This window comes from Bacillus sp. NTK034 (assembly GCF_017303275.1).
Taxonomy (GTDB): Bacteria; Bacillota; Bacilli; order Bacillales; family Cytobacillaceae; genus Cytobacillus.
This window is the reverse complement of record NZ_JAFKOJ010000006.1, coordinates 114,784-172,454: the sequence shown is the minus strand read 5'-3', so window position 1 is coordinate 172,454 and position 57,671 is coordinate 114,784. Positions and strand designations below refer to the sequence as shown.

At 44.2% G+C, this 57,671-nt stretch carries 53 protein-coding genes, 1 pseudogene and 1 other annotated feature (2 of these 55 only partly in view); of the genes and pseudogenes, 15 read left to right on the top strand and 39 right to left on the bottom strand.

Annotated elements, in window-relative coordinates; all coding sequences use genetic code 11:
* A protein-coding gene (locus JI665_RS17735) for a zinc-dependent alcohol dehydrogenase (RefSeq protein WP_206841812.1) crosses the window boundary here: on the bottom strand, window positions 1-779 show its 5' portion. 355 nt of this gene lie to the left of the window's left edge; the window shows 779 of its 1,134 coding nt (coding positions 1-779); it begins with the start codon at window positions 777-779; the stop codon falls past the left edge of the window.
* A 259-nt stretch (window positions 780-1,038) separates the two neighbouring features.
* Between JI665_RS17735 and JI665_RS17730 the strand changes: the two genes are divergently transcribed.
* Entirely contained in the window at window positions 1,039-2,295 is a 1,257-nt protein-coding gene (locus JI665_RS17730; RefSeq protein ID WP_206841809.1) for a S8 family peptidase, read from the top strand.
* A gap of 63 nt (window positions 2,296-2,358) precedes the next feature.
* Here JI665_RS17730 and tatC read toward each other — a convergent pair whose 3' ends face one another.
* The 4 genes from tatC to JI665_RS17710 form a co-directional block, all read right to left on the bottom strand.
* Window positions 2,359-3,084: a twin-arginine translocase subunit TatC gene (tatC, locus tag JI665_RS17725; RefSeq protein WP_197204899.1), complete on the bottom strand. Its 726-nt coding sequence runs from the start codon at window positions 3,082-3,084 to the stop codon at window positions 2,359-2,361.
* Window positions 3,085-3,139: 55 nt separating this feature from the next.
* Window positions 3,140-3,325 carry a twin-arginine translocase TatA/TatE family subunit gene (locus JI665_RS17720; RefSeq protein ID WP_009335004.1) on the bottom strand — a complete coding sequence of 62 codons (186 nt, stop codon included), beginning with the start codon at window positions 3,323-3,325 and terminating at the stop codon, window positions 3,140-3,142.
* A gap of 9 nt (window positions 3,326-3,334) precedes the next feature.
* Window positions 3,335-4,975 (bottom strand): PhoX family protein, encoded by a 1,641-nt coding sequence (locus tag JI665_RS17715; RefSeq protein WP_206841806.1) that lies wholly within the window; start codon window positions 4,973-4,975, stop codon window positions 3,335-3,337.
* A 180-nt stretch (window positions 4,976-5,155) separates the two neighbouring features.
* Complete coding sequence (locus JI665_RS17710) at window positions 5,156-6,613, bottom strand: alanine/glycine:cation symporter family protein (protein WP_206841803.1); 1,458 nt, start codon at window positions 6,611-6,613, stop codon at window positions 5,156-5,158.
* Between the two features lie 270 nt (window positions 6,614-6,883).
* On the opposite strand from JI665_RS17710, the gene JI665_RS17705 reads away from it, so the two are divergent.
* Window positions 6,884-8,092: an MFS transporter gene (locus JI665_RS17705; protein ID WP_206841801.1), complete on the top strand. Its 1,209-nt coding sequence runs from the start codon at window positions 6,884-6,886 to the stop codon at window positions 8,090-8,092.
* Window positions 8,093-8,128: 36 nt separating this feature from the next.
* On the opposite strand, the gene JI665_RS17700 is transcribed toward JI665_RS17705, so the two are convergent.
* The 9 genes from JI665_RS17700 to JI665_RS17660 form a co-directional block, all read right to left on the bottom strand.
* Window positions 8,129-8,476 carry a VOC family protein gene (locus JI665_RS17700; protein WP_244671243.1) on the bottom strand — a complete coding sequence of 116 codons (348 nt, stop codon included), beginning with the start codon at window positions 8,474-8,476 and terminating at the stop codon, window positions 8,129-8,131.
* 101 nt (window positions 8,477-8,577) lie between these two features.
* Window positions 8,578-9,912: a CoA-disulfide reductase gene (locus JI665_RS17695; protein ID WP_206841777.1), complete on the bottom strand. Its 1,335-nt coding sequence runs from the start codon at window positions 9,910-9,912 to the stop codon at window positions 8,578-8,580.
* Between the two features lie 101 nt (window positions 9,913-10,013).
* The gene (locus JI665_RS17690) at window positions 10,014-10,802 is read right to left on the bottom strand and encodes a class II aldolase/adducin family protein (RefSeq protein ID WP_206841761.1); all 789 of its coding nucleotides are present in this window, start codon (window positions 10,800-10,802) and stop codon (window positions 10,014-10,016) included.
* Between the two features lie 203 nt (window positions 10,803-11,005).
* Window positions 11,006-12,277 carry a S8 family peptidase gene (locus tag JI665_RS17685; RefSeq protein ID WP_206841758.1) on the bottom strand — a complete coding sequence of 424 codons (1,272 nt, stop codon included), beginning with the start codon at window positions 12,275-12,277 and terminating at the stop codon, window positions 11,006-11,008.
* 396 nt (window positions 12,278-12,673) lie between these two features.
* A complete protein-coding gene (mtnA, locus tag JI665_RS17680; RefSeq protein ID WP_206842642.1) occupies window positions 12,674-13,735 on the bottom strand; it encodes an S-methyl-5-thioribose-1-phosphate isomerase in 1,062 nt (353 codons plus the stop codon).
* A 13-nt stretch (window positions 13,736-13,748) separates the two neighbouring features.
* Window positions 13,749-14,972: an S-methyl-5-thioribose kinase gene (gene mtnK / locus JI665_RS17675; RefSeq protein ID WP_206841754.1), complete on the bottom strand. Its 1,224-nt coding sequence runs from the start codon at window positions 14,970-14,972 to the stop codon at window positions 13,749-13,751.
* Between the two features lie 156 nt (window positions 14,973-15,128).
* A complete protein-coding gene (locus tag JI665_RS17670) occupies window positions 15,129-15,944 on the bottom strand; it encodes an STAS domain-containing protein (protein ID WP_206841750.1) in 816 nt (271 codons plus the stop codon).
* Between the two features lie 92 nt (window positions 15,945-16,036).
* Window positions 16,037-16,360, bottom strand: coding sequence for a hypothetical protein (locus JI665_RS17665; RefSeq protein WP_206841747.1), 324 nt, complete (start codon window positions 16,358-16,360; stop codon window positions 16,037-16,039).
* A 189-nt stretch (window positions 16,361-16,549) separates the two neighbouring features.
* Entirely contained in the window at window positions 16,550-17,314 is a 765-nt protein-coding gene (locus tag JI665_RS17660) for a hypothetical protein (protein WP_206841744.1), read from the bottom strand.
* Window positions 17,315-17,439: 125 nt separating this feature from the next.
* Between JI665_RS17660 and JI665_RS17655 the strand changes: the two genes are divergently transcribed.
* Complete coding sequence (locus JI665_RS17655) at window positions 17,440-18,483, top strand: lactonase family protein (protein ID WP_206841741.1); 1,044 nt, start codon at window positions 17,440-17,442, stop codon at window positions 18,481-18,483.
* Window positions 18,484-18,524: 41 nt separating this feature from the next.
* On the opposite strand, the gene JI665_RS17650 is transcribed toward JI665_RS17655, so the two are convergent.
* From JI665_RS17650 to JI665_RS28660, 7 genes are all read right to left on the bottom strand, one after another.
* Window positions 18,525-20,315, bottom strand: a complete 1,791-nt coding sequence (locus JI665_RS17650; protein ID WP_206841736.1) for a methyl-accepting chemotaxis protein — start codon at window positions 20,313-20,315, stop codon at window positions 18,525-18,527.
* Between the two features lie 140 nt (window positions 20,316-20,455).
* On the bottom strand, window positions 20,456-21,448 hold the full coding sequence (locus JI665_RS17645) for a zinc-binding dehydrogenase (protein ID WP_206841734.1): 993 nt from the start codon (window positions 21,446-21,448) through the stop codon (window positions 20,456-20,458).
* A 78-nt stretch (window positions 21,449-21,526) separates the two neighbouring features.
* Window positions 21,527-22,774, bottom strand: coding sequence for a tyrosine--tRNA ligase (tyrS, locus tag JI665_RS17640; protein WP_206841731.1), 1,248 nt, complete (start codon window positions 22,772-22,774; stop codon window positions 21,527-21,529).
* 48 nt (window positions 22,775-22,822) lie between these two features.
* Window positions 22,823-23,029: a binding site (T-box leader), on the bottom strand.
* Window positions 23,030-23,168: 139 nt separating this feature from the next.
* Window positions 23,169-23,909 (bottom strand): type I methionyl aminopeptidase, encoded by a 741-nt coding sequence (gene map / locus JI665_RS17635; RefSeq protein ID WP_206841727.1) that lies wholly within the window; start codon window positions 23,907-23,909, stop codon window positions 23,169-23,171.
* Between the two features lie 135 nt (window positions 23,910-24,044).
* Window positions 24,045-24,692, bottom strand: a complete 648-nt coding sequence (locus tag JI665_RS17630) for an NUDIX hydrolase (RefSeq protein ID WP_206841717.1) — start codon at window positions 24,690-24,692, stop codon at window positions 24,045-24,047.
* Window positions 24,693-25,295 (bottom strand): DUF2268 domain-containing putative Zn-dependent protease, encoded by a 603-nt coding sequence (locus JI665_RS17625; protein WP_312886249.1) that lies wholly within the window; start codon window positions 25,293-25,295, stop codon window positions 24,693-24,695.
* Between the two features lie 21 nt (window positions 25,296-25,316).
* On the bottom strand, window positions 25,317-25,514 hold the full coding sequence (locus tag JI665_RS28660; RefSeq protein ID WP_244671241.1) for a hypothetical protein: 198 nt from the start codon (window positions 25,512-25,514) through the stop codon (window positions 25,317-25,319).
* A 263-nt stretch (window positions 25,515-25,777) separates the two neighbouring features.
* Between JI665_RS28660 and JI665_RS17620 the strand changes: the two genes are divergently transcribed.
* The 4 genes from JI665_RS17620 (at window position 25,778) to JI665_RS17605 (ending at window position 31,223) form a co-directional block, all read left to right on the top strand.
* Window positions 25,778-27,547 carry a sensor histidine kinase gene (locus JI665_RS17620; RefSeq protein ID WP_206841714.1) on the top strand — a complete coding sequence of 590 codons (1,770 nt, stop codon included), beginning with the start codon at window positions 25,778-25,780 and terminating at the stop codon, window positions 27,545-27,547.
* Window positions 27,516-28,247, top strand: coding sequence for a LytR/AlgR family response regulator transcription factor (locus JI665_RS17615; protein ID WP_206841712.1), 732 nt, complete (start codon window positions 27,516-27,518; stop codon window positions 28,245-28,247). Before JI665_RS17620 ends, JI665_RS17615 begins: the two co-directional genes overlap by 32 nt.
* 401 nt (window positions 28,248-28,648) lie before the next feature.
* Window positions 28,649-30,100, top strand: a complete 1,452-nt coding sequence (locus JI665_RS17610; protein ID WP_206841709.1) for a carbon starvation CstA family protein — start codon at window positions 28,649-28,651, stop codon at window positions 30,098-30,100.
* Between the two features lie 202 nt (window positions 30,101-30,302).
* Window positions 30,303-31,223, top strand: a complete 921-nt coding sequence (locus JI665_RS17605; RefSeq protein ID WP_206841705.1) for a ketopantoate reductase family protein — start codon at window positions 30,303-30,305, stop codon at window positions 31,221-31,223.
* Window positions 31,224-31,265: 42 nt separating this feature from the next.
* Here the strand turns inward: JI665_RS17605 and JI665_RS17600 are convergent, their stop codons facing one another.
* Complete coding sequence (locus tag JI665_RS17600; protein WP_312886237.1) at window positions 31,266-33,101, bottom strand: M6 family metalloprotease domain-containing protein; 1,836 nt, start codon at window positions 33,099-33,101, stop codon at window positions 31,266-31,268.
* 210 nt (window positions 33,102-33,311) lie between these two features.
* On the opposite strand from JI665_RS17600, the gene JI665_RS17595 reads away from it, so the two are divergent.
* The 3 genes from JI665_RS17595 to JI665_RS17585 are packed head-to-tail and all read left to right on the top strand — an operon-like array spanning window position 33,312 to window position 34,996.
* Entirely contained in the window at window positions 33,312-33,500 is a 189-nt protein-coding gene (locus JI665_RS17595; protein ID WP_206841697.1) for a hypothetical protein, read from the top strand.
* A complete protein-coding gene (locus JI665_RS17590; RefSeq protein WP_206841694.1) occupies window positions 33,500-33,694 on the top strand; it encodes a YwbE family protein in 195 nt (64 codons plus the stop codon). Before JI665_RS17595 ends, JI665_RS17590 begins: the two co-directional genes overlap by 1 nt.
* Window positions 33,695-33,742: 48 nt before the next feature.
* On the top strand, window positions 33,743-34,996 hold the full coding sequence (locus JI665_RS17585; RefSeq protein WP_206841691.1) for an ATP-binding protein: 1,254 nt from the start codon (window positions 33,743-33,745) through the stop codon (window positions 34,994-34,996).
* Between the two features lie 40 nt (window positions 34,997-35,036).
* Here JI665_RS17585 and JI665_RS17580 read toward each other — a convergent pair whose 3' ends face one another.
* Together JI665_RS17580 and JI665_RS17575 are read right to left on the bottom strand one after the other, a co-directional pair.
* Window positions 35,037-35,645: an exonuclease domain-containing protein gene (locus JI665_RS17580; RefSeq protein WP_206841669.1), complete on the bottom strand. Its 609-nt coding sequence runs from the start codon at window positions 35,643-35,645 to the stop codon at window positions 35,037-35,039.
* 70 nt (window positions 35,646-35,715) lie between these two features.
* On the bottom strand, window positions 35,716-35,940 hold the full coding sequence (locus tag JI665_RS17575) for a hypothetical protein (protein WP_206841659.1): 225 nt from the start codon (window positions 35,938-35,940) through the stop codon (window positions 35,716-35,718).
* A gap of 101 nt (window positions 35,941-36,041) precedes the next feature.
* On the opposite strand from JI665_RS17575, the gene JI665_RS17570 reads away from it, so the two are divergent.
* Together JI665_RS17570 and JI665_RS17565 are read left to right on the top strand one after the other, a co-directional pair.
* Window positions 36,042-36,764 carry a DUF3784 domain-containing protein gene (locus JI665_RS17570; protein WP_206841657.1) on the top strand — a complete coding sequence of 241 codons (723 nt, stop codon included), beginning with the start codon at window positions 36,042-36,044 and terminating at the stop codon, window positions 36,762-36,764.
* A gap of 104 nt (window positions 36,765-36,868) precedes the next feature.
* On the top strand, window positions 36,869-37,825 hold the full coding sequence (locus JI665_RS17565) for a calcium/sodium antiporter (protein WP_206841654.1): 957 nt from the start codon (window positions 36,869-36,871) through the stop codon (window positions 37,823-37,825).
* Window positions 37,826-37,860: 35 nt separating this feature from the next.
* Here JI665_RS17565 and JI665_RS17560 read toward each other — a convergent pair whose 3' ends face one another.
* Window positions 37,861-39,084 (bottom strand): MFS transporter, encoded by a 1,224-nt coding sequence (locus JI665_RS17560; RefSeq protein WP_206841638.1) that lies wholly within the window; start codon window positions 39,082-39,084, stop codon window positions 37,861-37,863.
* Window positions 39,085-39,180: 96 nt separating this feature from the next.
* Complete coding sequence (locus tag JI665_RS17555) at window positions 39,181-39,645, bottom strand: DinB family protein (RefSeq protein WP_206841623.1); 465 nt, start codon at window positions 39,643-39,645, stop codon at window positions 39,181-39,183.
* A gap of 141 nt (window positions 39,646-39,786) precedes the next feature.
* On the opposite strand from JI665_RS17555, the gene JI665_RS17550 reads away from it, so the two are divergent.
* Window positions 39,787-41,301: a glycine betaine uptake BCCT transporter gene (locus JI665_RS17550; RefSeq protein WP_206841620.1), complete on the top strand. Its 1,515-nt coding sequence runs from the start codon at window positions 39,787-39,789 to the stop codon at window positions 41,299-41,301.
* A gap of 42 nt (window positions 41,302-41,343) precedes the next feature.
* On the opposite strand, the gene JI665_RS17545 is transcribed toward JI665_RS17550, so the two are convergent.
* The 4 genes from JI665_RS17545 to JI665_RS17530 form a co-directional block, all read right to left on the bottom strand.
* Window positions 41,344-42,207 carry an AraC family transcriptional regulator gene (locus JI665_RS17545; protein WP_206841617.1) on the bottom strand — a complete coding sequence of 288 codons (864 nt, stop codon included), beginning with the start codon at window positions 42,205-42,207 and terminating at the stop codon, window positions 41,344-41,346.
* A gap of 407 nt (window positions 42,208-42,614) precedes the next feature.
* Window positions 42,615-44,702 (bottom strand): catalase, encoded by a 2,088-nt coding sequence (locus tag JI665_RS17540; protein ID WP_206841613.1) that lies wholly within the window; start codon window positions 44,700-44,702, stop codon window positions 42,615-42,617.
* A gap of 135 nt (window positions 44,703-44,837) precedes the next feature.
* A complete protein-coding gene (locus tag JI665_RS17535) occupies window positions 44,838-46,115 on the bottom strand; it encodes an MFS transporter (RefSeq protein WP_206841611.1) in 1,278 nt (425 codons plus the stop codon).
* Window positions 46,116-46,589, bottom strand: a complete 474-nt coding sequence (locus tag JI665_RS17530; RefSeq protein ID WP_242069088.1) for an ArsR/SmtB family transcription factor — start codon at window positions 46,587-46,589, stop codon at window positions 46,116-46,118. It abuts the gene before it with no gap.
* A 255-nt stretch (window positions 46,590-46,844) separates the two neighbouring features.
* Here JI665_RS17530 and JI665_RS17525 point away from each other — a divergent pair, with 255 nt between their 5' ends.
* Window positions 46,845-48,104 (top strand): sensor histidine kinase, encoded by a 1,260-nt coding sequence (locus tag JI665_RS17525; RefSeq protein ID WP_206841608.1) that lies wholly within the window; start codon window positions 46,845-46,847, stop codon window positions 48,102-48,104.
* 38 nt (window positions 48,105-48,142) lie between these two features.
* Here the strand turns inward: JI665_RS17525 and JI665_RS17520 are convergent, their stop codons facing one another.
* The 5 genes and pseudogenes from JI665_RS17520 to JI665_RS17500 form a co-directional block, all read right to left on the bottom strand.
* Window positions 48,143-48,739, bottom strand: coding sequence for a histidine phosphatase family protein (locus JI665_RS17520; protein ID WP_206841605.1), 597 nt, complete (start codon window positions 48,737-48,739; stop codon window positions 48,143-48,145).
* A gap of 97 nt (window positions 48,740-48,836) precedes the next feature.
* Entirely contained in the window at window positions 48,837-49,358 is a 522-nt protein-coding gene (gene lepB / locus JI665_RS17515; protein WP_206841603.1) for a signal peptidase I, read from the bottom strand.
* Complete coding sequence (locus JI665_RS17510) at window positions 49,355-49,894, bottom strand: DinB family protein (RefSeq protein ID WP_206841599.1); 540 nt, start codon at window positions 49,892-49,894, stop codon at window positions 49,355-49,357. The genes lepB and JI665_RS17510 overlap by 4 nt, the downstream gene beginning before the upstream one ends.
* Window positions 49,895-49,952: 58 nt before the next feature.
* Window positions 49,953-50,777: pseudogene (locus tag JI665_RS17505) on the bottom strand (MBL fold metallo-hydrolase).
* Window positions 50,778-50,873: 96 nt separating this feature from the next.
* Window positions 50,874-51,272, bottom strand: coding sequence for a GNAT family N-acetyltransferase (locus tag JI665_RS17500; protein ID WP_206841596.1), 399 nt, complete (start codon window positions 51,270-51,272; stop codon window positions 50,874-50,876).
* A 200-nt stretch (window positions 51,273-51,472) separates the two neighbouring features.
* On the opposite strand from JI665_RS17500, the gene JI665_RS17495 reads away from it, so the two are divergent.
* Window positions 51,473-53,161 (top strand): hypothetical protein, encoded by a 1,689-nt coding sequence (locus JI665_RS17495; RefSeq protein WP_206841593.1) that lies wholly within the window; start codon window positions 51,473-51,475, stop codon window positions 53,159-53,161.
* Window positions 53,162-53,202: 41 nt separating this feature from the next.
* Here the strand turns inward: JI665_RS17495 and JI665_RS17490 are convergent, their stop codons facing one another.
* The 4 genes from JI665_RS17490 to JI665_RS17475 form a co-directional block, all read right to left on the bottom strand.
* On the bottom strand, window positions 53,203-54,048 hold the full coding sequence (locus tag JI665_RS17490; RefSeq protein ID WP_206841590.1) for an STAS domain-containing protein: 846 nt from the start codon (window positions 54,046-54,048) through the stop codon (window positions 53,203-53,205).
* 79 nt (window positions 54,049-54,127) lie between these two features.
* The gene (locus JI665_RS17485) at window positions 54,128-55,441 is read right to left on the bottom strand and encodes an MFS transporter (protein ID WP_206841588.1); all 1,314 of its coding nucleotides are present in this window, start codon (window positions 55,439-55,441) and stop codon (window positions 54,128-54,130) included.
* A gap of 299 nt (window positions 55,442-55,740) precedes the next feature.
* Window positions 55,741-57,030 (bottom strand): C4-dicarboxylate transporter DctP, encoded by a 1,290-nt coding sequence (gene dctP, locus JI665_RS17480; protein WP_206841585.1) that lies wholly within the window; start codon window positions 57,028-57,030, stop codon window positions 55,741-55,743.
* Between the two features lie 123 nt (window positions 57,031-57,153).
* On the bottom strand, window positions 57,154-57,671 hold the 3' portion of the coding sequence (locus JI665_RS17475) for a response regulator (RefSeq protein WP_206841573.1). Its footprint extends 169 nt past the window's final position; the window shows 518 of its 687 coding nt (coding positions 170-687); the start codon falls outside the window, past its right edge; its stop codon occupies window positions 57,154-57,156.

Below are 57,671 nucleotides of genomic sequence, written 5' to 3'. Positions count from 1 at the left end.
TTCTTCCCGTCCATGCCGACGCAATCAATGACGACATCAGCTCCGCCCTGGGTGATTTCCTTTATATATGCTCCCATGTCATCATATTTCGTAAAGTCATAGACTTCCACATCATTGGTAAGCTTGGCGTGATTGAGGCGGTAATCGAGATGATCTACTGCAATTACCCGTTTAGCTCCTTTCATCCAGGCAAATTTCTGAGTCATTAACCCGATGGGACCGCAGCCGAGGACGACGACCGTGTCTCCCGCTTTAATGCCTGAATGTTCCACGCTCCAATAGGCTGTCGGCAGAACGTCCGATAAAAAGAGCAGTGATTCATCCTCCAGCTCGCACGACTCCGGTATAACAAATGGCATGAAATTGCCAAACGGCACCTTGAGAAACTCTGCCTGACCGCCCGGATGGTTTCCGTATTTCTCAGTATAGCCAAAATAGCCGCCTGAATCATTATGCGGGTTCGAATTATCACATTGGCTTTCCATATTATGCTGACAATAGAAGCAATGCCCGCACGATACATTAAATGGTATGACCACCCTGTCGCCTTTCTTTACCCTTGTCACATCAGGACCTGTCTCCTCAATGATTCCCATGGGTTCATGCCCGATAACATAGCCGGGCCGCAATGGCATATTCCCCTGATATAAATGAAGGTCCGATCCGCAAATGGCAGTTGAGGTGATCCGGACAATGACATCATCCCGCTTTTCAATTTTGGGATCCTCCACATTTTTTACTTGAATATCTTTCGCTCCCTGGTAGGTTACTGCTCTCATATTCTTCACACTCCCTTATCGACTTTATAGACTTTTACCCTCCTTATTGCATGATTAACTTCACAATATGAAATATTTACCTATTACTGAAAGAATATTATTATGCAAGTGAGGATGCCTGTCTGGGGTTTTTTGATAGAAATGATAAATTTAAGCAAATATAGGCCCAAAGTAATGTTTTATTATTCTGAATTTTATAAATATAATAGAGTTACAGCTCTTCAGCTGTGACCATACATATTCTGAGAGGAGATTTTGAATGAAGAAAAAAAGAGTCATTGGGTCAGCAATACTAAGTGCAGCAATGGGACTATCCGTATTTGCGTCAGGGGCATTCGGTCAGCAGGTTGAGAGCAATGAAACCTATCGGGTCGTCATTCAGGGCCCAAGTGCAGAAAAAGCAAAGGCAAAATCGAACTATGGAGTACGATGGGATTTTGGACAGAATGGTTTTACTACTACAGTAAATGCTAAACAGTATCAGGCACTTTTAAAAAATAAAAACTTAAAGATTGATAGAGTTGAAGAAGTTAAGAACTCACCTGTGACCGCAGCGAAACCTGGATCGGGGGCTGCATCAGCTCCGGCAGATGGTACACCTTGGGGAATTGAGGCCATTTACAATGACAGCTCCATCCAAAGCACTTCAGGCGGAAACGGGGTAAAAGTTGCCGTTCTGGACACAGGAGTAAATACAGCACATGCTGATCTCGCCGGGCAAGCTGAACAGTGCAAGGACTTTACACAAAGAAAGTCCCCTTTAATTGACGGAAGCTGCGGGGACAAGAACGGACACGGCACACATGTTGCGGGTACTGTGCTGGCTCATGGCGGCGAGAACGGACAAGGTGTTTACGGAGTAGCGCCAGACGCAGATCTTTGGGCATATAAGGTGTTAAACGACAGAGGATCAGGGTATTCTGATGACATCGCAGGAGCTATTAAGCATGCGGCCGATGAAGCGGTCCGCACAGGATCTAAAGTGGTCATTTCCATGTCATTAGGTTCAAGCTCTAAGAGCACATTGATTGCGGATGCAGTTGATTACGCCTACAGCAAAGGTGTCCTCGTAGTTGCTGCTGCCGGAAACGATGGTCCTGCCGATAATACGATTGGCTATCCCGGCGCATTAGTGAATGCTGTTGCAGTGGCCGCTCTGGAAAATGTTCAGCAAAATGGTTCATACCGTGTTGCCGATTTTTCATCAAGGGGCAACCCTGCAACTGATGGAGACTACCTCATCCAGGAGCGTGATGTCGAGGTGTCTGCACCAGGCAGAGCGATTGAATCCACATGGTATGATGGCAGCTACAGCACAATCAGCGGCACATCCATGGCTACTCCTCATGTATCCGGATTGGCTGCTAAGATCTGGGCCCAGAATCCATCAATGTCCCATGCACAGCTTCGCACCGAGCTTCAGAACCGCGCCAAGCAAAATGATATTCTTGGCGGAACGGGAGCTGCCGCTGGTGACGATTATGCATCAGGCTTTGGCTTCCCGCGAGTAAAGTAAGTGAATAATAGAAAAGCTTGGACATTGCGGTCCAAGCTTTTTTTGTTCTGATTTAAATTAAAGTTACTGCAAGAGAGCCTGCCTTTTCTGCTTTCGGTTATAAATGATTTTGGACAGGCTCACACTCGCCTCGTACAGCAGCAGAAGAGGCAATGTGACCAATATATCTGAAATAAAATCAGGGGGTGTAACCAAAATCGCAACCACAATCAGCACGAAATATGCATACTTCCTAATCTTCTGCAGTGAATAAGGATTGAGGATGCCAAGACTGGTCAGGAACATAATCACAACCGGAAGCTCAAACAGGAAGCCGAATGGCAGTGTTAAATGCAGCACGAATCGAAAGTATTTTTCCGTTGTAAAAAAGGCGGTGAACATATCTCCTGATAAGGTCATTAAAAAATTCAGAACCAGCGGCAAAAGGATGAAATATCCGAATGCTATACCGGTAATGAACAGGAAAAATAACGCGGGAATATAGGATAAGGCCACCTTTTTCTCCATTCCGGTAAGTGCCGGGCTGACGAACAGCCAGATTTGATGGGCAGCAACCGGGATGGCGGCTGCAATGGCGACAACAGACGCAAGCATGAAATAGACCCATAAAATCTCAGAGGGTCCGAGAACAGCCAATTTAAAGTCCAGATCCCTAACCAGCCACTGGTAAATGTCGCTGACAAAAATAAAGGATAGTGCCAGGAACGCTATAAAGACAGCAGCTATAATCATCAGCCTCTTCCGGAGCTCTTCAAAATGCTGGAGAACATTTACTGCCTCATTATTCATATTAATCACCTCAATATAAAAGGAAGGAAGATATCCCTCCCTTCCCTATTCATTCTTATAGCAATTCTTTTTTCTTTTCTTCCGGCTGTTCGTCGGAAACAAGTTCGCGTGTGGATTTCTTGAATTCTTTCAGGGTTGTGCCGAATGCCCTTCCGATTTCAGGAAGCTTGGATGGGCCGAAAATGATCAGCGCCAGCACTAGAACAATTATCAATCCTGGTATCCCGATATTTGATAGCATAGTAACCTCCTAGTATTTAAAGCCTGTAATCGCCACAACTCCCGGACGCGGCATAGTATCTCCCTTGCGGTGCGGCCATTTGCTTGTCAGATTGTTCAGGTCTTCCGTCTCTTCTCCAGGATGCTGAATGGACAGGAAGAGGGTTGTCTCGTTTGGTGTAAAGGATGGGCCAGTTAGTTCCGCTTCAACTGGAGCTGAAGCAAACTGAAAGGCTTCACCGGTATTTTTTCCGATCGTCGGGATGACGAACATGCCATTGTTGGCGAAATGCGTGTAGATTCCTGTATTCAGCTTGCTTGATGACATATCTGTTACAGTCCAAAGATTGCCAAGGCTGTCGAAAGTCAGATTATCAGGTGCACTAAATCCGCTCTGTTTTCCGCCGGCTGCGAAGATTTCAAAATCAAAAGTCAGTGCCCCCAGGTCATCTCCTTCTTCGATAAATCTGGTAATATGGCCGTGGAAGTTGCCATGTTTATCATTGTTGGTGTGGGCAATGAATACCGTTTTATCGAACGGGCTGATTTCTACATCTTCTGGACGGTCAGTAGGCGTTCCGCCCACAAGCAGAGCTGCTTCATGGCAGTGAACAGCCACATCAGCCTGTGTCTGGAATTTCTTTAAAAGGTCTGCATCCCCCTTAACGGCTTTCTGCACATTTTCGATCGTTAATGGCACCCAATTTCCGCTGCCCATATTAGCCACATAAAGTGTCCCTTCTTCCAGAAGGTCTGCGTTGGCTTTTCCGCGGGACTTTACATATTTATTTTTGCTGATGAACTTATACACGCATGCATCCTTTTTATCATCACCCATATATACCACAACCCGATTGTCATTGGTCAGGCCAACTGCTGCATTTTCATGGTTGAAACGGCCAAGGGCTGTGTGCTTGCGCGGCTTAAAATTAGGATCAAACGGATCGATTTCCACAATCCAGCCATAATGTGTATCATTTAATCCTGCATCCTTAGAGGTAGATTCGAAATTTTCCTCAGCTGATAAAACTGTGCCCCACAATGTCATGCCGCCAGAACAATTGGCAAAGGTCCCCTGTACATTCGTTGCACCGCCCACTGCTTTTGAACCTTTGGCAGGACCTGTAAGCTGGAACGGAGTCAAGCCTGTAATACGGCGCGCATATTTGGAATCCGTATCCATTTTCCATGTACCTTCTTTATCACGGTAGACCTCGATTATCGATCCGCCCTGGTTGTAAAGCATTTTCTGAATTTGCGCTGCGGTATATTTGCCATTTGCCGGCCTTGCACCATGAACAAATAGATCGCTTGAATATTCATGATTCACCCATAAGAGACCGCGCTTGTCCTTATCAATTGGAAAATATAATGTAAAGTCATTGTTAAAGCCGAATGTATCGCCTTTTTTGTTAATGACATCCCCATAGGCTGCCACAACATCGTATTTGTATCCACGCGGCAAAACAAGATCGTCTTTATCTGTCGGGTCAATCGGCTTAAAATTCAAACCAGAGATTTTCTTCTGGAATCCGAATAAATGGGAGGCTGCCTCAACACCCTTAGCTTCCGCTCTTGGAACCATTGCCCCCAAACCTGTCGAAGCTACAGTCAATGCTCCCACACCTGTACCTACATACGTTAAAAACTTGCGGCGATTCAATTCAGTCATCCTAAGCACCTCTTCATATTATTTGAAATGATTGCATCGTATTTATGTACCAAACCCAAGTACAATACTAAAAGATGAATATTAAGAGAATGCTAAGAAATAACCTGAAAATTGTAAAAGTAGATTTAAAAATTGTAAAAAAAAATGCCCGGCATCAGCCGGACAACTATTATCTTTCTATTAAGATACTTTTTCTTCCTGAGGCTTGTATTCCTCTTCCCAATACTCAGCATTTTTAATGCCAAGCTTCTTGGAATTGAATACTGGGTCAAGACCTTGTTTCTTCTGGGCCTCGTAATCTTTCAGTGCAATCAGAGCCGGTTTTCTTAAGATAACGATGGCAATTAAATTCAGCCAAACCATTAGTCCCAAGCCAACATCTCCGAGTGCCCACGCCAGGCCTGCTGTTTTAACAGCACCATAGAATGTTGCAGCAAGCAAGACAATTTTCAGAATAAACATCGCCAGCTTGCTGTTCTTGCCGCTAATCAGGTAAGCTACGTTTGTTTCAGCCATATAGTAGTAGGCCATGATGGTTGTGAAAGCAAAGAAGAAAAGAGAAACAGCAACGAATCCGGCACCGAAGCCTGGAAGAACAGATTCAACAGCTGCCTGTGTATAACCAGGACCAGCTTCCACTCCTGGAAGGTTTTCTACAATTGGAGTCTTTCCATCAGCGCCGACTGTATTGAACATTCCAGTAAATAGAATCATGAAAGCTGTTGCGGAACATACGAATAGCGTATCAATATATACAGAGAATGCCTGCACAAGACCTTGCTTGGCAGGATGGGAAACCTCAGCAGCTGCAGCAGCATGCGGGCCTGTACCCTGACCAGCTTCGTTTGAATAAATTCCGCGTTTTACACCCCAGGCGATTGCGCTTCCGATAATTCCCCCAAACATGGAGTCTGCGCCAAAGGCACTGCTGAAAATTAACGAAATTACACCAGGCAGCTCACCAATGTTCATGGCAATAATAATTAAAGCGACTAAAATATAACCCACTGCCATAAAAGGAACCGTATATTGAGCTACAGTTGCAATACGCTTAACACCGCCGAAAATAATCAGTGCAAGTAACCCGATAATTATAAGACCTGTTACTGTTTTATCTATCCCGAATGCATTTTCCATTCCAAGTGCAATTGAGTTTGACTGGATGCCAGGCATTAAAAGCGCCATAGCCAGCAATGCAGAAATAGCGAAAAGGACTGCAAACCATTTAATTCCGATTCCCTTTTCAATATAATAGGCCGGACCGCCTCGGTAAAGCCCATCTTTTTTCACTTTGTAAATCTGTGCCAGCGTTGATTCAACGAATGCACTGCCTGCTCCGATAAAAGCGATGGCCCACATCCAGAATACAGCACCAGGTCCACCCATTGCGATGGCAGTCGCAGTACCTGCGATGTTACCAGTTCCTACACGGCCGGAAAGAGCAATAGATAAGGCCTGGAAAGACGAAACGCCCGCTGCGGAACTTTTCCCTTGAAACATGAGCAGTACCATATCCTTGATATGGCGGACCTGCAAAAATCGAGTTAAGACTGAGAAGAACAACCCTATTGCTAAACAGATGTAAATAACAGGTGTGCTCCATAATATGCCGTTTAGCTGATTAACAAAAGCTTCCAAATAACTTCCCCCTTTTTCATATATATTCTGAATCTTTTTCCTATTAGGAATTATAGAATAAATACTGTTATAAGACAATGTTTTTTTCACGGACTCTGGTAAAAATGTCATAGAAATTTTGGCATTTCCCTTAAAAAAACCCGTTTTTATCATAGTTTACAGGATATATAAAGATTAGAGTAATAGCACATAACCCTTCCTCTTTTTTGAAATTTTTAGTATTATATATTTAGGGAAACGAAATGTTGACCGGAAAGAAGTGTTTCAAACATGATAAAACAGACGAAAAGAAATTTAATGATCATGTGGTTTGCCAATTTCTTTGTGGCAGGCAGCATGACGATGGTGCTTCCCTTTATTTCGTTATATATAGAAAGTTTTGGCGACCACTCTCCAACTTATGTGCAGCATTGGTCAGGGTGGACGTTTGCGATCACATTTGTGACTGCGTTTCTTTTTTCACCTGTGTGGGGAAGAATCGGGGACCTTTTTGGGCGAAGGAAAATATTGATTCTGTCCGGAATCGGGATGGGCATTTCCATCTTCCTGATGGGGTACGTGACAAACGTCTGGCAGCTGTTTTTTCTCAGGCTGTTTACGGGAATTTTTACAGGCTTCATCGGAATGTCCCAGGCGTTTATTTCCACGCAGACTCCGAAGGAAATTGCCGGCAGGGTGATGGGGACACTGCAGACCGGAAGCATTACAGGTTCATTGATGGGCCCTCTTCTCGGCGGAGTCCTCGCTGATTTATTCGGATTTTCAGATACCTTTAAATGGACCTCCATCGCCATCTTTGTTTCTGCCTTTCTTGTTTTTTTTACAAAAGAACACAAAGTTCAAACAAAAAAGGGCGAGCAGACAAGGTATTCAAGCAAGGCAGTCATCCAGCATATTATCAGCAATCCTGTCCTGCTGACAGTTATGCTGATATCAACGCTTGTTCAAATCGCCCACTTCAGCATCCAGCCTATATTATCTTTATATGTCAGTGAATTGCATGGACCGGAAAATCTGGCATTCTTTGCGGGAATTGCTTTTTCGGCTGCAGGGCTTGGCAATCTGCTGATGGCCAGGCAATGGGGAAAAATCGGAGACCAGCACGGCTATATTAAAACATTGGTTATTCTCCTCTTCCTCGCAGGCGTGTTTTATCTGCCGGGAGGATTTGTCTCAAACATGTGGCAGCTTGTTCTTGTCCGCTTCGCGCTTGGAATAACCATCGGAGGCATCATCCCTGTCCGGATCGCTTATATCCGCCAGGAAGCACCGGTCGCCATGCAAGGTGAAGTGCTTGGCTACAACACTAGCCTCCGCTTTTTCGGCAACATCATCGGACCGGTCATCGGCGGTTTGATCTCAGGCTATCTGGGTTTTTCTGCAGTGTTCGTTGTCACAAGCTTACTCCTCATCCTGAGCGGGCTGATTCTGCTCGGAGCGATGAACCGCCATCCCAAGCTTGCGAAGGATTCTTATTAGTAACTGGAAAAGCTGCCTTAAAAAGGCAGCTTTTCATTATTCTTTAAAATGGCATACGCCAAGCTTATTGCCGTCAGGATCTTCAAACTCAAACCACTTTACCGTTTCATCCGCCTGGATTGGACCGGTTTTCACCTTTTGTCCTGCCAGATGCTGATGTGCTTCATCAATATCGGAAACATAAAAGTTAAATGGCATATGAGAGGAAGGAATTACTTTTTCAGAACGCACAAGGGTTAATGGCGTTTCTCCGATTTCCAGGGCTGCATACCCTCCCTTGTCATCCCTCCACCTTACCGGGAAACCAAGCACTGTACTGTACCATTCAATGGCTTTTCCAAAATTAGTAACCTGCAGAAAGACTGTATCGATTCTTGTAAACATTTGAGCCTCCATAAAAAGGATTTTATATGGAGTTTATTCAACATCTTCTTACAAAAACCTTCTGAGAAAATTAAAAAGCCAGCGTTTCCGCCGACTTTAATCTATTTTTTCGCTGCGTTGCTTGCGATATGGACAGCATCCCATACACCTGCAAAAGGCGGGGCATAACAGAGATCCACCATGCCAAGTTCTTCTGCTGCCATATGATTGTGAATGGCAACGGCAAATACGTCAATTCGGAGAACCACCCCTTTATTGCCGATGGCGTGGGCTCCGAGGATTCGATTTGTTCCTTTTTCGCAGATCAGCTTGATCCAAATAGGAGTCTGATTCGGGTAGTAGCTTGGATGGTCTGCGGCTTTCACGAATTCAGTTGTATAGCCAATGCCAAGCATTTTTGCATCCTCCTCGGAAAGTCCCGTTCTTCCAAGCTCCATATTAAAAATTTTAATCGCGGCGCTTCCCAGAGTTCCTACATATTTTTCATGGCTGCCGGCTATATTGGCCCCAGCCAGCCGGCCGCATTTATTCGCGTTTGTTCCAAGCGGAATATAATCATTTTCTTCAAGCACTTTGTGATAAACCTGAGCGCAGTCACCCGCTGCATAAACACCTTCAATATTGGTCTGCATTTCACGGTTAATGATGATGGCTCCATTTTTAGCCAGCTCTATACCCGATCCTTCCAGAAACTTCGTAGCAGGCTTTACACCTACAGCAACTAGCACTAAATCTGCTTTATAAGTACCTTTATCCGTTTTGACACTCTCCACTTTCCCTTTGCCGCTGAAGCTTTCTACCTTTTCTCCCAGGTTCATTTCTACACCGTGATCACGAATTTCTTTTTCAGCGATATCTGTTATTTCCTTATCGAAAGGAGCCAGGATTCTCTCGCCCATTTCAATGACACGCACATTTTTGCCGAGGGTTTTCATCGCTTCAACCACTTCGATTCCAATATAGCCTCCGCCGACAATGACAACATCTTTCACTTCTGATTTGCAGGAAATTTCTTTTAATATCATCCCATCTTCCATTGTTTTCAGCACTTGTACGTTCTCAAGATCGGCTCCAGGAAATGGGGGCAAAATGGGAAACGTGCCTGTTCCGATCATCAGCTTATCGTATGTATCCGTAAACATTTTTCCTGATGCAAGGTCTTTAACTGTTACTTCCTTCTTGCTTGTATCCACTTTTAATACTTCATGCTGAAGATGTGTTTTGATGTTCCTCTCAGAAAATTGCTCCTGTGTTCTTGCGATCATTTTCCGGTAATCGTCATTTTCTCCAGATATATAATAAGGAAGACCGCAGGCACCGTAAGATAAAAATTTGCCTTTTTCATAGACGGTAATTTCAGCATTTTCATCCATTCTCCTTAATTTCGATGCGGCAGACATACTTGCAGCCACCCCGCCAATGACCAGCAGTTTCATCGGAATCTCTCCTCGCGTTTCAATAAGGTATTCAAGATAGGTTTCGTTAAAAGTTTAAAATTATACAACATTGCTATACCCTTATAGCTATCCCATTTTGGCTATTTTAAAACGTTTTTCAGGACTTCTTCCGTTACCTTTCGCACAATGCTTTCGATCATTTCTTCCGGCAGGCCGGGGGCTGTCCGGATTTTCTTCTCACTGCCTGGAACCGGTATTCCACCTGTTTTAATGCCCATATTCTCTCGGATTGAGATCAGCTCTGCAATTTGTTCTGTGCTTAGTTCGTTTGACTTTTGCATGATGTGTTCGGAATACAGCAGCATGAGTGCATAGTGTTCCAGTGATTCCATACGAAAATAGGCCTCTGTGATGTCCCTGCCCCAGGTTAGGGCTCCATGGTTAGCAAGAAGAACGGCATTGTAACCCCTGCAGTAAGGGGCAATTGAATCAGGCACTTCCTGTGTGCCCGGAGTGGCATACGGGGCAACCGGCACTTTGCCCAGCAGGACTATCGCTTCCGGTGATACAGGTTTTTCCAGGCTGATTCCGGCTATGGCAAACGAAGTGGCGACAGGCGGATGGGCATGGACAACTGCCTTTGCTTCAGGGTTTTCCTGATACACTCTGAGGTGCATTTTTACTTCGGATGATGGCTTCAGATTGCCTTCAAGCACATTTCCAGAAAGATCCACTTTGACCATCATTTCAGGGGTCATAAACCCTTTGCTTACACTGGTTGGTGTTGTCCAGAGTTCATAGTCCCCCACCTTAATGGAGATATTTCCGTCGTTTGCTGCAACGAAGTTCTTATTGTACGCTCTTCTGCCGATTTCGCAGATCAGTTCCTTTGCTTCCCAATCGCTTACATATTTATTTTGAACAGCCATGGCTGTCAGCTCCCTTCCTAAACACATTCACTCCTTATTGTATATTCAAAAACAATTTGAATCAGCAATTTTTATAAGTTTTCTTCTTTCGCTAAAATATGATCATTTCCGCGGAAATATTATGTAATTCGCGGTCATTCATTCTATAAAAAAACCGCCGATCAGAGGATCGGACGGTTCTTCGGGGGTATGATGATGCTTGCTTATTTCACACGAGGATATCCAAAGCCTGATGCATAATCGTCACCAGCTGCTGCTCCGTATCCGCCTTTAATGTCATATTGCTTAGCACGGTTTTGAAGCTCTGCGCGAAGCTGAGTATGACTCATGGATGGACTGGATGACCAAATTTTTGCTGCAAGGCCGGCTACATGAGGTGTAGCCATGGATGTTCCGCTAATCGTGTTATAGCCTCCGTTATACCAAGTAGACTCGATGCTTGCTCCCGGTGCAGACACTTCCACGTCTTTTTCCTGAATGACATAGTCACCGTCAGTGCTAGGGTTTCCGCGGGACGAGAAGTTGGCTACACGGTATGTACCGTTTTGCTGAACGTTTTCAAGGGCTGCAACCGCAATCGCATTCTTTAATGCTCCAGGATAGCCGATTGTATTAGCGCTGTAGCCGGAATTTCCTGCTGCGGCAACAACAAGGACACCTTTGCTGTAGGCATAATCAACCGCACTGCTGATTAGAGAATCTTTACCGCTTGAACCAAGTGACATATTGATGACCACTTTTGATCCTGTACGGGATGCTTCGTCTGCAACATGGCGGATTGCTGCTGCAATATCATCTGAGTAGCCTGAGCCATTATCGCCAAGCACCTTGTATGCCCATAATTTCGCCTGTGGAGCTACTCCATAAATTCCCTGTCCATCATATCCCCCATGTGCCAAAACGGTCCCGGCTACATGTGTGCCATGTCCCTGACGATCAGTGCATGAGCCATTTACAATCGGGCTGGATTGAGTGAAATCCTTACATTGCTCTGCTGAGCCTTCCAGGTCGATATGACTTGTATAAACACCTGTATCAAGAACAGCAACCTTTATTCCGCTTCCGCCTGACGTACTCGTAATGCTGCTGTTATTATAGATGGAAGCAATTCCCCATGGTGTCTGATCACTAGGATATCCTGCTGCCTGAATAGAAACAGAATCTTTCTTGGACGCTTCCGTTCTGGCAGTATCAAGAGTAACTTCGTTTACCTTTTCAATCTTTAAGTTCTTATTTTTCAGCAGTGCCTGGTATTGCTTTGCATTGACTTCCGCTGTCATGCCATCGCTGCCAAAATCCCAGCGTTTGTCCACCTGTGAATTCAGAGATGCTTTGGCGTTTGACGGCCCCTGGATTAATACCCGATAGGTTTCGTTTTGAGACTCTGGCTCTTTTGCAAATGCCCCCGCTGTGAAAACTGATAAACCCATAGTCATACTTAGAAGTGCTGCTCCTAATGCCCTTTTTTTCTTCATCCTTTTTCTCCTCTCGAATCTATATTTTTTCCTGTCGTTTCTTGTTGTAATTAAAGTATATTTAAAATATTCAGACTCTAACAATATGCTAAATTATTTAATTATCAGACTTTGGAATCAGGCCCAGAAACATAGCTTCAAAAAAAGTAACAGGGATTTAGACGGGTTTACAATTGGTTTTTACTCTCTGCGCATTGGTTACTTCATAAATTTTCCATAATTAAAAGTATTACCCCAAATTAAATAGTACATTTGATTGATGAAAAGAGTTAAATTACACTCTTTCTTTATCGGAATCAGGGATATTTTCCTAGTTGAACGCTTTAAAGATATGAAGAATAGAAGCAAAAGCATGAAAATGCCTCCTGACCACTGGGCCAGGAGGCTATATTATTTCTATTTAAACATTTTAGACAGACTTTCAGTGAACGGCGCATAAGCTATGCCATTCTCCGTGATAATGCCTGTGATCAGTTCATGATCTGTTACATCGAATGCTGGATTATAGGTTTGCACACCCTCTGGCGCCATCCGCTTTTCGTACCATTTAGACGTAATCTCTTCTGAATCTCTTAATTCAATATGAATATCGTCCCCTGTCTGGCATGCGAGATCGACTGTTGACAGCGGGGCACAAACATAGAATGGTATTTTATAATGTTTTGCAAGAATCGCAACGCCTGATGTTCCAATCTTATTGGCTGCATCCCCATTGGCTGCAACACGGTCACAGCCGACAAGTACCGCTTGAACCTTGCCTTCTTTCATGACGATGCTGGCCATATTATCGCAGATCAGCGTAACATCGACCCCTGCTTCTTCGAGCTCCCATGCAGTCAGGCGGGCCCCCTGCAGAAGCGGACGGGTTTCATCGGCATATACTTTAAAATCATAGCCCTTTTCCTGCCCTAAATAAATCGGAGCAAGAGCTGTCCCATATTTAGCGGTCGCAATCGTACCGGCATTGCAGTGTGTCAGAATGCCCCATCCAGGCTCAAGAACGGAAAGCGCGTGCTGTCCGATCGACTCGCACACTTTTTCATCCTCAGCGCGGATTTTTTCTGCTTCCACTTTCAGGGCTTGCTTTATATCAGCTGCTGCTTTGCCTTCTTCCTTCTGAAAACAGGCTTCCATGCGGTCGAGCGCCCAAAACAGATTAACCGCAGTTGGCCGCGATGACGCCAGGAATTCCTTCGCCTTTTTAAAATCCTGATAAAGTTCTTCATAGCTCACTGCCGCTGATTGCTTTGTGCCCAAATAGACACCGTAAGCCGCGGCTATTCCAATAGCAGGTGCACCTCGGACCTTTAAATGATAGATTGCATCCCAAATATCCTTTAACTCTTTCAAATGCAAAAAGTTCTTTTCATTCGGCAGAACTGTTTGATCTAATAGAATAAGCGTGTCGGTTTCATCATCCAATCTGACAGACTGGATGACATCCACTGGTTTCCCCATCATGCTGCCTCCTTTAGAATCTTTTTTCACAGTCTTTTAGCACACTCACAAAATCCGCTCCTGTTTTAAAAGATTCCCTATCCATAATAAACATTTTACCGGCTGCCAGACAAATTTTTTCCGCTGCAGCTCTGCTGCTGTAATCTTCAATGGAGGTGACATCCTTTACAGATGCCAGCCCGATAATTCTCCTGCACAGTTCAAGTCCGGCTGCAGCTGCTGTGTCACGCAGAACTGTATCCAGATAATATTCTTTAAATCCCTCATAGCGCGCTGTTTGCTCAGTTGCTTTCGCATCCCATGCCTGTAAAAATTTCGTTTTGAACAAGTCGATAATATCTTCCATTGTATTTTCGAGATATTCCAGCTGAACCTGTCTTTCTTCACCATCAGCCATTGTATATTTCGCGTTCACATAGGCGAAAATCAAGTTGGCGATCACATTGCCTACATCGTAGCCGGCTGGGCCGGAGAAGGCGAATTCGGGATCAATGATTTTAGTAGAATCTTCTTTGACAAAAATCGAGCCTGTGTGCAGATCGCCATGCAGCAGGGACTGGGCATGGGTCATAAACTCGAATTTAAGCTTTGCAGTTTCAAGCTGAAGCTTTGAATCTTCCCAAATTTCCCTTCTGGCAAATTCCCTGATACCTTCAAACACTTCATTTCTAGGACAGTCGTAAAACGGTTCTGTGAAGACGAGATCCTCTGAAATTTCGCACAATTCCGGGTTGATGAATTTTTGGACCAGCTCTTTCTTTTCCTTGTGCCCCATTACGACATCGGAAGTAAGCAATAGGGTATTTACCAGGAATGTCGAGATATGGTCAGCAAACAGCGGAAACTTTTTATGCTGCATTAAGGCTGTTCTCATAATGGTGTAATCAGACAGATCCTCCATCGCGGTACAGTTCATTATAGGATCGTAGCTAAACACTCTAGGCACGAAACCTGAAGCTAATTTGTTCTGCAGATCCAGAATTTCGTATTCAATGCGGTTACGGTCAGGAGAAAGCTTAAATTCATCTGAGATTCTGGCAACCGGTCCAGCCTGCTTGATGATCAGTGACTTATTGTGTTTATGGTCAGTCAGCTTGAATACATAGTTTAAATTGCCATCGCCAATTTCCCTGCAATCCAAATCAGCATCTGGAGCAAAATAATTCAGTCTGGTTTTGGCATATTCAATGGCTTCCTGTTCAGTCATTGTAAAATAAGCGGATGTGAAAACAGTCATGCAAAAAGCCTCCAATACGAATCTTTTTGATAGTCTCTATGATTTTGTGAATTTAATATATTTGAAAATATCTAAATACTATCATGTGATTGGGGGTTCGACAATATTTTTTTATATAAAAAGAAGCCGCTTTATGAGCAGCTTCAATCATTTCATTTATTTAATGCTTCTAATCGCCTGGAGGACGTTCGAATAGACTTCAAGGGATGATAAATCAATGCCAAGTGTAACGGCTTTCTTTGCCAAATCGGGTCTGACACCTGTGGCAATTGTGTTGACACCGATCAGAAGGAGGATATTCCGGATATCAAAAATATGCTTGGCGATTTCAATATCTATATTCACCGTGCCGGAAAAATCGATAATTAAGGTTTCGATTCCCAGCTGGCTTACCCGCGGAACTGTTTTCTCAATGATGATCTGTGCTCTGTCATAGTCAATATTCCCGATCAATGGAAGGATTGCAATACTGTCCTGAATCGGTACGATGGTTGCCGAAAGCTCATTTACCTGGGATTGAGTCTCCTTTAATTGTTCCTCGGAGTGGCGCTCAAAAGCGAATACGGTTTCATTAATGCTGATGTCGAGTATGTAGTTTACTTTTTTCACAATAGAAATAACTTCATCCGCTGTTAGCTCAAACTCTTTCCCTATATTGCGCAATCTATCGGTAAAAACGAGGCGAGTGTCCGGATATCTGGTGACTATATCGGAAATTTTTCCTCCCATGGAGGCAGCCCGTTCGCCGTTTCCTTTGCTCCATTCGACCAATCCTTCAGGAACCCGGTCTTCAATGTTCGCAATCATGGTTCCCAGATATTTTATAAACTCAACATACATCGAAACGGCCGCATCAAATTCCTGTCTGGGAATTTCGAAACCAAACCGGTTTACAATTTCTGCAACAATCTCTTCGGATAAAACCTCCGCATTTTGAGTAAGATACGCTGAAACATTTTGAATTGGCTCCATATGTGTGTATATCCCCTCTCTTATATGTTGCTTCGATTATATCCTACTATATCTTCAAAATGACAGAATGGGAAATAAATAGGAGGAAATCCTTAAGAGGAAAAGTCATTACGTATGATTTTAAAGGCATCCTCATACTCTTCTTCCCTTATATCGCTGATAAGCAGGGATTCAAACTTTTTGTAAAGCTCCCGGATATTGGGATCGCTGTTGATCAGAGGCAGTTTGTTTTGATAGTCTTCTTCCGACTCAAAAAAACTGATTTCTGTCCACTTTGTCTCATCTTTTATGTTTTTTAACATTTTGGTCTGAACATCGATGTAATTCCGGTAGATTTGACCAGCTTTCCGCTGGATCACCATCAGTTCCTGTTCGTTTTCCGGGCGGATATGATATTGATAGAGTTTTATGTACATGGCAGCTCCTTTGGTTGCTGTCGTTAGGGGCGAAAATTGGGATGTTATGAGCGATTTTTGTATTTATGGGCGAAATTCCTATTTTATGAGCGATTTTTTTGTGTTTATGAGCGAAATCCCCATTTTATAAGCGAATCCGGGTTTTGAGAGACATTCAGAAAAAAGCGATTCTCAGCCCGCAGCAGTTTTTCAATCTCCCAGTTTTTTGTAGAAGCCCAATGCTTCTATTAAAAACTCAATATCATACCCTGTCTTTTCATGAATCCGGGCTGCCCATTCTTCAATAGTATCCGCAGGTGCGTCATGATACAGGCCTTCTGTAGTACTGAGAAAGCTTTTCCAATTATAAAATTCCCAGTGGGCGGTTTCGTTTTTATAGGGAATCCGCTGTTCCAGCAATGCCTTTGGATAAATAGTGTGTTGAGACCGTTCAGCTGCTTTCAGGAAACTGTTCATGTCTGCTGTATCCGTATCATAACTCTGCCGCGATATTTTTCCGTTCGGGCGGTGATAGGCAATTTCCAGCTGTCCGTCTTCAAATGAGACCTGAACATCTGCCGCCGGAAAAAATCCGCTTACTTTTTCCGGCGTAAAGTCTCTTGCCTCTGGATCAATCAATATGGGCTGCAGCCATTGATCACCCAGATCGCATAGATAGCGGCGCCCCTCTTCATCCACTGCCACCACTGCCGCATGGGCAGAAGGCGTTTTCAATTCGTGGCCAACCGGATAGGCCTCGATTCCAGCCTCCTTAAATTCATGCAGGAGCCAGATCGCCAGGTCAAAACAGTTTCCGGTAATACCATATTGGGCACGGTGCTCCTTCATTAAGGAAACATCCCGCTGCTTTTTAATTCCTGCTTTATCGTAAAACCATGCTTTTGTCAGGGTCTCCATCGGAAAACAGTCAAACCTTTTCCAAATCGACAATATTGAATGGGGTGCGTTCAACATGATCATCCTCTCATATCTATACCTTTTTACTATTCTTTTTCGATTGTAAAATTCCTCTTCCTTTTGTTTGAACTGTGATGTATGATAGAGTATTTTCAGAAGAACGCATTTAAAGGAGGCTTCATATGGCCAAGTACAGAGGATACATAGGGACATACACAAAGGGTGAAAGTGAAGGGATTTATACATTTATTCTGGATACAGAAGCAGGCAAAATTTCCGATGTGAAATCGGCAGCGAAATTGAGTAATCCCACTTATTTAACGATCAGCCGGAATAATCAATTTTTATTCTCGGTAGCCAAGGAAGGCGAATCCGGCGGAGTAGCTGCGTATCGCCTGGAAAGCAGCAGCGGTTCACTTGAGAAGATCAACAGCCAGGTGGCAGAAGGCTCTCCTCCTTGCCATGTCAGTGTGGATTCATCCGTACGTTATGTCTTCAGTGCAAACTACCATAAAGGGACGGTAGAGTCTTACTTAACAAATAAAGATGGCTCTCTAAACCCTGCAATTTCAGTTATTGAACATAGCGGATCCGGTCCTGACAGCAGGCAGGAAAAGCCGCATACTCATTATTCCGGACTTACTCCGGACGAAATGTATTTAATTGCAGTTGACCTGGGAACGGACCAGGTAATTACGTATGAAATGAATGAAGGGATTCTGAAGGAAAAAAGCACCCTGACTGTAAAGCCGGGAAGCGGTCCGAGACACCTTGTGTTCCATCCAAATCGAAAGTACGCTTATGTGATGACCGAGTTTAGCTCTGAGGTTCTTTTGCTTCAATATCATCAGGATGGAAGCTTAGTTCAAAAGCAGGCTATTTCCACTCTACCGGAAGGTTTTACGGAGAATAACCAGGGAAGTGCCATTCATATTTCTTCAGACGGGCGCTTCATTTATGCCGGCAACCGCGGGCACGACAGCATTGCTGTGTTCTCCGTCAATCAGGATAATGGCGAGCTTGCGTTTGTGGACCATACCTCCACAGAAGGAAACTGGCCGCGCGACTTTGTGCTTGATCCAACCGAAAAATTTGTGATTGGCTCCAACCAAAATTCGAGCAATATTGTTTTGTATTCCCGTGATGATAATACCGGGAAGCTTTCATTGCTTCAATCTGATGTTATGGTTCCGGATCCGGTTTGTGTGAAGTTTTTACACTCATAAGATAATGAAGAGAAAGAGCCTGTATGAGCGCTCTTTCTTTTTTATATTTTAAACTTCAACGCTTTTTCGTGAAGCTCCTGTGCCATGTCAGCAAGTACGCCTGTTGCGGAAGATACCTCTTCAATGGCAGCGCTCTGCTCTTCCGTTGCACTTGCAACCTCCTGAGTGTGCGATGCTGCCTGAACGGCATATTCATCTACCGCGTTAAAGGAGGTCGACAGCTGGCTGGTGCTGTGCTGAATCTTTTTAATTGAACCTGAAACAAGCTCCATTTGTCCATACGTTTCTTTTACAGCAGCGGAAATCTCCTCAAAAGAATTCCAGGCCTCACTAAAAAGAGTAATTCCTTCTTTTACAGTTCCTTCCCCTTTTGAAATAGACTCAACGGCGATTTTGGTTCGATCCTGGATATCAAGAATGAGAGATGAGATTTGTTTTGCTGATGTACTTGATTGTTCTGCGAGTTTTCGGACTTCATCAGCTACAACCGCAAATCCTTTTCCATGCTCTCCAGCCCTGGCAGCCTCGATTGCAGCATTAAGAGCAAGCAAGTTGGTCTGATCTGCAATCTGACTGATGATTGAAAGAATCTTTTCAATCTCTGCGGACTTTTCATCCAGCCTATGAATAATGCTTCCAGTCTCATCCGTGTTTTGGCTGATTATTTCCATCTGCTTTATGGCACGATTAACGATCAGCATGCCGTCTTCTGACTTTGCAGCAGTATATTCAGAAGCCTGGGCTACTTTTCCGGCCATAGAAGAAATTTCTCTGACATCTTCTGTAATTTGGCTGATATGTTCCCGGGATTCGACAACTTTTCCAACTTGCCCTTCAGTCCCTTCTGATACTTCCTGGATGGAACCGGCAATCTGGTCTGTGGCCTTCGCTGCTTCGTCAGCATTAGCATTCAGCTGTTCCGCAGAGGCTGCCACCTGCTGAGAGGTATCCATCACATTGGTAATTAACTCTTTTAAGTGCTCTGTCATTTCATTGTAGCTTGATACAAGCTTTCCGAGTTCATCCTTCTGGGAAGAATGGAGCTTCTCGCCAGAAAGGTCACCCTGTGCCAGTCTATACATGCCTGACTGTATTTTTCCAAGCCTTTTATTGAAATCTTTCATAAAGAAATAAACAATCAGCAGGCCTGCGAGCACAGATACAGCAGCAATGACTAATGACTTATTCAAAAAATCCGCCCTTATCAGCAGTGCAAGCTTATGCATATCAAAATCAAGTCCTGCCACTCCAGCGATATTCCCATCTTCGTCTTTAAAAGCTTTTGCTAATGTAATAGTGGATTTGCCGGTTCCTGTATCAATATAAGGCTCTGTCCAGACCATCTTCCCATCAGCCAGCTTGGCACTTAAATACCAGTCACGCTGCCTCGGATCAAACTTCCTTAGATCAACCTCAGCCGGCGGGATGTTAGAGAGATAAAATTCTCCCTCATCCTCTGTTGCAAAATATAGATTTAAGGTGTTCTCGTAATTTTCTGCCCTGCTGCTCAGATATGTTTCATAGAATAGGGTTTTCAATGGATCGTTGGCAGCAGGCATATTTGTAATTTCTTTTTCCATTGTATTTGGGAATGAGTATGTATCTGACTCCATTTCTTCCGATTCTGTCAAAGCTGTAAGGAATTGCTCATAATCTGCAAAAATGTTTTTAAAATCAGGATTGATTTCTTCCAATGAGTTCTTGGGGATGATAGCATATTCAAGTACTTGAGTCTGCTGATAGGATAAAAAACCGATGATCATAAGCGGAACTAATAAAAGAAGGATCATAATCAGGCTCATTTTAAATCTTAAAGTTTGATAAAATTTCATATTAGCCCTCCAAAAGTCGAAACATGTAGAATTTAAGTCTATTTTACCATCTCAAAAGATCTATAACAATTAATTTTTTGAACATTCTTAAAATTTTATTGCTATAATAAAAAACACCTCATTGCTGAGGTGTCTGTGTTTTAGCTGATATTAAAAGCAATCTTCCCCCATTGCTCCGCGTTTGCGATTTTATCAAAAGCCTGTTCGTATTGTTCCAGGTGAAATGCCTGATCCAATACCGGCCTGATTTGATGTTTTTCAATAAAATGGAGCATTTCATGGTATTCCTCTGCACTGCCCATTGTTGAGCCAAGCAGATTTTGCTGGGCATAAAAGAGGCTGCGGAGATTAAGTTCCAGCACATCGCCTGTGGAGGAGCCAAATGTAACGATGGTACCGCCATTGCGCAGGATTTCGATCGACTTATTGAATGTTGCCGGGCCAACTGATTCAATGACAAGATCCACTTTTTCCACGCCAAGAACTGCCGTCCAATCTTCACTGCTGTTCAGTGCTTTATCCGCACCGAGTTCAAGCGCTCTCTGACATTTTTCCTCCGAACGGGAAGCTGCGTAAACGGTTGCTCCCGCTGCTTTTGCGAATTGCATTAAAAAGGTGGCCACTCCTCCTCCAATACCGGGAATGAACACTTTCATTCCTGACTGAATCTTTCCTCTTGTGAACAAAGCCCTGTAGGCGGTTAGTGCTGCCAGGGATAGGACGCCCGCTTCCTCCCAGGTTAAATAGGACGGCTTGGGTGCAGCGTTTTCAGCCGGAATGGTAATATATTCGGCGAATGTGCCATGAAACGGCAAGCCGACAATTTCAAAGCCTGACGGCGGTGCATCACTCTTTTCCTTCCAGCCCAGCCCGGGATTGATGATGACTTCATCACCTGGCTTCACGTCTGTAACGCCGTTTCCGACTGCGTCTATGATTCCCGCTCCGTCTGACCCGATGACAAGCGCGGGATCCTCAGGCTTGTGGCGGTTCAGGACAAATAAATCACGATGGTTCAACCCTGCCGTTTTTAATTTCACTCTCACCTCCCCGGCACACGGCTCGGGCTTTTCCAGTTCACCATAAGATAATCCGGCACTTCCTGCTTTTCCTTCATGAATGATCGCTTTCATTTCCTCCACCTGCTTTTCTTTAAAAATTTCGTCTATTCTATCATATCTTGAAATGGACGGGAGAAAAAAGCGATCTGCCTAGTTCAGCTTTAGTTTCACAAATTTTCTTTTTCCTGCCTGAAGAACTAATCCGTCTGTGATTTTCACGAGCATCTGAACATTGCTGACTTTCTCACCGTTTAAACGGATGCCGCCATTGGCAATCATTTTTCTCGCTTCCGTTTTGGAGGAAAGCAGACCGAGGCCGGCAAGAAGGTCTGTTATGAGGACTTCACCTTCACCCTTCCATTCGGCTTCAGGTATGTCATCCGGCATGGCTCCCTTTTGGTAAATAGTTTTGAAGTGCAGTTCGGCTTTATCGGCTGCACCTGTGCCGTGGTACATGCGGACGATTGTTCTCCCTAAAAGCATTTTGGCGTCACGCGGGTGCAGAGCGCCGTTTTCAAGACCAGTTTCGATTTGCTGTTTTTCTTTTACTGGCAGATCTGTTGCGAGATTGAAGTATTTTGCGATCAGCTCATCCGGGATGGACATGGTTTTGCCATACATATTCTTGGGATCCTCATCCACACCAATGTAATTGTTTTTTGATTTAGACATTTTCTCTTTCCCATCCAGGCCTTCAAGGAGCGGCATCAGAATGACCACCTGCTTTTCTTTTTGGAAATGCTCCTGCAGCTGGCGTCCCATCAGGACATTAAAGTGCTGATCATTGCCCCCAAGCTCAATATCGCTTTCAAGAGCTACCGAGTCATAGCCCTGCATCAGCGGGTAGAAAAATTCATGAAGCGAGATTGGTTTTCCTGTGGCCAGGCGCTCTGAAAAATCGTTGCGTTCCAGAAGGCGGGCAACTGTTATGCTGGCAGACAGGCGGATAACGTCTTCGAGCTGGAGGTCCGTTAGCCATGCTGAATTGTAATGAAGATCAACTTTATCCATGTCCAGCACTTTGCTGAATTGCTCGAAGTATGTTTTGGCGTTATGCTTCACCTCTTCATCGGTAAGCTGGTTTCGGGCTGCCGATTTGCCTGTCGGGTCGCCAATTTTTCCGGTAAAATCGCCAATAATCAGCTGGATGATATGACCGTTGTCCTGGAACTGTTTTAATTTATTCAGCACAACCGTATGGCCAATATGGACATCCGGCGCAGAAGGATCTAGCCCAAGCTTAATTTTTAAAGGCTGATTTTGAAAAATGGATTTGGCTATTTTATTCTTTAGCTCCGCTTCTGGCAGAATCTCCTGGACGCCATTGCGGTAAACCTCCAGCTGCCTCTCTGTTTCGAGTGTTTGCTTGGCTGTTAATTTTTCAAAAAAATTCTCCATGATCCCCATCCTTTCCGTTATTGAAATACAAAAAACCACGCCCCTAAAGAAAGGGACGTGGCTAACGCGGTACCACCCTTATTGAAGATTGCTCTTCCACTCAGCGGATTAACGGTCCGTGCCGTTCCCTGCTACTTTGTTCACAGAGAAAGTTCAAGAAGGTAATTCACTGTTATCTTTGTGCTGATTTTCACCAGGCATCAGCTCTCTAAAACAGGGAGATAAACAGCTACTTGTTTCTGTCATTACTTTAAAATTTGAAATTTTTTTCATTTTAGCGGAATGGAGGGAATTGTTCAAGTGTTTTTTAGTGAGAACAATAAATGAAGTTTAGAGGTGCTTTAACCTTAATACTAGATAAAAACCAGGAACATGCAATGTCCCTGGTCCATGGTTATTTGGTTAAGATAATCGGTCCTTCTTTTGTGATGACAACGGTATGTTCACATTGGGCGACATGACTTTTGCTAGGTGTAACGAATGTCCAGCCGTCGCTCATTTCCCTTACTTCTTCATCTCCGCTTGAGATAAAAGGCTCGAAGGCGACAACCATGCCTTCTTTTAGCAGCTGTTTATCCCATGGATCAAAGTAGTTCAGGATATGGTCCGGCTTTTCATGAAGGGAGCGGCCGACACCGTGTCCAGTCAGATTCATGATAACGTTGAATCCATTGTTTTTGGCAACTTTATGAACTGTCTTTCCGACAAGGCTCAGCTTGCCGCCCGGCTTTAATTTTTTCAGTCCTTCATCGAATGCTTCCTGAGCCGCATCACATAATTTTTGCAGCTTCTCGTCTTCACCAACAACAAATGATAGGCCTGTGTCTGCGAAGTAGCCATCCTTTGATCCTGAAACATCAATATTTACAAGATCGCCTTCATTAATCACTCGGCTTCCCGGAATGCCATGAGCCACTTCTTCATTCACGCTTATGCATGTGAAGCCTGGAAAATCGTATTCTCCTTTAGGGCCTGAAATCGCTCCATGCTTTTCAAAAAGCTCCCCGGCTAAGTCATCAAGCTCCTTGGTTGTTACGCCAGGCTTTGTTTTTTCAATCATCGCATCGCGAATCTCGGCGACAATTCTGCCGATTTCCTTCAGTTTAGCTAATTCTTCCTCATTTTTTACGATCATACAGAATCCTGCCTTTTCTTTAGTTGTTATTTCTCTATTATAATCTAAATGTGGCGCGCTTAATAAGATTTCGCATTTTCTCTTGCTAAAAACCTTAATTTAGTTTGTTTTTAAAATTATATGTTCCAAACACATTCATTTGTGCAAGGGAAACGGCCTCCATTGCATTATTTGCTCACGCATCGAATGCAGCACACGCTTATAATAGTAATCCTGATGCGGGACAAAGTCCCCTTTCCTCACAGTTATAGAGCCGGGGATTCTTACGCCATTGCCGACCTGGAATCCTTCTGCCTCAGAGAGTTCCTTTCCGCCAAACCACAGTTCATAAAAGTCTTCCAGGGCAATCCGGTAAATACCCGTAACCTCCTCTGGCTGCAGGCTGAACTCCTCTAATGAATGATTGCTGTAATAAAGGAACACATGGGCCAATTCCTTGTCGATAAAATTTTCTTTTTCCGCGATATAATCAATGACGCCCAGTGGCACCAGGTCAGCAAAATCAACATGAATCCCCAGTTCTTCCTCCACTTCCCGTATGCCGTCCATGACAGATTCATGGCTTAAGAGATGGCCAGCGGCAGTTATGTCCAAAAGGCCAGGATAATCCTTCTTCTCATTGCTGCGGTATTGAAAGTAAATATAAACCTGATCTTTTTCCCTGCTGACAAACCAGCAATGGAATGTTTCGTGCCAACAGCCTCTTTTATGGACCTCATCACGAGATGCCACACCGATTTGTTTTCTGTTTTCATCAAAAATACTCAGAAGTTCTGTCTCCAATTAAATGGCCTCCTTGATTATATAGCTATTGAAAATTTCATGCGGGTCTGCGTGATATAAATTCCGATACCTCGTAATTTTCTCCTGCTCTGCATAATGCCTTACCATTTTATAAGCAAATGAATAGCCGGCAAATACCGGGATGCCCATCTCTTTATTGCCAAAACAGATTTTGCTTTTTAAAACGTCGTCTGCTGTATTCAGATTTTGCCGGGCAATTTCTATATACTTCTGCTCGATTTCCTCAGTAAATTCTTTCTTCCACCAGCGTTTATCCTTATAAAGTGAAAGACTGAAATACTCAGCGCTCCCCTCCATTTTATACCAATCCGCAAGGGTAAAGGTTTCCAATGTAAGATTGTAGATCGGATTTTCAGGGGAGGCATGGTGGAGCTCATGGGCAAGCATATATTTTAAATAGTCGGGGTCAGGGTGAGGCGGAATAGCAAGAATGATGGTATCTGGACCTATTGTGTAGCCATTTGTCCACAGTGATTGATCGAAGTTTTGAAACCATGGGAACGGAAGTGCAGGCACGATTGTTATGGTTAGGCTTTCGAAGTGAAGATGCCTCTCAGCTTCTTTGCACGTTTCTTCAACGATTGCTTCTATTTCCTTAGGATATCAGCTGTATTTAAGAGCCTCTGCTTCTGGCAAAGCTGAAAATTTAAAGAGCTGAAATCTTTTGGCCAGCTGTTCCCAATCCTGCATCCACGATTTCCTTCCGATCAAGGGACTGATCTGAGATTGAAGGAAGCCCTTTATGCTGAGCCTTTTTACAATTAGTTCTTCAGGTGTAATTTGATTGAGGGTGTATTTCATAGAAATTCCTCCTTATTAATTAGAGGTGAGCAGAAGGGATGATATTCCTTCTAGATTCACTGCATATTCGATCATTTTATCAGCTCCCTTTTATATCAGAAAGACCCATTCAAAAATCCTCCTACCCCTTTAATACAATAAATTTTCGACAAAAATGCTGGAAAAGCCTGTACATTTTTTTGAAAAATTCAAACGGGTCATTTTTCATTTTCTCTTTAATCTATTAAAATAATGATAACAACTTGGTTAAAGGTGGCCTGCGGATGCTGGAATTGCTGATTACGATGCTGGAGCGGCTTGGAATCATTGTCACCATTGCGCTGATTCTGACAAGGTTCCGCTTTTTCAGAGAGATGATTTATGGCGAAAGATTAAAACGGCAGCAGGAGTATAAAGCCATTCTTTTTTTCGGTTTTTTTGGCATCATTGGAACGTATTCCGGGCTGGCCTTCAATACGGACACACTGCAGTTTAACCGCTGGGCATCCGAGCTTGCTTCAGATGAAGCCATTGCCAATTCCAGGGTGATCGGGGTCGTGCTCGCGGGATTGCTTGGCGGCCCTAAAGTAGGAATTGGCGCAGGGCTTATAGCAGGATTCCACCGATTTACACTTGGCGGCTTTACCGGGATTGCCTGCGGGCTGGCGTCCATAGTGGCAGGGTTGCTTGCCGGCTTTTTCCGCCGAAAAAATGAACATGTGAAGCTATCCTCAGCCTTCTTTATTGGTGCTACGGCAGAAGCTGTGCAGATGCTGATTATTCTTGGAATTTCACGTCCTATAGAAAAAGCGATTGCGCTTGTCGAAATGATTGGGATTCCCATGATTATAGCAAATGGACTTGGCAGTGCCCTATTTTTGCTGATCATAAAAAATGTTATTAACGAAGAAGAAAAAGCAGGTGCTTTTCATGCACAGAAAACGCTTAGGATCGCTGACCAGACGCTTGCCCATCTTCGGGAAGGCATTAATCATACGTCCGCTCTGGCAGTCTGCCTGATACTGCATAAGGAACTTCAGATGAAAGCAGTTGCAATCACCAATCACACCGAAATCCTTGCACATGTCGGCCTGGGAAATGACCACCACCGTTCAGGAAGCCCGATCCAGACCCAGATCACACGGGATGTCATTCAGCACGGGGAAATTGTGGTTGCCAATGACCAGACCATTCACTGCCGGCAGGAAAACTACCCTCTTGGCGCAGCCATTGTCGCTCCTTTAAAGCTTCGCGGCGAAACGATCGGAACTCTGAAATTTTACTTCACTTCTGAAAAAGAAATGACTAATCTCGTGATGGAGCTGATCTCAGGGCTAAGTGTACTGCTCAGCAATCAGCTTGAGATCGCAGAGGCTGATAAAGCCTACCAGCTGGCAAAAGAAGCTGAAATTAAAGCGCTGCAAGCGCAAATATCACCGCACTTTTTATTTAATTCATTAAATACGATTATCTCCCTTGTGCGGATTGAGCCTGCCCAGGCACGGAAATTGCTCGTATCCTTATCACATTTTCTGCGGCAAAACCTGACGGCCACGACAGTCAGCTGCACGAGCCTTGAACAGGAGCTCAGACATGTAAAGGCCTATCTGTCAATTGAAGAAACCCGGTTTGTGGATCGACTCGAAGTCATATACGACATTGATGAGGATGCTCTTTTGGAAAGAATTCCGCCGCTCACACTGCAGCCGATTGTGGAAAATGCCGTTAAGCATGGGATTAAGAACAAGGAACAGAACTGTATCATTATGATCAAAATTCAGAAACAGGACGGAATGACGATAGTAAAAGTGAAGGATAATGGACAGGGAATGAGCCGGGAAAGAGCCGAACAGCTCGGCAAGGAAACCCTGCAGTCAGAATCGGGCTCCGGACTTGCATTGTACAATGTAAACCGCCGGCTGACTATGATGTTTGGTGAGGAAGCTTCGCTGCAAATTTCCAGTACACCAGGCATCGGCACTGACATTCAATTCGCCATTCCGCAAACGGAGGAAAAAACTGATGGAAAAAACGATCCGAACCTTAATCGCTGATGACGAACGATACAGCAGAGATGAATTAAAGCATTTACTCGAGGAATTTCCTGCTATCCAGGTTGTCGGCGAAGCTGAATCGGGCGAAGCGGCCGTAATGAAAGCCATCCAGCTTCAGCCGGACGTCGTTTTCCTTGATGTGGAGATGCCCAAAATGAACGGGATGGAAGCTGCCCAATCTCTGCAGGAACTGAAAAAAGTGCCGCTCATCATCTTTGCAACTGCCTACCCGCAGTTTGCTGCTGAAGCCTTCCGCTATGAAGCAACTGATTATTTACTGAAGCCATACGACGAGGAACAGCTGGAACAGACCATCAGGCGCGTGGAAAAATTGATTGGCGCAAAAAAGGAAAGTGACATCAGCAAGCCGGCCGGTAAGCTGGCTGTTGAAGAGGATGGAGAAATTCTATACCTCGAGCCAAAAGAAATCCTTTATATCTACCGGGATGAAAAAGTATCCAGGATCATAACCAGGACCGGGGAGCATGAAACCAAAACCCCGCTTAAAGATTTGGAAAGCCGGCTGCTTCCCTTTTCTTTTTTCAGAATTCACAAAAGTTACCTGGTGAATCTGGATTACGTAACACGACTCACTCCCTGGTTCAACGGTGCATACCAGCTAGAGATGGATGGCCGGGAGGAACTTCTGTCTGTTAGCAGGAATTATGTGAAGGCACTGCGGGTACGATTGGAATTGTGAAAAGCATCGGGAACGGTGCTTTTTGTGTTTTGCGGGGGTTCAAGTTTGAGGTGATTGCGCTTTGCTTGGCGGGGATTGCGCCGAGCTGGATGAGGATTGCGCTTTCCCGCTAGGTTTTGAGCCGTTATTATCATTAATTGCTCTTTCCTTGAGTGGAATTGCGCTGCTTCAATGCTTAATTCCGCATTCAGCGATTTTTTGCACAAAATACCAGTTTAACTGCGCTCCCCTGCCCGGCTCCCGAATATAATGAATTTTCTATACACTCCCACCCTTCGATGCATGTTAATCCCCCATCACTGCATTTTAATCGTTGTTTTTTACATGTTGGACACAAATTGTTCATATATCCTCCACTTCTTATATAATTTATGTAAACGCATTCATAAAGGGGGATAATGATGATTACTTTTTTAGTCTGTATTGCACTTTTAATTATTGGTTATTTTACGTACGGCAAGTTTGTTGAAAAAGTATTCGGTGTGAAGGAGGCACGGACGACTCCGGCCTACACACATGCTGACGGTGTGGACTATATCGCTATGAGCACACCAAAGAACTCGTTGATTCAGCTCTTGAATATTGCTGGTACTGGTCCGATTTTCGGCCCGATTATGGGAGCACTTTACGGTCCTGTAGCCTTTATCTGGATCGTGGTCGGCTGTATTTTTGCCGGTGCCGTTCATGATTATTTAACAGGAATGATTTCAATCCGCAACCGCGGCGCGCATTTGCCTGAGCTTGCGAGCAAGTTCCTCGGGAAAGTCATGAAGCATGTTGTGAACGCTTTCGCTGTTCTTCTTCTGTTATTGGTTGGTACAGTGTTTGTTACAACTCCGGCTGATCTGCTTTATGTGGTAATGGATCAGAAAATCTCACTAACTCTAATCATTGCTGCAATTTTCATTTATTATATTTTGGCGACTTTGCTGCCTGTTGATAAAATCATCGGACGCCTTTATCCGTACTTTGGTGCCTTGCTTCTGATCAGTGCTTTTGGTGTTGGAATTGGTTTAGTTGCAACCGGAGCTGATATTCCGGAAATTTCTCTGGAGAATTTCCATCCGGCTAACGCACCTATTTTCCCATTGCTGTTTTTCACGATCACTTGCGGTGCACTTTCCGGTTTCCATGCAACACAGACACCGATTATTTCCCGTACAACTCAGAATGAAAACCAGGGACGTAAAATCTTCTATGGCATGATGATTGCAGAAGGTGTCATCGCCATGATCTGGGCTGCTGCTGCAATGAGCTTATTCGATGGCTATAACGGATTAAGTGATTTCCTTGCTAACGGAGGTCCTGGTGCAGTTGTCAGCGAAGCTTCCACAATGATGCTTGGGGCAATCGGCGGAACGCTTGCCATTCTTGGTGTAGTTGTACTTCCAATCACTTCCGGAGATACGGCTTTCCGAAGTGCACGTATGATTATTGCTGACTATATTAACTTCTCACAGAAGAAAATTTCCAGCCGTTTGTGGATCGCTATCCCATTGTTTGCTCTTTCTTTGGCACTTACGCAAATCGACTTTAACATCCTATGGAGATACTTCAGCTGGGCTAACCAATCAACTGCGGTTATTGCGCTGTTTGTCGGTGCGATGTATTTGTACATTGCGAAAAAAAACTACTGGATTTCCCTTATCCCGGGTACATTCATGCTGTTAATGGTCTTAACTTATATCTTTAACGCACAAATCGGGTTCGGTTTATCGATGAATGCTTCCTGGATTGGCGGAGCCATTGGTACTGTCATTCTTGTGGCACTGTTCTTCTCCGCTGCTAAAAAGGCCCGGGCGAATAACCTGCCGCTTGAAGAAGATATTTCTGGCTGGAAGAAATCCGCATAATGGGCTGCTGCAGTTCAAACTACCGTGAAACGGTAAATGAGGAAGAGAATAAAGTAAATGAAAAAGGCAAAGATTCTCTTCCTCTTCCTGCCAAATTGATTTTTGGTTTAATATTTGTAATCGGGTTATTCTTCTATTTAACTTAGCAAAGGTGCACGTACACGCGTGCACTTTTCCATTTAACCAAAGGAGGCACAATAAAATGAGATTATTAGTTGTCGGAGCCGGCGCCATTGGCGGCTATTTTGGCGGAAGGCTTTTGGAAAAAGGCGAGGATGTTACTTTTCTGGTAAGAGAAAAAAGAAAGCAGCAGCTTGAGAAATACGGGCTTCTGGCGGAAAGTGTGCATGGAGATATGACGTTCCCTGAGCCGAAAACGATTCAGGCCGGGGAAAAGGCAGATGCATTCGATGTCATCCTGCTCTCTACAAAAGCCTATCATCTTGAGGGAGCCATAGAGGATATACGTCCATACACAGGCGATAGTACCTTGATTCTTCCTCTCTTAAATGGAATTGCCCACATGGATAAATTGACAGCTGCTTTTGGGGCAGCGAACGTTCTTGGCGGCCTTTGCTTTATTGAAACCACTCTCAGTGAAAATGGGAAAGTGATACAAACCAGCCCGGTCCATGACTTTGTATTTGGGGAACGATCTGGTGAAAAAACGGAGCGGATCCTGAAGCTTTATGAGGCTTTTTCAGGTACAAAAGCAAACTTCCGCCTCTCCGAAAATATTGAACAGGAGATGTGGCATAAGTATCTTTTTATCTCCACACTTTCTGGCGTCACCTCCCTATTCCGGTCTCCAATTGGCCCGATCAGAGATCAAACATTCGGATTGAGTTCGGTAAAAGAAGTTTTGAAAGAAGCATCTGCCATAATGAGGGGCTTGGATGCACCGCTCGCTGTCGGGATTGAAGATGCTCAGGTTCAAAAAATAAAAGAAATGAGCTATGAAATGAAGTCCTCCCTGCAGCGCGATATGGAAAAACAGCAGGCAATCGAAGCTGATCATTTCTTTGGTTATTTGCTGAAAAAAGCAGAGCTGCTGGATTTGGATGCTCCTGTTATCGGTACGATTTATGCTAACTTAAAAGTTTATGAAAAAAATAGTCTTTAAACAAAAATCCGAGCAGGACTCCCTGCTCGGATTTTTAGTCTATTATTTCGTGCTGCTGTTCGTATTATAGAAGAATTTCGCCGTGATGGACCCATCGGCATTTTCTTTAATATCTGTTACATGGATTCCGGAATCAGCTGGCGTTGAGCTATAGCCCTTCCAGAAGTAGTAAGAACCAGTGTGAACATTTCCGGATACAGGTGTGATTTTCCCTCCGGTTTTGAAGAAATCGCCTCCATCACCGCGGTTTAGATTTTTCTCCAGGTCATACTTTCCATCTGCTTGAAGAACAGATAAGCCGTAGTGTGTTACGACTGTACCATCACTTGCTGTTTCAGATTGGTTGTACTGGAAGCGTTTGTTCATCCAATTTTCCACGTTGTTTGGACGGAAGCCAGCAGTCTGGTACAGGTTGATGATGTTCTCATCTACGTGCCATGCCATTAACCCTTTAGAATCTGCCCCCTGGCGAATTAAGCCTTTGTTAAAGCCATCCTGCTGAACGTTTTCAAATAGGAAGTATTCAGTGCCATTAGAGCCCGGCACTTCCATTTTGACGATGCCGTTATCAGCAGTTGCTTTATTGATCGCCGGAAGCGTGATTTCTTGCACGCCCTCTTCAGGCTTCACTTCAATTGGATTTACCCATCCTAAGAATATCTTAGAGAACGGATCAAAGTGCGTTGGAGAGTTTCCGGCATATGCAGCAGCATCCGGATAGCGCATCCAAGAGCCGCCTGCCATCATCGAGTAGTTTCCTACACCTTCAGAGCTGTAAACCGTATCATAGAAATCAGGCAATCCTAGCGCATGTCCAAATTCATGGGCGTAAACCCCGGTTTGTGCAGGGAATGGACCCGTTTTTGCTTCTTCTTTGTAGGTATTAGTAGCTGCATCGAAACCGGCAACGTTTCCGCCGATGCCTGGCTGAATGTTGTAGTTATTGACTACTACTCCGTCATAGGTCATATCTTCTGCAACTGTTTTATTAATCCATTCATTTTGAGACATGCCAGCATGTACATCTGCAGGTTTGCCAGTTTCATAGTATTTCCCATAATATAAAGCACTTAGCAGGCTCCACTTATGTGACCAGAACTGTGCCGGGTCACGGCTGAATTCAGCTCCTGTGCCTTCATGGATGACGAAAATGTTAGGCACTTCCCCATTCTCGGCATACTTTGAGAAATCAACCTGCTCGTCTGCCGATTTCAGCAAGTCGCGGATGAATTCGCCTGTATGGGCATCCCCATTCACATTGCCATTAACGTATGTACCATTTTCAGCATATTTACCTTCCTGATCCAAGTAGTATGAAGCACCTTTAGGCATCTCTACCCATACAAATTTGGTGTTTTCCTTGCGGACCAGGTTGGTTTTTCCATAGCTGGATTCTTTATAAGCGTTTTGCATCGTGCGATCTTTTGGAACATTCTCACCATCATATTTCTGGAATTGAGGAAGCTCATAAGGATTATACTCTGTTCCAAAAATTAAATCCTCATAATACTCAGCTGGAACTTGTCCAGGCATATCACCGACCGGCTCATCCCCATCCGGATACTTTGCGAGAAGAACCAGAACTGGTATATCCCCCGTTGCTTCCTTATACGCAACATGATTGTCACCAGGCTGCTGGAATTTTGCACCTGCCTTGGCTGCTTTCTCAGCCGGATCCACTTTTGACAGATCGATTCCCAATTCCTTCGCCTTTGCCGCAAGCTCCGGCGACGCACCTACATGATGGGCAAGACTGATTTGATGCTTACTTTCCTGCTTGGCCTGAGTATCTGCCGGTCCCGCTCCTGCAAAAACGGCACTTCCTGCTAAAGCAAGGGATAAAGCTGAAGTTGATAGAACTTTTAACAAATGACTCACTCCCCTATAATCTATTTCTGTAATCTAAATAGTATAGAATATTCAGTATTTTCTAAATAGGAATAAGGGATGGTTTGATAGGATTTCTCGTGGTCCAAAAGACTTATTTTTCTGAAAAGTTACAGGTATAAAGATAATTACTCTGTGAAATTTCCTTTAACTGTTTAATGATTTATAATAGAGGGATCTGTAAATAAAGGAGACTCTAACATGACTCATATAGAAGACAATGAACGAAAAAAAATCAGCCTTAAAGAAGCAATGAAACAGCAGCTTTTGAATAAGAAACAAGAGCAGGCTGGCGGAAAGTTCAATAATACTCCGGTTAAAACGGCGAAAGCAATGAAAAGCCAGCAGACAAAGAAGACCAATAATCAGCGGAAACGGACAGGTGTGTAATGGAAGGGCAGAATCGCGCTGCCATTGCGCATGGATTAAAAGTAAAAATTGTTCTTAAAAAGGATCAGCGGACAGGTGTGCTGACAGAAGGAATCGTGAAAGACATTTTAACAAAGTCACCTTCTCATCCGCACGGTATAAAAGTGAGACTCGAAGATGGTCAGGTTGGCCGCGTAAAACAAATATTACGTTAATAGGGACAGATCCCTTTCACTAGAATTGCATATACTGGGAGGAGACTATTGGTTACACTGATCAAGCCTTTACTGGTAAATATTACAATACTTTTTTCGTTTACGTTTAACGGGAATTTGTTTTTTCCATATCAGACAAAGACCCCTCTTACCCTTAAACAAAAATTGATTTACGGACTTCTTGGTTCATTCGGAGCACTTTTGTGCATGTTTTATCCCATTGAAACACTGGGGGAAACCCATTTTGATTTGCGCATGGTCGCCATCATGATCGTGACGCTCTATACGGGATGGCTTCCCGGATCTATAGTGATGCTAAGTACCGTCATTACCCGCTATTTGATAGGTGGCCAGTTTATTTATATTGGGATTTTGGTTTCCATTCTGGCATTTGTGATTACCCTTTCTCTAAGACGAGTGTTTCTTAATTCCAGCCATCGGGTGGTGACTGGTTCATTCATTCTGTTCTTTTATTTTTACTTATATATATCCATCATTGCTACCGCCGTCATTTTTCTGGATACATTCTTTTACCTGACTTACTTCGCGGCATTTTACCTGACATTTATTGCCCTTATCTTTGTAATCGAAAACCTTTTCAGAACGAATAAACAGATCAGTGAAATGATGTATATGGATAAGCTGACAATGGTCGGCCAGCTGGCAGCTTCTATCGCACATGAAATCAGAAATCCTTTATCCACTGTGAGGGGCTTCATTCAATATTTGAGCCAGGATACAGCGGATGAGAGCTTAAAAAAGTTTTCCCCGCTCATTATTGAAGAATTGGATCGTACAAATAGCATTATTACGAACTATTTAAAAGTATCAAAGCCCGAGCAGTTCCATCTGGCTAATGTCCCCCTGCATGACGTGATTCAGGATTGCGTACTGCTCATGAGGCCGCTTGCTTCTTATTCCAATGTGGTGATTGAGTACGCGGATAAAGGACCATTTTATGTGCAGGGAGATGAACACCACCTAAAACAGGCCATCATGAATGTGATCAAGAATGGAATAGAATCAGTTCCTGAAAAAGGAAGGATTCATATTTTCACCTCTGCTGATTATTTTCATAACACGGTTGAAATAACCATTGCAGATAACGGCCGGGGCATGACATCAGAGCAATTAGAGAATATCGGATTGCCTTTTTATACAACAAAGACCAAGGGCACAGGCCTTGGCAGCATGGTTACGAACAAAATCATTCGAGAAATGCACGGAACGATTGAATATGAAAGCGATATTGGCAAGGGAACGGCAGTGAAAATCATACTGCCCCTGCTTAAGAGTGAATAAAAAAAGAGTGCCTGTGTGCACTCTTTTGCTGTATTGTCTTTTAGCCAATCCGTCCCTGAACGGCAGGCTGGTATTTTCTCATCGGGCCTTTGGCCAGAACATCACGCATATAGAAATCTCCGGCAGGATTTGTTTGTTTCAGCAGTTCTAAGAGGTATGTAATATCATCCATGGCCCTATGCGTCTGGCTTTCTGCAATCTGGTGGGACTGAAGGAGCGTCAGCAGCTTGCTGTCTGTAAAACCGTATTCCTTCCATGGGACACTTCTCATCGTGCAATACCATTTTAATTCGTTGATGTCTTTTGGATACATCCGGTATAAAAAGCTGCGGTCAAAGGATGCATTATGAGCAAAAACGGAATCGGCATGAAAGAAGTATTTTTTTATTTCAATGTCATCAAAGCATTTTCCGCTGACAGCTTCATAAGAAATCCCGTGGACCCTGAAAGCACGGCTGTAATTGTTTTTGGCTGATTTGCTGATGGGCTCCCGCAGGAATGCAGCTTTATCCTTAATATCAAGGATCTCCCCTGTATCCGAACGGTACGAAAACAGCTTTAATGCCAGTTCGATGATTTCATCGGAATTTGGTCCAAGGCCTGTTGTCTCCACATCCAGCAGCAATCCCATCTTTTCCTGGTTTCTCATGGCCAGCCTCCTCTATTCATTTTAAATTAAGCATATAATAGAGGAGTGCTGAATGCCAGCGGAACCGCTCCTAGATCTTTTTATCGTTCTTTAAGCGGTCCACATAGTCGGCATGGTAATTCTGATGCATATATTCCCGGTTTTTCATGGAATAGAAATATCCTGTGGAAAGTGACAGAAATGCAAACAAAAAACCTACCCCAAAGCCGAAGGTATGGTAGCCCATGACAATGCTGACAACAGTAGTCAGCATAAGTGCAAGCAATATATAAAATAAAATATTTTTACTTTTCAAGGATGTTCCTCCCCTTATTTCAAGAAACTTTCTTAATTATTATACCAAATTCGAAACAAAACTGCGGTTTTCTCCGTAAGAATAGTAAGGAGGTTTTTACCATGATCGGACTTGTCATTACACAGATTGCAGTGATTGCGCTATTCCTGATTCTCGGATGGGCTGTGAGATTCAAAAAGGCTTACTGGCTCATTTCCGGATTTGCATCGCGGCCCGATGAAGAAAAGGAAAAATTAATAGAAAACAAATATCCGCAAAAAATCGGCAGCCTGCTCTTCGGCACCGCTATCGGAATGCTGATGCTTGTGCCTCTATCGTTTACCGAATTCAGATTTGGAACCGAAGCGCAATTCGGCTTCATGCTGTTCGTATTGCTTGGCGGACTCATCTACTTATCCAGATATGAAGTGCCGGCCAAAAGAAAACGTAGTTATGTAATCGCCATCATCCTCTCCATCGTAACGCTTGGACCTCTCGTTTATCTAACCGTCTCCAGTCAGAAATGCTATGAAATGGCAGTAGCAGCGGATTCATTTGAAATCTCCGGGATGTACGGAAATGAATGGACTTATGAAGATATTAAGTCCGTGCAATTATTGGAGGTGATGCCTGAAGTAACCTGGAGACAAAATGGCATCGGCCTCCCTACCCTTTCACAGGGTCATTTTAAAGTGACTGGTTATGGCAGCAGCCTATTATTCATCCAAAAAGACCATATGCCCATTTTGTACATTGAGCTTAAAGATGAGCAGATATTTGTTAACAGCAAAGATGCCGCCGAGACTCAGAGCTGGTATGACGAGCTCAAAAAAGAAGCGGAGTAACAAATGAAGCCGCCTGTGTACATTCCGGTGGCTTTTAGTTGAAGGTTTATAAAATTCATTCCATAATTGGATTAACATAGTAAAAATGGGAGGTGCCTTAAAAAGTGTCATATTTTCTTCTAATCATTGGATTTGCCCTTTTGATAGCAGGGGCAAACTTTTTTGTGGATGGCGCTTCAAAAATTGCCGGATTTCTTAAGATTTCTCCTCTGCTGGTCGGGCTGACAATAGTTGCGTTTGGAACAAGTTCGCCTGAAGCCACAGTCAGCATTCTGGCAGCCCTGGATGGCAGTGCAGATGTGGCTATTGGAAATGTCGTGGGCAGTAATATTTTTAACATCACATTGGTTGTCGGTATTACCGCAATGATTTTCCCCCTGAAAGTGGAAAGCACAACCATCCGCAAGGAGATCCCATTCACATTGCTTGCCACTGTAGCACTTATGGTTTTCATTAGCGATACATATCTGAACTCTATTGGCAGCAATGTGGTTTCACGCAGTGATGGTCTCGTTTTGCTTCTGATTTTTGCTGTATTTATGTACTATTTATTTGAAGTGGCCCGGGAAAGCCGAAGCAGTACAAAGGCTGATCCTATTAAAACAAGCGCAGGCCAATGGACGAAGCAAAGCCTTTTGACGATTGCCGGACTGGCTGCCATTATCTTTGGGGGTGACTTGGTCGTCAGAAGCAGTACAGAGATTGCTTACTCTTTGGGAATGAGTGAGACATTGGTCGGCTTAACGATTGTTGCCATCGGGACTTCTCTGCCTGAACTGGTGACCTCAGTCGCCGCAGCCATAAAAAAAGAGAGTGAGATAGCTCTTGGAAATATTGTAGGGAGCAACATCTTCAACATCCTGTTTGTCCTCGGAGCTTCAGCTGCCATATCGCCGCTTCCTGTAGACCCAAAAATATTCATCGATATTACGATTCTAATTTTAATCACCTTTGTGCTACTCATCTTCTCAAGAAGCCATTATACCGTAGGAAAATATGAGGGCAGCTTTCTTGCAGCCTCTTACATTATGTATTTGATTTATATCATTATGCGTAATTAATGCCAGCGCCGGTCCGATTGGGCCGGCGTTTCTTTTTAAGCGGAAGTTGTTTCTGAAAAATACTTCTGCTTCCCTGGCTTCAGCAGCTGCCAGCAGACATGAAGTGAAAGGATTAAATTCAGGCCTGCTAAAATAACAATCGTATAGCGAAGCGGAAACAGATCTCCGAGAACCCCGATTCCAAAGAGCAGTATAATCTGCGCCAAGCTTTGGATGACACCGATCACACTGGTCATTCTGCCCATGATTTCCACAGGCACATTATTCTGATAAAAGGTTTGGTATCCCGCACTTGAGAAAGCATTAAAAATGCCGAGTACAGTAAATCCAATGACTACCATCATAAAGGAGTTTGCCAAGGCATAAATCAGATAACCGGCAGCTGTCAAAAGCATGCCAAAGCCCATGAGCTGTTTGATGCTAAGCATTTTTGAAACGATGGTGATAAAGAGAGCTCCCAGCGCAAAGCCAATCCCGCTGATGCTGACAAGGAAACTATAATCCGCTTCTGTCAGCCCCACAACATCCTGGATAAAAACAACCTCCTGAGAATCCATTGCGAGCGAGAACAAGCCGAATGCCAGGAAACACCCGTAGACAGAAATGATAAAAACCTCTTTCCTGCCAAACGTGATGACCTTCTTCCAATCATACCGGAGCGTTTCATAGGCAGATGTTTGTACCGAAGGGTACTTTAAATCTTTATCCATATCCGGAAGCACCCAGATGATGACAGCTGAAAAGACAAAGGAAGCCGCATTTAAAAAGATGGCTGTTTCGATGGTTCCAATCAGAAATAATCCGCCTGCGATGGCTGGCCCCACGATAAAAGCGCCTGAAGTAACAAGACTGTTGATGGAGTTGAACCTTTTTCTGCTTTCAATCGGAACCAGCTTGGCTATATACGTTGCAGAAGCCGGCATAAATAGAGCCTTCGCCATACTGATTAGAAAGAGGACTGCATAAAGGAAGCCAATGCTTCCCAGAAATGGTATCAGAGCTACCCCCATGGCCCTGGCCATGTCCGTCCAAATCATAATGCTCTTTTTATTTTTCCGATCTATCAGGCCTCCGCTCCATGAATTGGTTAAAACGGAAGTGACTGGACCTATGATCCATAATCCTGCAACAGCAGCAGCTGATCCGGTCATGTCATAGACAATCAAATTAATAGCAATCAGGTAAATAAAATCTCCCAGTCTGGATATTCCAATCCCTGTCAGCAGGAAGGACGCCATTTTCCAATTAAATGGTTTCATAGATCACCTTAATACATTTAGATTTTTCCAATTATGAGCATATCAAAAAAATGCACAGAATCGGGACATTTTCTTTTCATTTGCCATTCCCTTTATTTAATTTAATTCCCTTCCAATCAGATTGGCTGATACCGGCTTTAGATTCATCTCTCTTGCCCAGACAGACAGCTGGCCGATATGATGGATTTCATGGGCAATGGCATGGTTCAGGATGTCCCCCTTTTTGTATTGCCCCTCCTCCATCCATGGCGGTGTAACCATTTCATTGAATGGAACAGGCCATTCCTCCTTAAAAAAGCTTTCTAATTCCCTGCGGTATTCTTCAGATAGTGCCATTACTTTTTTCAATTCATCATAGTCCGAAAACAGGGGGTCTTTCACTTCCTTGCCCTGAATAACACAAATCCAGCTGTATTCTACATCCACGATATGGAAAAGGGTTTCCAGAATGCCCCCTGCTCCTCCGGTCCGATTGGCATTCAGCTCTTCGGCTGAAAGCTGGCGGCACCATTCAAACCACTCATCACGCACTTGCCAGTTATAGCGAAATAATGTCAGCAAAATCTCTTACCTCCTTGTTCAGTTACCTATGGAATTTCGTCAGCATATGGGAATTTCCTGCAAATTTCTTTTTCAGCCGCATAATTACTTCCAATGTATTTAATCCTAAAGGAAGCGGCAACAGAAGAAAGGGGATTGTATGTGAAGAAGAACTTAATGGTTTTCTATATATCGGTGGGCATATTATTATTGCTTGTTTTATTCGGTGTTTTTGTCCCGGATTCGCTGGAGAGTGTGACAGCAAATGTACAGGCTTTTATCACAGATAAATTCGGCTGGTATTATTTAATACTTGTTTCGTTTATTGTCATTGTTTGTTTATATTTTTTAATCAGCCCTTTAGGAAGAATCAAGCTTGGGAAGCAGGATGATAAACCGGAATTTTCCCGCCCTACGTGGTTTGCCATGCTGTTCAGCGCTGGTATGGGGATCGGGCTGGTTTTCTGGGGTGCAGCTGAGCCGATTTATCACTATGCGGTCGGGTCCCCGACAGGCGGAGAAGTAGGGACGGACCAGGCCATTAGGAATGCCATGAGGTATACTTACTTCCATTGGGGAATCCATGCCTGGGCGATTTATGGCATTGTGGCTCTTGTGCTGGCATACTTCAACTTCCGCCATGGGGAACCTGGTTTAATAAGTGCCACTTTGAAGCCGATTTTAGGGGAACATACTCAGAAAGCTGCAGGGAAGATCATCGATATTCTTTCAGTGGTTGCGACTGTGATTGGTGTAGCTACGACACTGGGATTTGGAGCTGTGCAGATTAACGGCGGGCTGTCCTATCTTTTTGGCATACCGGTCAGTATTACTGTCCAGTTCATTATTGTGGTAATTGTTACGGTTCTTTTCATGATATCCGCCTGGTCCGGACTTGGTAAGGGCATCAAAATCCTGAGCAATGCCAATATGATTTTAGCAGCGGTTCTATTTCTGCTCACTTTTTTCCTGGGACCTTCATTGTTCATCCTTAACCTGTTCACCAATACTCTTGGGTCCTATCTGCAGAATTTACCTGGCATGAGTCTTAGAATTGCGCCGTTAAATCCAGAGGTCAGGGAATGGATTAATGGCTGGACGATTTTTTACTGGGCCTGGTGGATTGCCTGGGCACCCTTCGTGGGGATTTTCATCGCCCGCGTTTCAAAAGGGAGAACCATACGGGAATTTGTTTTCGGCGTACTCCTTGTGCCCTCTCTGATAGGCTTCATATGGTTTGCAACATTTGGCGGAACTGCAATGCTCCAAGAGCATAACGGTGTTGCCAAAATTTCCGAATTGGCTACTGAGGAAGCATTGTTTGGTGTGTTTTCGAACTTTCCGATGGGAGCTGTCCTTTCGGTCATTGCCATCTTACTCATTTGTACATTTTTTATTACCTCTGCAGACTCCGGCACATATGTATTAGGAATGATGACAACAAATGGTTCGCACCATCCTGGCAATAAGATAAAAATGGTTTGGGGTATATTGCTTGCTGCCATTTCATTGGTCCTGCTCTATTCCGGAGGGCTGCAAGCGCTGCAGAATACGATGATTGCAGCAGCTCTTCCTTTTTCCGTTATCATGGCTTTAATGACCTTCAGTCTGATCAAGGCACTGCAGAAAGAAGCGAAGGAGCTGGGGATTGGGAGAATTCCGAAGAGGAAGTCTTAATAGAAAACCTGCAGATCTAGCGTCTGCAGGTTTTCCTAATGTTTATTTTACGGGAATCCAGATCTTTGAATAATAATCCGGACTGGACGCATCCCCGGCAGAATAGACTTCCAGCTCTGGCGCAGCGGCATGTTCATAGCCGCTGGATGGAAACCATTCCGAGAAGATTTTTTTCCAGGTCTTTTGCATGGCATGCGGCATGGCGCCATGAACTTCGAACACCGCCCATTTGGAGGCAGGGACTTCCAGGCACTCTAAGCTGTCAGGCTTATCGCCTTTGAAGCTTGCCCCGATCCAGTAGTCCATGCTGTCAGGCTTCGCGCTGCGTTTATCGACACATACGCCGAGAATCCCTTTAATTTCGCCATTATTCAGCATGAATAGCTTGTCAGCGGTCCCGTTACTATTTACCTCATCCCACATTTTCGGGATGCCGGCCAGATTCTCTTCATTGCACAATGAGAACTCCCTATTGATTCCTGCTACTTGAAAAGCTTCTTTTTCGACAATTGCATATTGCATTGGTTCTGCCCCTTTCAGACTCACCTGGATCACCAGGCGGTTATATGATTTCAGCTTTCCGGAAAAGTTTCTTGCTTCAGTCGGGGTCATGCCATGCTGCCTGCGGAAAGCTTTGGTAAAAGCTTCGGGAGTGTCATAGCCGTATTTATAGGCGAGATCAATCACTTTGCGGTCTGTTAGGACCAGGTCCTGTGCGGCGAGGGTTAATCTCCTTCCCCGGATATATTCGCCGACCGGCATATCTGTCAAAATGGCAAATGTACGCTGAAAATGAAATACGGACGAGTTCGCTGCCTCCGCAGCTTTCCCAATGGAAAGATCATCTTCCAGCAAGTGCTCTTCTATATAATCAATCGCCTTCTGCAGCGATACGATCCATGACATTACTGATCACTCCCTTGATTTCATCCTACCTTTTTCTCTTTTTGCCTTCCTGTCATTTTTTGCTTTGTTTTGGCAGGTGGATATTAAAGAATTATTATTAAAGGAGGGGAATACCTGCATATTGGGGAAATTTTGTTGCGGCTGCTGGCGGGAAGAGTTAATCAGGAAAATACCGGCCAAAATTTAAGATTTTTCGGCCGAACTCAACGATGGCCGAACATTTTTCCGTTTATCGGTCACTTCATCAGCTTTATCGGTCATATTTTTAATTTATCGGTTACTATTCGATTTTATCGGTCAGTTTCTCCAATATTTCGGTCAGTTTCCAGCTATATCGGTCAGTCCTTAATCTATCAGGGAATCAGAAAAAAAGCCAGCCGCCCGATAGCGGGCAGCTGGCTTCAATTTTATATGGCACGCCCCCAATGACGGTGCATGGCAATGCTATTAATTAAATTCTCGCTTGCGGATGCTTCGCCGCTTTTGATTTCGACGATTCCCATATCGGAAAGAGTTTGGGATTGCCCCATCAGGTTTAAAGCTTCTGCAGGCAGCAGTTCGGCTCCTTCACCGCCAAAAGCAATGGTTTTAAAATGCTTGTAGGCTTCGCTGACGAATTCCTTTGCATGCGGCATCATTTTCAGAGCTTTGGCACTTTCTTTTCCTCCTGCCACATAGATGGCGTCATACATAACGGAGTGTGAAGTCAGAAATGTTTTCATAACTTCCAGTTCTCCGCCGTCTCCTTTGATCATACCCAGGTTTTTGCTGACAATTTCAGGCATAATCCCAGCACCTTTCAAGGCTTCCATTACGGTTTTGACTTCAGTATAGCTGAAGCCATTATCAGCAAGGATGGCGACTTTTCGGGTCTTAGGTGATTTGGCTGTGTTCATTTGGCTTAATGCTGGTGAAGAGAGCGTCACTTTCGATTCATTCGCAGCATCCGGCACGATTGCTCCAACTCCTAGGGCAATTTGCTCGGCCAGGAAATGATCCACATTGCTGAACATGTCGACAACCTGCTGCTTCACTTCTTTGTTCTGAACCTTTCCGACTTCAAAGCGGAATGCCTCGATCATATGCTGTTTTTCCACTTCAGACATGCTGTTCCAGAACATTTTCGCCTGGCTGTAATGGTCCTTGAAGCTGTCGCTGCGCTCGCGAACTTTGCGTCCTTCGACTTTTTCCTGATAATGAACATAGCCGCCCTCATCTGCTGTGGCAGGACTTGGATCATTATTCTGCATAGAGTTTTTATGATAAGCAACCGGCCCTTTATTAATCGTCATGCGATGGTATCCGTCATACTGATTATTATGGAACGGACAAACAGGACGATTGATTGGGATCTCATGGAAGTTCGGCCCTCCCAGGCGGATCAGCTGGGTGTCTGTATAAGAAAATAATCGTCCCTGCAGCAGCGGGTCGTTAGAAAAATCAATGCCGGGTACGACATGGCCCGGATGGAAGGCAGCCTGCTCCGTTTCTGCAAATACATTATCCTGATTGCGGTTCAGCGTCATTTTTCCAATGATCTTAACCGGGACCATTTCCTCAGGCCACAGCTTTGTCGCATCCAGAATATCAAAATCAAAGGAGAATTCATCTTCTTCATCAATCATCTGAACACCAAGCTCAAATTCAGGGTAATCCCCCATTTCGATGGCTTCCCAAAGATCACGGCGGTGGAAATCCGGATCCTTTCCGGCAAGTTTTTGGGCTTCGTCAAAGACAAGTGAATGCGTTCCGAGAACAGGCTTCCAGTGGAATTTTACAAAGCGCGCCTTGCCCTGCTCGTTCACAAATCGGAACGTATGAACACCAAAGCCCTCCATCATGCGGAAGCTGCGCGGAATGGCACGGTCTGACATCGTCCACATAATCATATGGGCTGTTTCAGTATTGTTGGCTGCAAAATCCCAGAATGTGTCATGGGCAGTTGAGGCCTGCGGCATTTCGTTATGCGGCTCCGGCTTGAATGAATGAACGAGATCAGGGAATTTGATGGCATCCTGGATGAAGAATACCGGAATATTATTGCCGACTAAGTCGTAGTTGCCCTCTTCGGTATAAAACTTTGTCGCGAAGCCGCGGGCATCACGTACAGAGTCTGCCGAGCCTCGGGAACCGGCAACAGTCGAGAAACGGACAAAGACCGGGGTTTTGACGGATGGATCCTGCAGAAACTTTGCCTTGGTATAGTCTGCCATGGATTCATACACCTGGAAGTAGCCATGTGCACCAAAACCGCGGGCATGGACAACCCTTTCAGGAATGCGCTCATGGTCAAAGTGCGTCATTTTTTCCCTGAAGTGAAAGTCCTCCATCAAAGTCGGGCCTCGGGAACCGGCTTTTAACGAATGCTCATCCTCTGAAACCTTGACTCCCTGATTGGTCGTCAGCTTCTTGCCTGTGTTATCCATGCGGAACTCCTCAAGCTGCTTGTCCTTACTGTGCTCATTTACGCCTTTGTTTTGCGGATCTTGTTTCAAATGGTCATCCTCCTTATATAAAGAAGCAATTGCTTCTTGGCTACGATGTAAACTATGTATCTATATGTTGGAATACCCCAGAATTAAGGCTGTAAACGGCAAAATAAAAGAAAGCAGCTAAAAACCGCTTTCCTCTCAGGCATGTGGGCTAATCTCTGTTTTAGGCTGATCTGTGTCTCTCAGCAGCTTGATAAAGGTCCTTTTTTGCAGATGATACAGGATTAGTACCAGAATACTGCCTCCGCATGCAGCCAGCAGGAGCCAGACAGGAAATTTTTCGAGTAAAAACCCAAAAAAGATAAAGCCGAGTGGTGTCATGGCACTTGCCCCTGTTTCAAGGAGTGACATCACCCTCCCCCGATAGGCATCAGGCGTGCCTTTTTGCAGCAGAACCATTACTGGAATGTTGATTACCATGATAACTGAAGATAGCAGCAGGACCATGCCTATTAAATAAGGAAACATGATGCTGTTTGAAATGCCCATTAAGCCGGGAAAATTCGGGAGGCCAAGCAGAGCTATGATAAGGGACATGGCCATTACGCCCCCAAAAATGGTCACTTCTTTTCTCTTTACCTCGGGACGGGCAGATAGAACGACCGACATTATCAGCATACCGACGGAAAAGGCTCCTTCAATGATGCCCAGCTGGAGTGAACTCATTTCCCGCACAGTCAGAACCAGATAAGGCATGGCGACGGGAAAAACCGCAAACCAAAAATTCAGCCAGATGCTAATAATAATGAGCTGTCTTATAAACGGCTGATTTTTCACATATGAAACACCCATTTTCAGATCGTAGATCATCCCATTTTCTCCTGGTTTTTCTTTTTTCTCTGCAAATAGATTGTATTGAATAAGTAAGCTGGTGATGCCGGAGACTGTGAAGGCGATGACGTTGATAAGCATGAAGACTGATAGATGAAAGATGCCAAAGAAGACGCCCCCTAGAACGGGCCCCAGGATGGCGGATGATGAAGCTGCGGCCTGATTGAGTGACATCGCTTTTTGCAGAGTATCAGGACCGACCATGTTGTAAATCGCTGAAGTGACTGCCGCTGAATAAAAGGTATTCAAAATGCTTAAAACGGCTGTGGCTGTGTAAAGGAGCCAGATTTCCTGTGTGACCAAAAGATAGAGCAGCAAAATGGCGATAAGCCAGACTGCACAGGCAAAATCGGAAATAATGATGATTTTTTTGCGGTCCCATCTGTCACTGAGTGCGCCCGCAACAGGGGAAAGCAGGATTCTTGGCAGTGCACTAAGAATGAGGGTTATGGCAAAATTCAGGCTGGACCCTGTTTCTGCAAGGATATATAAGCCAATGGCAAAGCCGTAAATGGACGAACCGAGCACCGCTGTCAATTTCCCTGCCAGAAACAGTGTTAAATTTCTTTTAATCTGTGCTTCCATCTATTCTTCCTCCTCGGAATCAAGCAATTTGAAGCTGCAGGAAACCTCATAAGAATTGCGCTTTAGAGCTCCCTTTACGCTCTTTTCCATGTATTTAACCATCAAATCATAAAAATCGTCCTGAAATCCCTTTAATTCTTCTTCTGTGAGAGAGATGTTTATTCCCATGGTGCTGCAGCTTTCTCCTTTCTCCTGTCCGCTTTCTTTCAAGTTGAATTGGGTCGCTTTTGAACGGTAATACTTTTCGATAATTCCCCTGTTTTCTTTCGTCTCCTCAATCTCGAGTATTCCGCCTTTATAAAGCTGCTGAATATGGTAATGAATGCTTCCCGCAGACTTCCCAAGCTCTTCGGCAACCTGTTTGGCTGTCATGGGACTTTTAGCGAGAAGATATATAATTTTAATCCTTAACGGGCTGGATATCAGCTTCTGCTGTTCAAGATTGATCTCCATCGTTTTCTTGATTAAATCCAAGTTAGTTCACCCTTTCTAATTCATACATTCTAATTTTATTATACGTTCTAAAAAATTAGAATGATACATTTTTTTAAAATAAATAAAAATACAAATCCGTTATAACAGTTTATCTTTTTACAGGAATTCTTTGTCCCGCCCTCCACAATTTCGTATTTTCTGACAATATTATATAAAAAAAGCAAATGAGTATTGTCATAAATAGTAAAACAATATAGAATTTTCTTATAACCTCACAAAGAGGCAGGTGAAACGGTGGAAATCACAAAGCATTTTTTCTTTAATCTATCGCTCTTGATCGTCATCTTGTTTATTGTGCTGGTATGGGCAGAAAAGAGCTCTAAATTCAGGTTTTCCAAAGGCTGCTCATTTATATGGCTTTTGTTTATGATCTGGATATGCTTTCAATTTTCCTATCAGCCAAGCCCGCATTACTTTTTTGATTTACGATTAATACCTGTCATCATCGGCGGTTTATATGCGGGTATTGGCCCCGTATTGGCCGGGTCTGTAATTTTGATGAGAAGTTTTTATGGAATAGAACCTGGGTTTTATTCTAATATTCTTTTATATTTGCCCCTTGGAATTATTCTTTGGAGGCTCTATCCCTGGTTTTGGAAGCAGGTGCCGCGAAAAAGGATTCGCCTTTCAATTATCGTTACCCTGATTTTAAGTGTGCTGACTGTTGTGGTTATGGAATTATCGGTGCCCCCTCAGAATCGGTTTGATGCCTGGTTTGCCTACCTGGTGATTCCGCCATTAGGCGTCTTCATGATTTCATATGTATTTGAGTTTGCCAAAAGAAATCTGGATATACGTGAAAATCTCGTCCGGGCAGAAAAACTTGAAGCTGTCGAGCAAATGGGAGCAGCCATCTCACATGAAATTCGCAATCCGCTGACGGCTGCAATCGGATTTGTTCAGCTCTTGCAGGAACAGCGGCTGCCGCCACGAAAAAGGGTTGAGTATTTGGGCATCGTAAAAGCCGAATTGGAATCGGCTGAGCAGGTCATTCAAAATTATTTAACCTTTTCCAAGCCATCCTTAGATAAGATCGAAGAAATTAATGTAAAAAAAGAACTGATGCAAGTTATGAATATATTAAAACCGACCGCCAACCAGAATTCCGTAGAGATCAATGCCCATTTTGCCCTTCTCGGATCGATTAAAGGTGATCGGCAGAAATTCCACCAATGCTTTTTGAATGTGATAAAAAATTCAATTGAAGCCATGCCGCGCGGCGGGCAATTATACATAGAAACGCACTATAGCAGCAGCCAGATCACGATCGAAATAAAAGACACCGGTGTCGGTATGACGTCCGATCAGCTTCAGCGTTTAGGCGAACCCTACTATTCCACCAAAGGCTCCAAAGGGACCGGCCTCGGAATGATGGTCGTGTTCAGTATTGTAAGGGCCATGGATGGCAATGTTCGCGTCAAAAGCGAAGTCGGTAAAGGCACCATTTTCAGCTTTACTTTTCCGAACTTTAAATCGGAGATACATAATGAATGAAAAAAACAGCAGCGGCATCCTGCTGTTTTTTTACTGGCTTAATATGATTTTATCCGCTTCACCTCAAGATGCTTCGTGCAGTTATACAGCTCACATTCCCACTGGCTTTCTTTGATCAAAAGCTTTGTGACGGATGTGTTTTTCAGCGGGGAGGACAGATCTGTCTGCGGCACCAGTTCTCTTAACAGATGGCGGATGAAGGAGCCGTGGCTTACGATCAGCACGTTTTCGCCCGGGTGCTTATCTGTAATTTCCTGCAGGAATTCAAGTCCTCTATTAATGATGCTTTCTTTCGGCTCAAAACCGAGGTCCATTTCCCACCAGTCTTTGCCCCATTTTTCAAGACGCTCTGCTTCGGTTGTACCTTCAATCATCCCGCCGCCGACTTCTCTTATTCGGGGATCGAGGTAAAGGGGGATGGAACTGATTTTCTCCTGGATGGCTTCTGCAGTCTGCTTTGCCCTTATGAGATTACTTGAGTAAATCACATCCCAGCTTTCTTCGCCAAGCCGTTCTGCCAGGCGTGCTGCCTCAGCCAACCCTTCCCTATGGAGAGGGATATCCGAGCTGCCCTGTGCCCGTCCCTCCTTATTCCAGGCTGTAATCCCGTGTCTGATCAATCCAATTTTTGTCATCTGTACACACGTCCTTTCTTTTCATTTGATTGTTATTTTATAAAAATAGTCGAATCTCTTATCTAATTAAAAAGAGCGGTGCTTGCCGCTCCTGAAGCTAATCTACTTTTCTTATGCTTGTGAAAGGATACCAGACAAATTCGCTGACGCCGATGATTCGTTCCTTCTCAATAAATCCGAGCCCATTTCGGCTGTCCAGGCTGACAAGGCGGTTGTCGCCCATCACAAAATAGTGATCTTCCGGAATAGTGAGGGGGCCGAAGTCACCGGTCAGTCTGCTGACAATTCCTTCTGCTGCTTCGCGATTTTCTGAGAGATAGTCTTCATCCCATTGCTTGCCGTTTATATACAGATGGTCATCTTTCATTTCCAATTCATCGCCGGGGAAACCTATTAATCTTTTAACATAATTTTTTTCTTCGCCCTTAATGATGACAATATCTCCTCTGTCCAGTTCTTCAAATTTATTTACGAATATTTTTTCCTCGTCATGAAGGGTTGGATCCATGGAGGCTCCTTCCACATAGTAAGGTGAAAAAAGGAAGACCCTGATCACCATTGCGATTCCAAAGGCAATTAGAAGGGATTTCAGCCAGCTTGCTATTTCATGCTTATTCAATGTGTTCCACCAAAGCTTTCTGCACCCATATACCTGTCTTTGATTAAGGTGCGGTGATGAAGTTCATGGCCGGCAATAATGAAGGCAATGGCACGGGCGGTTACTTCCGTGCCGTTCGCATTCCCGCTCCTTAGCAGTGCCTCATTATCAAGGCTTTTTAGTAAAGCAATCGTGTTTTGGCGGACAAAGAACAGCTGCTCTAATAGTTCCTGGATGCTGAAACGGTTGAATTGACCATTCTTCACATACTCATTATCATCATAGCCCGGCAGCATGGCCATCTCCCCTCTGCCAATGCAAAGCAGGCGGTAGCTCATGATGCGTTCGGTATCTGTGATATGGCCGATGACTTCTTTAACTGTCCATTTTTCCGGGGCATAACGGAAATGAGCCTGATCTTCATTCAGGTCTTTTACCAGATTCATCGTTTCCTTTATTTGCTCATCGAGGGTCTGCAGCAGATCCCCAGCCGGCACTGAGCTGACATATTTTTCATAATAGGGTGCATACTCATTGGATTCAGGCTTCTTTAACATAGTATTCCCTCCCATTCTATTACCTTATTTTACTAAATATCTGTTTGCAGAGCCACTATTAGGTTTGAAAAAGCTTGCCCTGGACTGCTTTAATATAGCGTTCAGCTGACCGCTGTACTGCAAGGTCAGCCTCTTTTTCTATAACTCTGTGAAATGCGTTGTAAATCCGGTCAAATGATAGCGGTTTTATTCTGCCGGCCATTCGTTCTACTGTTTCAGCCGGGAGCGGGATGAGATTCGGATAGCTGTACATGAAGCTGACCCACCCGCTGTCTGCGACAACTTGAATGATGTCGCCGGTGAGCATAATGCCCTTGCCCCCATTCCCATTTTCCCAATGAAGGACAGCACCGCCTTTATAATGGCCGCCGAGGCGGTGGATGACCAGGCCATCATGAAGTTTGAGCGATTCTCCGCTCCAGAATATGATGTGTTCACTGTCCCTCATCACCCATTCCCTGTCGTCTTCATGTATATAGATCGGCACATTGAATGTTTCCGCCCATTCCACCTGAGCTGAATAATAATGTGGATGGGACAATGCGATCGCGTCCATTCCGCCTAGTTCTTTTATGGTTTCAATCGTGTGCTCATCAAGATAGGTAATGCAGTCCCACATCAGATTAAATCCATTATGCTGAACGAGATAGGCTGTCTGGCCGATGGCAAACTCCGGAGCTGTTTTCAAGCTGTAAAGATTGGACTCCTCCTGTTTTATTTCATTAGTATAAATTTGGCTTTCCGCCATTTCATGTAATGTTGTCCATTCCTGGCCGCGGGGTCCAACGTACTGGCGTTCTTCCATGCAGATTGGTCAGCTTTCAGGCTGATGGGCCGATGGCGGAAATTGCGTTCCGCACGTTTTGCATATATATTTTTCCATAAGTGTTGCCTCCATTTCTAATACTGGTTATATTAGCCATTTTAATGCTGAAAACATTTCGCTAAATCGCCGTTCCGGCTGAAACCGGCTACAACTTTAGTCTGAAGACCTATACTTTAAACCCAATGTAAAAACCTCAAAGTCCAGCTTTTCATAATACCCGGCTTTCTCTTCCTCGGCCAGCAATTGTAAATGCAGCAGTGCCTTAGCGCACTCTGCTGCCAGCCTTCGCACCATTTCCTTGCCGATGCCCTGGCTGCGATAATCTGGATCAACGATTAATCCGCAAAGATAGGCATTAATCACACCGTCTGAAATAATGCGCCCTGTCCCGATCAGGCACTCTCCATCATAGGCACTGATCACAAGCCAGCTCTGCTCCATCGCCTTATGCAGTTTTTCTTTCGGCAGCTTCAAAAATTTATTCCAGCCGTCATTTTCATATAACTGAAATAATTGATTCTTATCCGGTATGGCAAATTCATATTTGATCATAAAAAATCTCCTTAACAATGGAAGGCTAATCCTATTCTGGCTTAAGGCGGAAAAATCCTGTTCTTTAACGGGTATGCACCTTGGATGCACAAGATTCTTTCTATTACATTACGTTGTACGAAACGAGGATCTGCTTTATGAAACTTTTTTATCTGCCGCCCGTATTAAATAGTAACGAACTTATTTTAGGAGAGATTCTTATGGGAAATATTTTTATTTTTTCACTGATTGCCGGACTGGCGATTTCTATCCTGCTGATTCCGTTCAGCTATAAAGCGAAGGCTAAGAAAAAGGAAAAGGAAGGCAGGAAGCTGGGGACGGGGATCATGGCCGGCACAGCCGCTGTTTCTGTGCTGCTTGTTTTTGCCGTGTATTACTTCACCAATCTGGACCGTAACTTGACCAGCCTGTGGCTGTTTGCAGTTATCGCAGCATTAATTGGAGCTGTTCTCGCGACAGGCAGAGAACGAATGATCAAAACGGGTGTGTTTGCCGTCAGTCTGATTGCAGGGATTTTCTTTCTGACAGCTTTTCTATTCAATGCAGATGATAAATATGAAAGTGCCAAAATGAATGAAAAAACGGAGATTGAGACGTTTGATGAAAAAGAAACACCGGCGAGCATGCCGCCGCAGTTTGCGCGAAATAAGATGAAGAAGGCTTTCGGGCAGGTTCCGAACACGAGCTATTATGAACTTGGCAGCCTGCAGATCCAGAAAGTCAATGGAGAATATGTTTATATTGCGCCTGTAGAGTTTTCGGGCTTTTTCAAATGGTGGAATGGAGATAAAACACCTGGCTATTTTACAATCAGCGCGACTGATTCCTCAGCTAATCCAAAGTTTGTGAAAAGCGATATGGTGTATACACCATCCTCTTACTTCAATAAAAATATTGAGCGCCATATCCGGATGCAGTATCCGCAGGCCATTTTTTATGGAGATGTGCAGCTGGAAGTGGATGACGACGGAAAGCCGTTTTATATTCGTTCATATGGAGAGTTTATTTCGGCGAGAAATGGCTTTGATGTTCAAGGGGTGGTCATGGTCGACCCGCTTAATGGACAGACGAAGTCCTATAAACTTGCAGATGTACCGGCCTTTATTGATGGAGCTGTATCTCCTGAAACGGTCAGTCTGCAGAACAGCTATTTCGGGAATTATGTCCATGGCTTCTGGAACAGTAAATTCGGAAAGTCAGATGTAAGGCTTCCATCGGATGAAGGAACGGAAGCCAATGTGAGTCCGATTTTTGATGAAAATGGCGACATGTACTACTTTACTGATTTTACAAGTCCAAAAGAAGGCGTCGATTCGATGCTTGGCTATTCTCTGACAAATTCTAGGACAGGCGAAGCGACCTTCTTTACAGGCAGCCTTGAGGAATCTTATATGGATTCGCAAGGTGCCCTCCAGATTATCGAGAAGAAATTCATCGAGAAGAAATGGAGCGGCGAAATGCCTGTTCTGTATAACTTTTACGGTGAAGCGAGCTGGCTGACGCCTGTGCTTGATGCAAATGGATTCCTGCAGAACTACTTTATTGTATCAGCTGCCAATCCGGAAATATCTGCTTACGGGACGACGCCAAATGAAGCATTGCGTCTATATAAAACCGCATTGCAGCGAGGAGGAGGCACTGTAGACGGAAGCTCGAAAGCAGAGGAAAAACAGATTAGCGGCACTGTTCTTCGGGTGTACAAGGAGAAATCCGGTGAATTCACAGTCGTATCATTCCTGCTGGATAACCGCCACAGCTATGTGGTTTCATCTGAAACCGTCCCGATGGCCATCTATCTGCAGGAAGGCGATCAGGTGGACGTGAACTATCTGGATACAGGTGAGGCATTCCTGCCTGTAAAGGAAATGAATATCAAAGGATTGGAATAGACGAGAAAACACGATGAAGGCACTCTTCATCGTGTTTTTTATTATCCTGCAATTATGTTGGCTGATTTAATGGCACTGGATAGCGTGGATTTGATGCTGACGTGATCAAATGACAAACCGAGCTGGACTGCGGTCTGGGCAATTTCCGGTCTTAAGCCGGAGATTGTGGTCTTTACGCCGATCAGGCTTAGCGCTTCTATCAGCTGGAATAGCTGATGGGCTACCATGGTATCAATCATGACTACTCCTGAAAGGTCAAGGAACAGCTGGTTGACGCCTAATTTATTGCATTGCTGAAGTGTATTTTCAAGCATGCTTTTTGCACGTGCCGTATCAATATCCCCGACAAGCGGCAGTAGTGCGATATCTTCTGTTAAAGAAATGACCGGGGAACTGAGTTCAAGGATTAAAGCCTGCTGAGCCTGCAGCCTCTTTTGGGAATGATTATTATACTCTTCCGTGAACCAGGTAACCACTTCACCAATGGTTCTAATAATGATCCTGCGCCATAGTGCAATTTGTTTTTCATCATATTGGCCCTGGCTGGATTCAACGAACTGCTCAAGCAGGTTCAAATACTGTTCCTGGGTGTTAAAGAACTCCTGCAGGATCATCTCTAATGGCGTGCGGAGGTGTTCATCATCCTGCGCCACTTTAACAATCCAGCTTTCCAAATCATGAAAGAACGCTTCTTCTTCTTTATGGAAGACTTCGGAGAACTGCTTGTGAAATTCGTAATTTTGCTTTTTTACGCTTTCAATGACAGCGGGGTCTTCCGAGGTATAAATCCCGCCGCTTTCTTCTTTGTTCACATTTTTATACCATTCTTCTGTTAAGTTCCATGTTTTCTCCAGAAAAAATTGATATAGATCATGATTACGATGCATGCCCGACTCCCCTAACCCGAACTTTTATTTCATAATAATTATTTTAACTGATGGAAAATAAAGTGTCGATTCTAAGCTCCTAACTATTTTCCGTTAATTCCCTGCTGTTCGCATACTGATAGTCTGCCCCTGGCCTCGGAAGCATTATGCTTAAGGCGGATGCCAGAACAAGAAGTACGATAGAAGCAATGAAAGAACTGTCATAGCTCCCTGTCAGATCAAATATTACACCAGGGACGAAGGAACCGAGAGCAGAACCCAGCTGATGGCTCAAATAGATCCAGCCAATCACTGCTCCGGCGGATAGATGCCTGAAATATTCCGCAGCCAGTTTCATGGTCGGTGCGACAGTTGCAAAATTGACAATTCCAAAGCTGATGGCAAACAGAATCAACAAATGGGATTGAGTGACGAAAAACCCAAACATGGTAGCATCATTTACTATGATGAGCAGAAGAACAATGGTCAGGGCCCGCACTCCGTAGAGAAAGGCAAGGATCCTTCTGCAATTCCACCTATCTGCGAGAAAACCGGATACGACTGTGCCGAGAATATTAAAGCCGGCCAGCAGACTGACAGCGGCTCCGGTAACACCAGGCGTAAATCCGCAATACTGGGCAAAGGGAATAAGATGCGTATCCATCAGGCCAGTAGTGGTGACACCGCACACGAAAAACGGGAGCATGAGATACAGGAATTCTTTTCGCTTTAAGAGCTGGAATATAGATAGCGTTCCTTTTGGGGCTTCCTTTTTTCCTTGCCTTCCCTTAACATTATCACTCACTTTCGCTCCATAAGCCTCGATATGCAGATCAGCAGGATTCGAACGGATAAAGAGCAGAAGAAGCGGAAAAATGAATACAATCAAAAAGCACCCGAGCACAAGAACGGTTGTCTTCCAGCCTAGCTGGTCAATCAGGAATAAGGACAGCGGGACAAGAATAAGCTGTCCTGCGGCTGTGCCCGCAGACATCAGTCCCATGGCCATTCCTTTTTTGTCGGCAAACCAGGTCGCCACCGCCATCGTTCCCGCTACATTGGATGCACCGCCAAAACCAACCGAGGCGATTACACCATAGATGATAATCAGCTGGACGGCATTAGTGGTGAAAAAGGTGAGAAGTGTTGAAAAACCGATCACCAAAATGCTGCAGGAAAGAATATAGCGGATGCCATATTTATCAATCAGCCTGCCAACATACGGCTGTGAAATGGCAAAAACAATATAGCTGACGAAGGCAATGAAGGATATAACACTGCGATTCGCGGAAAACTCATGCTCCCATGGCGCCATGAACGCCCCGAACGACAAACGTACACCCTGTGCAGCCAGCAACGCCAAGAACGTCAATATTAAAATAATCCACGCATAATGAACCTTAAGGCGCTTCACGATGTGAACCTTCTTTCCGGTGACAGGCACCTATACCAGTTAGCTTAAGTGGTATAGGTGCCTGTCACTTTTTTAAGAATAATCATATCATAAATTTTTTATAACTTTCTAAATTTTGTCTATTTTTCGCGGTAATTCAACAATTTACTATTCAATCAAACGTTTGATTAAAAAGGTAGACAATCCTTCTTATACTTGATTTTTTCCCGGGAAATAGGTGCAGGAATTGTCGTCAGTTTAGGAAGGTTTTTCGACAATATGAATAAGGCCATTCCCTTGTTGGAAATGGCCTTTACCTTTTATACAGCCTGTTTTTGCTGCTCCTGCTTCATTAATTTCATTTCATTAATGGCTCTCTTAGACTTAGTTTCATCAAATTCATTTTCGCTCTTTGCTACAACCATCGTTGCGATACCGTTTCCGATCAGGTTCACGATCGCTCTTCCTTCACTCATGAAGCGGTCTACGCCAAGAAGAAGCGCCAATCCTTCAAGAGGAATAACCTGCAGGGCGGCAAGCGTCGATGCCAATACGATAAATCCGCTGCCTGTTACACCCGCGGCACCTTTTGAAGTCAGCATGAGTACTAATAAAATGGTAACCTGCTGGCCGATTGTCAGATCCACCCCGAATACCTGTGCAAGGAAGACAACCGCCATGGACAGATAGATGGATGTACCGTCCAGGTTAAAGGAATACCCAGTTGGAATGACCAGACCCACAACCGATTTGGAGCAGCCGATGCGCTCCATTTTATCCATCATTCTCGGAAGAACTGATTCTGATGAACTTGTGCCTAATACGATTAATATTTCATCTTTGATGAACTTCAGATAATTCCATAAGCTGAATCCGTACATTTTACAGATAATATTTAAAACAACAAAGATAAATAAGAACATCGTCACGTACACGGACATCATCAGTTTGCCAAGCGGAACAAGTGATGCCAGTCCGAAATGCCCGATTGTATAGGCCATGGCTCCAAATGCTCCAAGCGGGGCTGCCTTCATGACATAGCCGATGATTTTAAAGAAGACTAATGATAGCTTATCCAAAAATTCAATGACGATTTTGCCCTTTTCACCAAGAGCAGCCAAACCGACACCAAATAAAATAGAGAAGAATAATACCTGCAGGATATCCCCTTTTGCAAAGGCATCCACCATGTTGGAAGGAACAATATGTGTTACAAACTCAATCCAATTGATGCCCTCTCCCCCATTGGCTGTATACTGTGAAACATCTCCTTTTTCCAATTCATTAAAGTTCAGGCCTGCACCTGGTTTAATGACATTAACGACGATCAGACCGATCATTAAAGCAAGTGTTGTAACAACCTCAAAATAGATGAACGCTTTGCCGCCAACCTTGCCGACTTTTTTCATATCACCCATTTTGGCGATTCCAAGGACGATGGTCAGGAAAATAATCGGGGCGATGACCATTTTGACTGCGTTGATGAAGGTATCGCCGACCGGCTTCATCTCTTTTCCGACTTCCGGCCAAATTAGACCGACCATAACACCAATAAAAATAGCCGTTAACACCTGAAAGGTTAAATTTTTATAAATCCGCTGCTTCTTCACTTTTATCTCATCTCCTTTTTTCTAACTATTCATTCTATTAGAAATGATAGCGTTTTCAGATAAAAGCGAGAAGTTTATGGTCATAACGGATGTTTTGTTCATTTTGGTCTCGGAATATGATAACTAAACTATGACATACCGATTGACAGGCCTGCCCACTCCCCCGTACTGCACATCCAGCCGGATCGCTCCGCTTTTTTCTAGGTAATCGAGATACCTGCGGGCGGTTACTCTGGCAATGCCGATGCCGTTGGCGACCTCTTCAGCAGATCGGGGTTCGGTTTGCTGCTGCATAAATGCGGTAATTTCATTCAAGGTGAATTCATTCAGCCCTTTTGGCAGATTGTTTGCTTCTTTCTTCGCCTGCCTGGCATAAATCAGGGCATCGAGCTGCTCCTGTGACAGCGTGCCTGATTCCTTCAGGCTCTCCCTGTAATGGCGGTATTTTTCAAGAGCCTGCTGGATCCTATTTAGCTTAAAGGGTTTGATAATATAATCCCTGGCACCGTTTTGAAGCATCAGCTTGATGGTTTCCTTATCCTTTGCTGCGGAAACGACAATGACATCAGAATCGAGGTGCTGCTTTCTGAATTCCTGCAGGGTTTGAATGCCATCTTTTTTCGGCATAAAAATATCTAAAA

What these genes read in the sequence shown, in the direction of transcription:
- JI665_RS17730 (WP_206841809.1), top strand. Translation starts at nt 1,039, where the DNA reads ATGAAGAAAAAAAGAGTCATTGGGTCAGCAATACTAAGTGCAGCAATG.
- tatC (WP_197204899.1), bottom strand. Translation starts at nt 3,084, where the DNA reads ATGAATAATGAGGCAGTAAATGTTCTCCAGCATTTTGAAGAGCTCCGG.
- JI665_RS17720 (WP_009335004.1), bottom strand. Translation starts at nt 3,325, where the DNA reads ATGCTATCAAATATCGGGATACCAGGATTGATAATTGTTCTAGTGCTG.
- JI665_RS17715 (WP_206841806.1), bottom strand. Translation starts at nt 4,975, where the DNA reads ATGACTGAATTGAATCGCCGCAAGTTTTTAACGTATGTAGGTACAGGT.
- JI665_RS17705 (WP_206841801.1), top strand. Translation starts at nt 6,884, where the DNA reads ATGATAAAACAGACGAAAAGAAATTTAATGATCATGTGGTTTGCCAAT.
- JI665_RS17700 (WP_244671243.1), bottom strand. Translation starts at nt 8,476, where the DNA reads ATGTTTACAAGAATCGATACAGTCTTTCTGCAGGTTACTAATTTTGGA.
- JI665_RS17695 (WP_206841777.1), bottom strand. Translation starts at nt 9,912, where the DNA reads ATGAAACTGCTGGTCATTGGCGGGGTGGCTGCAAGTATGTCTGCCGCA.
- JI665_RS17690 (WP_206841761.1), bottom strand. Translation starts at nt 10,802, where the DNA reads ATGGCTGTTCAAAATAAATATGTAAGCGATTGGGAAGCAAAGGAACTG.
- JI665_RS17685 (WP_206841758.1), bottom strand. Translation starts at nt 12,277, where the DNA reads ATGAAGAAAAAAAGGGCATTAGGAGCAGCACTTCTAAGTATGACTATG.
- mtnA (WP_206842642.1), bottom strand. Translation starts at nt 13,735, where the DNA reads ATGGGGAAACCAGTGGATGTCATCCAGTCTGTCAGATTGGATGATGAA.
- mtnK (WP_206841754.1), bottom strand. Translation starts at nt 14,972, where the DNA reads ATGACTGTTTTCACATCCGCTTATTTTACAATGACTGAACAGGAAGCC.
- JI665_RS17670 (WP_206841750.1), bottom strand. Translation starts at nt 15,944, where the DNA reads ATGGAGCCAATTCAAAATGTTTCAGCGTATCTTACTCAAAATGCGGAG.
- JI665_RS17665 (WP_206841747.1), bottom strand. Translation starts at nt 16,360, where the DNA reads ATGTACATAAAACTCTATCAATATCATATCCGCCCGGAAAACGAACAG.
- JI665_RS17660 (WP_206841744.1), bottom strand. Translation starts at nt 17,314, where the DNA reads ATGTTGAACGCACCCCATTCAATATTGTCGATTTGGAAAAGGTTTGAC.
- JI665_RS17655 (WP_206841741.1), top strand. Translation starts at nt 17,440, where the DNA reads ATGGCCAAGTACAGAGGATACATAGGGACATACACAAAGGGTGAAAGT.
- JI665_RS17650 (WP_206841736.1), bottom strand. Translation starts at nt 20,315, where the DNA reads ATGAAATTTTATCAAACTTTAAGATTTAAAATGAGCCTGATTATGATC.
- JI665_RS17645 (WP_206841734.1), bottom strand. Translation starts at nt 21,448, where the DNA reads ATGAAAGCGATCATTCATGAAGGAAAAGCAGGAAGTGCCGGATTATCT.
- tyrS (WP_206841731.1), bottom strand. Translation starts at nt 22,774, where the DNA reads ATGGAGAATTTTTTTGAAAAATTAACAGCCAAGCAAACACTCGAAACA.
- map (WP_206841727.1), bottom strand. Translation starts at nt 23,909, where the DNA reads ATGATCGTAAAAAATGAGGAAGAATTAGCTAAACTGAAGGAAATCGGC.
- JI665_RS28660 (WP_244671241.1), bottom strand. Translation starts at nt 25,514, where the DNA reads ATGAAATACACCCTCAATCAAATTACACCTGAAGAACTAATTGTAAAA.
- JI665_RS17620 (WP_206841714.1), top strand. Translation starts at nt 25,778, where the DNA reads ATGCTGGAATTGCTGATTACGATGCTGGAGCGGCTTGGAATCATTGTC.
- JI665_RS17615 (WP_206841712.1), top strand. Translation starts at nt 27,516, where the DNA reads ATGGAAAAAACGATCCGAACCTTAATCGCTGATGACGAACGATACAGC.
- JI665_RS17610 (WP_206841709.1), top strand. Translation starts at nt 28,649, where the DNA reads ATGATTACTTTTTTAGTCTGTATTGCACTTTTAATTATTGGTTATTTT.
- JI665_RS17605 (WP_206841705.1), top strand. Translation starts at nt 30,303, where the DNA reads ATGAGATTATTAGTTGTCGGAGCCGGCGCCATTGGCGGCTATTTTGGC.
- JI665_RS17595 (WP_206841697.1), top strand. Translation starts at nt 33,312, where the DNA reads ATGACTCATATAGAAGACAATGAACGAAAAAAAATCAGCCTTAAAGAA.
- JI665_RS17590 (WP_206841694.1), top strand. Translation starts at nt 33,500, where the DNA reads ATGGAAGGGCAGAATCGCGCTGCCATTGCGCATGGATTAAAAGTAAAA.
- JI665_RS17580 (WP_206841669.1), bottom strand. Translation starts at nt 35,645, where the DNA reads ATGAGAAACCAGGAAAAGATGGGATTGCTGCTGGATGTGGAGACAACA.
- JI665_RS17570 (WP_206841657.1), top strand. Translation starts at nt 36,042, where the DNA reads ATGATCGGACTTGTCATTACACAGATTGCAGTGATTGCGCTATTCCTG.
- JI665_RS17560 (WP_206841638.1), bottom strand. Translation starts at nt 39,084, where the DNA reads ATGAAACCATTTAATTGGAAAATGGCGTCCTTCCTGCTGACAGGGATT.
- JI665_RS17545 (WP_206841617.1), bottom strand. Translation starts at nt 42,207, where the DNA reads ATGTCATGGATCGTATCGCTGCAGAAGGCGATTGATTATATAGAAGAG.
- JI665_RS17535 (WP_206841611.1), bottom strand. Translation starts at nt 46,115, where the DNA reads ATGGAAGCACAGATTAAAAGAAATTTAACACTGTTTCTGGCAGGGAAA.
- JI665_RS17520 (WP_206841605.1), bottom strand. Translation starts at nt 48,739, where the DNA reads ATGACAAAAATTGGATTGATCAGACACGGGATTACAGCCTGGAATAAG.
- JI665_RS17510 (WP_206841599.1), bottom strand. Translation starts at nt 49,894, where the DNA reads ATGTTAAAGAAGCCTGAATCCAATGAGTATGCACCCTATTATGAAAAA.
- JI665_RS17500 (WP_206841596.1), bottom strand. Translation starts at nt 51,272, where the DNA reads ATGATCAAATATGAATTTGCCATACCGGATAAGAATCAATTATTTCAG.
- JI665_RS17495 (WP_206841593.1), top strand. Translation starts at nt 51,473, where the DNA reads ATGGGAAATATTTTTATTTTTTCACTGATTGCCGGACTGGCGATTTCT.
- JI665_RS17490 (WP_206841590.1), bottom strand. Translation starts at nt 54,048, where the DNA reads ATGCATCGTAATCATGATCTATATCAATTTTTTCTGGAGAAAACATGG.